Source organism: Pseudonocardia sp. UM4_GMWB1 (genome assembly GCF_017312155.1).
GTDB classification, from domain to species: Bacteria; Actinomycetota; Actinomycetes; order Mycobacteriales; family Pseudonocardiaceae; genus Pseudonocardia; species Pseudonocardia alni.
In genome coordinates, this window is the sequence record NZ_QJPN01000001.1 from 57449 (window position 1) to 112795 (window position 55347).

Genomic DNA, 55347 nt, shown 5'->3' on the forward strand with positions numbered 1-55347 from the left:
CAGATACGCCGGGATCCCGTCGTCGTCCTCGTAGTCATGACGTCCACCCTCTGTGGTGCGAAGACGTGTGTCCTCCCCCGCCGCAGCGATCCGGGTCCCTCGCGAGAGGGACCGTCGTCCAAGGAGGGGCTCACCGGGGCCGTGGTGGGCGCGCCATCCCGCCGCCCATAGGCCTCGCACGCCACGATGCAGGATGTGATCCACAAGGTGAGCGCAGCGCCGATCCCGGTCACCGCCCGTGCGACTTCAGGGCCGGTCGCGGCGAGGACTGCCAGCCCAGCGAGACCGATCACGAGGAGAGCGGCGCCGGTCAACCGGTACTCCGCCTGGTCCACGACACGCGCCATCGGCAGGAAGTGCAACCCGACCACCAGGCACACCAGGGGAGCGATCAGGCCGGGCGCGGAGAGGGCCACGGCGACCGCGACGACGAACGTGATCGCGACGCCCTGCGTGACGCCGATCGTCCGGTAGCGGGCCCGCCACCGGTGCGGCAGCTGCCGTCGCCGTGCGGCCGGGCGCGTGCGCAGGGCGATGATCGTGCACGTGACCGAGATCGCCACCGAAGCGACGACGGCCGGGAGCGGCGCGGAGAGCGCGGTGGCGCCGGTCAGGGCCCACGGCACGCCGAACAGTGCGGTGACCAGGGCGCCGACGCGTCGCAGCGCCCCGTCGGACGGGCTCGCCTCGCCGGCGGGAGGCTTCGCCCCGGGCGGACGGTCGGTGTACGTCATGTCGGCTCCGGGAGATACAGGACTGTAGCGATGAATGTAAGATACAGGACTGTAGCGATCGAAGGGAGTGGATGTGGTCGCCGGTCCCCGCCGCCGTGGTGCGGCGCTGGTGAAGGCCCTGCACGCCGCCGTGCTCGAGGAACTCGACGACGTCGGGCTCGGCCGGTTGACGATGGACGGCGTCGCGCGGCGGGCCGGGACGGCGCGGACCACGCTCTACCGGCGGTGGGCGAATCCGGGCGAGCTGTTGCTGTCGGCGGTCGGCGACGCCTATCCGGTGGAGGTGCCGTCACCGGTCGGCGGCGACCTGCGGGGGGACCTGATCCGGGCCCTGGAACTGCTGGTGGAGTGGGCCCGGCACCCGACCGCCCGTGCGGTGCAGGCCATTCTCGCCGAGCGGCGGGCGCATCCGGAGCTGGCCGCGCGGCTGGACGAGCTGTTCGACGCGTCCGGCCGGCGCTTCACCGCGACCGTGCTCGACCATTACGTCCGGCTCGGCACCGTCGCCCCCGACACGGTGACCCCGCTGGTCGAGAACGTCGGTGAGGCGATGGTCGTCAAGCACTGGATCGACGTCGGCCGCGAGCCGGACCGGGAGTACCTCGTTCAGGTCGTCGACCAGCTGATCCTGCCCGTACTGGGGAGCCGCTCCGCATGACGCCGCGCCGGTCCCGTTGCCGCGACGGGAGCAGGGGACCGGCCGGAGGCCGCACGCCCCTGATCCCAACTCAGCGGCGCGGCGCCGGAGGCGCCGCCTTGATACCGAATGGAAGGTCTAGACACGGCGAGCGCTGATGCCGTTTGTCGTGTCCCGGCTGATGCTTGACGTTCCGGTCTCACCTGATGCTCGACGTTCGAGCCTGCTGCCCGTAGCTAGACGGTGGCAGCGTCGGCGACGGTGACCCAGGCTTCCGCTCGGTCGGGGTCCGTGCCGCTGGAGAGGGCGATGCTGCGGGCCAGGGCTCGGGCGGTGTCGAGGTGGTCGTCGCTGAGCTTGAGCGCGAGGACAGCGACGTCATAGGCCGCGTCGCCGTTCATCCCGCGCGGGTCGATGAACCACAGCCGACCGCGGCCGTGGAGGACGTTGGGCGATGAGAGGTCGGCGTGGCACAGTCCGGCCGGCATGTCGGCGGCAAGCTCGTCGAGAATCACGATGGCGGCCTCGCGGACTGCGGCAGGCTCAGGGCCGCGATGTGGCGGCTGGTCGTCGGCCGGCGGATCGGTAAGTCGCGCCCGGAGCCACGGCGCGATGCTCGGCACAGGAGGTGCACCGTGTTCATCGGCGAGGGTGCGCAGCATCGTGGCTACATTCGCGAGGTCCCGCGGTCGCGGTTCCTGTTCGGCGAGCGATGTGCCGGGCTCGACCGCGTCCATCGCGGTCCACGTGCTGGTAGCCGTGTTCCGCAGGAGATGGACCGTAGGCGCCAGACCCACCCGCGCGAGCTGGTCCAGTACTGCGGCCTGGTGAACGGCGTCAGGGTCGGGGCTCGACCGCAGGATCAACCGAGCACCGGCGCTGGTCGTGGCCTCCACCACGTGGGCTGACCTGGCAGAGAACCTCACGCCGGTCGGTGTGACCGACAGTGCGGCGCAGACCTCGGCCAACTCGACGGGGAGCGCCTCGGCCCAGACGGGTGCGCGGTCGGGCCATCGCGCGTGTGCGGCGCGGGCGATGTCGGGGTGAAGCGGTGTCACGGACGCAGTGCGGTGACGAGGGTGTGCATGTCGTCGACGACGATCAGGGCGTCCGCATCGGCCAGGCTCTCCGCGCGCTCGGCCTGCTTGGCGTAGCCGATGCACGGCACTCCCGCCGCTGCCCCGGCGAGGGCGTCGGTGATCGAGTCTCCGACGAACACCGCCTCGGTCGGTGCAGCTCGGCTGATGTCCAGCGCCGCGTGGAGGAGTTGTGGGTCGGGCTTCATCTGCTCGGGATGCCCGAAAGGCCGGCCGATGATCTGCGCGACCTGCTCGATGAGGTCGTGCCGGGCCAAATAGGTGCGGATGGCTCGCTCCGAGTTGTTGCTGACAACCAGCACGGTGTGGCCGGTAGCGACGGCGGTGCGGATGAGCTCGTGGGCTCCAGGGGTCGGTTCGGCGACGGTCGCGGCGCGAGTCTCGTGCTCGATGACGTGGGCCTCGACATCACGACCGAACTCGGGCGAATACCGGTACGCGGCTCGCAGCAGAACCAGCGGGTCATCGGTGCGGACCTCGCTGAGGTCGATGCCGCGCACGGTGGCGAACTGGCGTACGGCGGCGGCGACCTCGGGTGCGGGGTGGCCGGCGAACAGGTGCGCGACGGGCCCGTCGAAGTCCAGGAGCAGGACCCGGGCGCCGCGGAGCAGCTCGGCGAGCTGGGTGCGGGTGCCGGTCGGGAGGGTCACTGCGGGTACTCCCGGGTGATGGTGGTCCACACGGAGTCGAACCAAGTGCGAGCCTGGGCGACGTACTGGGGGCCGTTGCTGGTGTCGGCGTCGTCGCCGGTGGAGAAGTGGAACAGGGTGGCGTCCTTGCCCATCGGGTCGAAGATCGGCACGGGCGCCTTGTCGATGGTGACGGTGTGCTCCAGGACGGGGTAGAAGCCGAAGAACGCTTCCTCGTCGTTGATCAGGTAGAGCTTGAACAGCGGTGAGGCGCTGTGGGCCCGGACCTCCGCGGTCGCAGACTTGACCAGACCGAGGTCGGCCAGTTCTTGGACGCCGTCGGTGATGCTGTCCACGGCACGGCGGGTGATCCGGTCGGCGCGCTTGCGGACGGCGGGGTCGTCGGCGGCGGTGTCGGCTCGGCACGGGAGCGCGAGGGGTACACCGGGGTCGGACAGCATGATCCGCACGGCGATGGACTCCGGGCTCAGGCGTCCGGCACGCACCTTGTCCAGGACCTCGGACAAGGTGTTGGCCAGGGTCTCGCCGGAGAACCCGGCGAAGTCGATACGCACGTGCGGGCGCTCGAACGCAGCCTCGATGTGCGGGCGCAGCCCCACCGGTAGCTCGGTCTGGGCGCGGACGAACACCCCGCTCCCCTGGCGGCTGATGAGCAGCCGCTCGGCGTAGAGAGGCCGCAGGGCGGCCTTGACCGTCTCGCGGGCGACGCCGTAGCGCTCGGCCAGGTCGGGCTGTGACGGCAGCTTCTCCCCTGCCTTGAGCTTGCCGAGCTTGATCGCGGCGCGGATCTGGTTGGAGATCTGCTGCGACGGGGTGCGTGGATCCTCCGGGTCCAGGTGCGCGAGGAACTCGGCTGGCGTGCTCATGACCCCACGGTATCGGTCGGCTGACTAGCCCGGCTAGCCATCTTTCTCATTCGTGCTTGACATGGCTAGCCAAGCCGGTCATTCTCAGATGGCTAGCCAAGCTGGTCAGGCGAACGAAGGAGAGAGCAATGAGAGATCTTCCGGTGGTGCTCGACGGCTACAAGCTCACGGTGGTGGAGCCGCCCGCACCCAAGACCCGCCAGGACGCCAACGGCGCGGAAGTACCAGTGACCGACCGGGACGGGGTCACGCAGTTCGTGGTGTCACTGTTCGCGAAGCTCCAGGTCCAGGCGGGCCAGCGGGCGCCGAAGGGTGAGGAGATCAAGGTGACCCTGACGACCGACCCGGGTGAGCGGTTCGGGGAGGACGCCCGGGTCCAGCTCATCGACCCGAAGATCAACCCGTACTCGATCGAGTCCGCGGACGGTCGGACGGTGTCGGGGATCGCGTTCAAGGCGATGGGCCTCAAGCACGCCCACCCCGCTCCCGCGCCGATGCGCCGGGGCAAGGACGACGAGAACCACTCCTGACCGACCTCTGAGTCGTCGGTGTCGCCCGCGGTGATGTGCGGGCAGGCCGCGTGATGTAGCGGCCCAATTCATGCGCCGGAATGGTGTTCCGGCAATTCCCAGTAATTCCGAGACGGGGACACCTATGTCCTCGATCAGGGGTGATCTGCGGTGGTGTGTGGCGAATGCAGCGGTAGCCGGGCGTGCGATGTGTGCGACGGCTACGGCGACTCGACCTGCGGCGTCGAGTGCGGGGCGTGTGGTGGTTCCGGGGCCTGCCCGGGCTGCTTCGGAGACGGCGAGACCAGCAGCCCGACGGCGCTGGCGGAGATGGAGATGACGGCATGAACACGAACACCAGTACCCGCCCCAGGGCGACGACCGGAGTCGGCCGCCTCGTGCGGCGGCTGGAGGTTGAGCGGCGCCGCTGGGCTCGCACCGAGCACCCCGTCGTCGCGACGGAGCAGGCGTGGCGGGCCGGCGTCGCGGAGGGTCTGCGCCTGGCCCAGCTCGCGATCCGAAAGGGGGTCTGACCGTCATGGCGATCAACCTCGGGGCCCGGGATCGGGTTAAGACGCTGCCGAAGGTCAACCGGCGCGCGCTGCGCAAGTACGGGGAGTTCTGGCGGGCATTGCAGCTGGTCGGAGACGCCCTCGCCGAAGCGGACAGGATCGCGGCCAAGGCCACCGACTCGAAGACCAAGCGGTCGGGGAAGGGCGTGTCGGCGAAGGCCGGCGCTCAGGAGCAGCACTGGTCGACCGCGTCGCCGGATGAGATCCGGGCCTCGGCGAAGACCGCGCACGCCTCACTGCGGGTCATGGCCTCGGCGGCCAAGAAGTGGGAGGCCGAGTTGGTCTCCCGCGAGTGGAGGAAGTGATGTCGAAGGCTGTCGATCGCACCGTCGAAGACCTGGATGCCGCGATGCGCGAACTCCGCCGGAGCCTGCACGGGATTCCGTATCGGACCGGCGGGTTCAAGAACACCCACGACAACCTCGCCCGCGACGTCGCCCACCTCACCGTGCACCTCGATTCGGCGCGTGGGGCTCTGCGCGAACAGAAATGACCACCTGGGTGGTGGGGTCGCCCGCTGCACTGATTCTTGGCGGAAACACACAGCGGGCGCCCCTGCTACCCGACACACAATCTCGTGAGGACTGGTAGCAGTGACCAAGCGTAGTAGCTCTGCAACACGCATGAACGGCCCGGCTCGCACTCATGTCGGGCGTGCGTCTCGGCCTCCGGGGCGGGAGTTCCAGGCGTTGGCCTGGACGGCGCGGCATCCTGGGCTCGTCGCCGTCCCGCTCGTCGTCCTCGGCCTCGTGCTCATGCTCGGGCCACTCGTCACCGGTCTCGGGCTCGGCGTCCTGGTCGCCTCGGTGGCGGTCTGGGGCCGGTCGCACCCGGCCAGCTTCGACCGGTTCGCCGCACCGGCGCTGCGGGCCACGTGGCGGCGCTGGACGGTCTACCGGGGTCGTCGGTGGGCGCAGCTCATGTCCGATACCGGGCTGACGAAAGAGCACCGGCAAACCGGGGACCAGCTCGTTCCCCGTGTGCTGCGGGTCCGCTCGTCCTCGGCGTCGATCGACACCGTCTACGTCCGCATGGTCCGCGGGCAGGACGTCGCCTACTGGCAGGAGCGCTCCTCGGTGCTGTGGGAGGCGCTGATCGCCCACCGGGTCGCGATCACCCGCCACCGACCCGGCGTCGTCGCGATCGTCATCGAGTGGGAGCTGCCGTTCACCCGCACGATCCCCGCCCCGGACATCCCGGAGACCACCGAGGACGTGGACTTGGGTGCGGTGGAGATTGGGGACAACGAGCGCGGCGAACCGTTCACTGCTCCCGTGATCGGCGGACACCGTCTGGTCGCCGGCGCCTCCGGAGCAGGCAAGGGCTCCGTCCTGTGGTCCACGTTGCGTGGGGTGGGGCCGTGCATCCGCGACGGGATCGTCCGTGTGTGGATGGTCGACCTCAAGGGTGGGGTAGAGACCGAGCAGGGGGCGCCGCTGTTCCACCGCTACGCCACCTCGATGCCCGCCGCGCTGGAGCTGCTGAACGAGTTCCGGGATGCGATGCGCGACCGGCAGGACGACATGCGCGACCAGAACATCCGCGCCTGCACCCCCTCCACAGGCACGCCGGTGGAGCTGCTGGTCATCGACGAGATGGCCATGCTCACCGCCTACGGCGACCGCACCTCCGTCCGCGACGCCCTGCGCCTCCTCGCCGAGGTGATGACGCAGGGCCGGGCGTCCCTGTTCGCCGTCCACGGCTACCTACAGGAGCCCTCCAAGGACGTCGTGGACGTGCGGGAGCTGTTCACCCAGCGCATCTGCCTCGGCGTCACCGCCGCCTCCCACGTCGACATGGTCCTCGGGGAGGGCGCCCGGGAGCGTGGGGCGCTGGCCGATGAGATCCCCGGCGACGCCCGCCACGCCGGGATCGGCTTCGTCATCGACAAGGGCTCACGCCTCCCGGTCCGGTTCCGGGCCGCGTTCGTCTCCGACGACGACATCACCGAACTGGTCCAGCGCTGCACCCCGCCGCCGGACGCGGACGTGATCGACCTCCACGACAACGACGACGCCGAGCGGGGGGCCGCCTGATGGGCACCACCACCGCATGGGTCCTGCGCACCTGGGCCAAGTTCACCCTGCTCTTCGCGCTCATCGTCGGCGGGACCTGGCTCTACCTGGGGTCAGCGTCGGGTTGGTTCTGGGTCGTCACCGCTGGCGCGGTCGTGGCGGAGTGGTACGTGGTCCGCCAGCTCGCACGCGAGTGGTCCTGGGAAGCCCGCGCCACCTGGTGGTGGTCGGCATGACCACTGAGACGAGCACGGTGCAGGGTGCGTTGTTCGGGGACCCGGTCACCGTCGAGACCACCGACCACGGCCCGGCCGCGACGCAGGACCCGCGTGAGGTCGCCCGCGTCGTCGGCCTGGCCCAGGACCCGGGGCTGTTCGTCATCGAGCGCGCCGGGCTCGTGCTGAGGGCGGACCGGGCCCGGCCCGGCTGCGCCGACGCCCTCGCCCGGCACGACGGGGACACCGTCGCCCAGCTCCTCGACACCGGACACCTCCGACTCGGCGGCGCCCACCACGTCCACCACGCAGGCTCCGAAGGACCGGCCCGCTCGATCCTGGTACCCAAGGCCACCCGGGACATGGTGTCCCGCTGGGACCACCTGCGCCCCGTCCCGGAACCGACGCCGGAGCCTGCGAAGACGCCGCAGTGCTCCACCGGGGTGATCGGCGTCGACGTCGTCGAGCCCGGGAAGGCCCTGGTCTGCCTCGGCACGACCGGGCAGGGCGGGACCGTGCTGCGCGACGGCGGCCGCTACCGGGTCGAGAACGACCACGGCGCACTCGTCGGCCACGCATCGTCCTACCGAGCTGCTGCCCGGCTCCTGGCCCGCTACCACGGCCTCACACCGGGCCCGGTCGAGATCGAGCACGAGCACCGCCTCTACCGCCGCTGACCCCGGCAATCGGCCCGGCCCCGCCGCAGACGAGACCAGCTCCCGGCGGGGCCGGCGCCACCCCACCCACTCACTCGTCCCCCGGAGGGATGCCGTGATGACGGCTGCCACAACCACGCCCGACCAGCACGACCACAACCTGTCCCACCTGCTGCGCTCCGACGGCTTCCAGACCTGGCGCCGCGAGGTCACCGCCATCGGCGGCTGCGCCGCACCGATCCACCTGACCGGCTCCTCGCGGATCTACGACCGTGCCACCGGCACCGTCCTTGCTGAGCGGGAAGGCGACATCCTCGCCCCGTGCGGCAACCGACGCGCGTCGGTGTGCCCGGCCTGCTCGGACCGCTACGCCTCCGACGCCTACCACCTCCTCCGCTCCGGGATGACCGGCGGCAAGGGCGTCCCCGACACCGCCGCCGCCCACCCGCGGCTGTTCGTCACCCTGACCGCGCCCTCATTCGGGCCGGTCCACACCCGCCGAGTCACCGCCCGAGGCCTCGTCATCCCCTGCCGCTGCGGCGACAAGCACCACCGCGACGACCCCCGCGTCGGCTGCGCCCTCGACCCCGACACCCACGACTACGTGGGCGCGGTGCTCTGGCAGGCCCACTCCGGGGTCCTGTGGAACCGGTTCGCCATCCGGCTGCGGCGCCTGCTCGCACAGATCCTCGGCGTCCGGGTCCGCGACTTCCGGGACCACGCCCGGCTGTCCTACGCCAAGGTCGCCGAGTACCAGCGCCGCGGACTGGTCCACTTCCACGCCGTCATCCGCCTCGACGGCCCCGACGGACCCTGGACCGCCCCACCCGCCGGGATCACCGCCGACGCGCTCCACGCCGCTATCCGGGACGCAGCACACGACGTGTCACTGACCGTCGACCGGCCCGACGGCACCCCGCAGACGCTCGCCTGGGGGACGCAGGTCGACATCCGGCCCATCACCAGCACCACCGCGGCCTCGCTGGAGAACGACGACGGCGAGATCACCGACTCAGCCCTGGCCGCCTACGTCGCCAAGTACGCCACCAAAGGCACCGGCAAGTCCGAGGCCACCGACCGGCCCATCCGCGACATCGCCCACCTCGACCACCTCGACATCACCCCGCACCACCGCAGGCTCATCGAGACCGCGTGGGAACTCGGCGGCCGCGAGGAGTACGAGGGGCTGAACCTGCGCCGCTGGGCGCACATGCTCGGGTTCCGCGGCCACTTCCTCACCAAATCCCGCGCCTACTCGACCACCTTCGGTGCAATCCGCGGGGACCGGCGCACCTACCGGCTCGGCGAGACCCTCGCCGCCCTCGACACCCCGGCCGACCCCGGATCGGTGCTGGTGGTCAACGACTGGGCCGTCGTCCACATCGGGCACCGCAACGACCCCGAACGAGAGATTGCACTCGGCATCGCCGAACGACGACGCGAGCAACGCCAGACCCGCAGCACCGACCGCACACACCTCGGGAGGACCTCATGAACGGGATCGAGAAGCTGTGGGGCGTCAAGGATGTCGCCGAGTACCTCGGCATCCCCGTCCAGACGCTCTACCGCTGGCGCTGCCAGGGCTACGGGCCCCGGGGCCGGCGGATGGGCAAGCACGTCCGCTACATCCCCGACGACGTCCGCGAGTGGGTCGCGTCGCTGCGGGACGAGGTGGCCTGATGGCACGCCCTCCCCTGCCGATCGGCACGCACGGCCGCATCCGCGTCTACCAGCTCGGGCAGAAGCGCTACCGCGCCCGGACGAGCTACCGCGATCACGACGGGGTCGTGCGTGACGTCGAGCGAACCGGCCCGAGCCGGTCCGGCGCCGAGAACGCGTTGCGGCTGGCCCTACGCGACCGCGGCCGGGTCTCCCGGGGTGGTGAGGTCACCCGCGACTCGACCGTGCGCGACCTCGGGGAGCTGTGGTTGGCCGAGATGGACCGCGCCGTCCGGCTGGGCAAGCGCTCACCGACGACTGCCGAGGCCTACCGCTACCGCTGGGACCGGCACGTCCGCGAGGGCGTCGGCATGCTGCGGGTCCGTGAGCTGACCGTATCCCGTCTCGATCGCCTGGTGGTCGAGGTCCACGACCGGTACGGGGCCGGTGCCGCGAAGACCACTCGCACGGTGCTCAGCGGTCTCGTCGGCCTGGCGGTCCGTCACGACGCGCTCGACCGCAATCTCGTGCGCGACGTCGGCCGGATCGAGAACACCACCTCGTCCGCCCGGTCACTGACCGTGGTTCAGGCCGTCGACCTCCGGGGCAGGATCAGCGCGAATTCGAAGGCCAGGGAATGGGACCTGGTCGACTTCACCGACTTCATGCTCTCGACCGGCCTGCGTATCGGTGAGGCAGCCGCCATCACCTGGCCGTCGCTCGATCTCGACGCCGCGACGGTCGAGGTCCGCGGCACCGTCGTCCGGATCAAGGGCCAGGGCCTCACGATCAAGCCCCGGCCGAAGAGCAAGAGCGGTTTCCGCACGCTGGAGCTGCCGGGCTGGGCGGTGGCGATGCTTCGTCGTCGACGTGCCGCGAGCGTGCCGAACGAGTGGGAGGTCGTGTTCACCGCGCCGCACGGTGGGCTGCGGGACCCGTCGAACACCCAGTCGGACCTACGAAATATCTTCGACGCCGCCGGGTACGAGTGGGTCACCTCCCACGTCTACCGCAAGACAGTGGCGACTCTCATGGACGAGGCCGGCCTCACCGCGCGCCAGGCCGCCGACCAGCTCGGGCACGCCAAGATCTCGATGACCCAGGACAACTACTTCGGCCGCAAGGTCGCCCAGACCGGGGCCGCCGGAGTCCTGGAGGTGTTCAGCAATCCCGGGGGTAATCCGGGGGTGGATCTTGACGGTTCCGAGGAGTCAGGCTCGTGACCTGGGAGAATGTGGGCCCCCGGGGGATCGAACCCCGAACCCGCGGATTAAAAGTCCGCTGCTCTGCCGATTGAGCTAGAGGCCCCTGACCGACCCCGGACACCCCGGGCCCGGCCCGCCACCGGTTACCCCCGGCCGGTCGTGGCGAACCGGACGCCATCTTACCGTCCGCAACCGGGCATCTCGTCGTCGCGACACCATCACCGTGTCGGGTGTCGCTCACCGCTGCGCCCCCACCGAACGACCGGATCCGCTGTCTCAGAGCGGTTCCCGGGCGGGCCGGACGGCGTCGCGGGCACGTGCGGGCCGCGGGGCCGCCTGCGGGGAGGTACGGGGGCCGGGCGTGGCCGCCACACGAACCGGTGGAACCTGCCTCGATGTCCGATCTCGCAGTGCCCACCCCAGCCCGACGAACGATCATCGTCGGCATGATCCACGTACGCTCCGTCGCCTCGATCGCCCTGCTCGGCGCCGCTGCGCTCGTCCTCACCGCCTGCGGCGGCAGCGGTGACGGCGAGCAGTCACAGAGCGCCGCGACCCGGGTCTCCGCGACGTTCGCCCAGGGCGGCGAGGGACCCGCCCACACCTACGACGCCGCGCTGGTCCCGGCCGGCTCGACCGTCGAGGTCACCAGCGCCGAGCAGGACGGCTCGACCGTCACCACGCTGCGGGTGAGCGGTCTGGTGCCGAACCGGACCTATGGCGCGCACGCGCACACGAAGCCCTGCACCGCGGCCGCGGGCGCCGACGCGGGCCCGCACTACCAGTTCTCCGAGGACCCGGTGACGCCGAGCGTCGACCCGTCGTACGCCAACCCGATGAACGAGATCTGGCTCGACGTGACCACCGACGCGAACGGCACCGGCGAGTCGACCAGCACCGTCCCGTGGGCCTTCCCGGACGACCGGCGCGCGGAGTCCGTCGTCCTCCACGAGAAGCCGACCGCCACCCACGCCGGGCACGCCGGCACCGCGGGCGGACGCCCCGGCTGCGTCACCGTCGACTTCTGACCGACGCCCAGGTCGGCGCCGCCACGCGGGCCTGGGACACTGGTGGGCGTGACCGTGTTGGACAGCGTCCGCGACGCGCGGACGGACACCCCCGCCCGCCGTGACCGCGTGCTGCCGCCGTTGCGCATCGGCCCGTTCGAGGTCGACACCCCCGTGGTGCTCGCGCCGATGGCCGGCATCACCAACCCCGGGTTCCGCCGCCTGTGCCGTGAGCAGGGCGCCGGCTACTACGTCTGCGAGATGATCACCGCCCGCGGGCTGGTCGAGAAGAACCCGCTGACGTTCCGCATGATCGCCTTCGACGCGGACGAGCACCCCCGCTCGATGCAGCTCTACGGCGTCGACCCGGTGTCGATGCAGCGGGCCGCGGAGATGATCGTCGAGCGGGACCTGGCCGACCACATCGACATGAACTTCGGCTGCCCGGTCCCCAAGGTCACCCGTCGTGGTGGCGGGGCGGCGCTGCCGTTCAAGCGGGAGCTGTTCCGCCGGATCGTGCGGGCCGCGGTCACCGGCGCCGGGGACCGCCCGGTCACCGTGAAGATGCGCATCGGCATCGACGACGAGCACCACACCCACCTCGAGGCCGCGCGGATCGCCGTCGACGAGGGCGCCGTCGCCGTCGCGCTGCACGCCCGCACCGCCGCCCAGCGCTACTCCGGCACCGCGGACTGGGACGAGATCGCCCGGCTGCGCGACGCAGTCCCGGCGCACGTCCCGGTCCTGGGCAACGGTGACATCTTCTCCGCGCAGGACGCCCTGGACATGGTCGCCCGGACCGGCTGCGACGGCGTCGTGGTCGGCCGGGGCTGCCTGGGCCGGCCGTGGCTGTTCGGGGACCTGGAGGCCGCGTTCGCCGGCCGCGAGCTGCCCGCCCCGCCGAGCCTGGGCCAGGTCGCCGCGACGCTGCGCCGGCACGCCGTGCTGCTGTGCGAGCACATGGGCGACCACAAGGGCATCCGCGACGTGCGCAAGCACATCGCCTGGTACCTCAAGGGCTTCCCGGTCGGCCCGGAGCTGCGGCGCAGCCTCGGGATGGTGGAGTCGATCGATCACCTCGACGAGCTGCTGTCCGGGCTGGACCCGGACGAGCCGTTCCCGGCCGACGCCGACGGTCCGCGCGGGCGCCAGGGGTCACCCGGTCGCGTCGTGCTGCCCGAGCACTGGCTCGACGACCCGGACGACCCGTCGATCCCCTTCGGGGCGGACGTGGAGCACTCCGGAGGTTGATCACGGCGACCCCGGGGCGAACACGCGTTACCCCGACCCGGGGGAACCAGGGCGCCGAACGGGTGCCGACTCGCCGTACGCCTCAAGCGTCCCGGGGGTGTCACCGATGAACAGTCCCAGTGGCCGAACGGCTCGACGACGGGGAGGTGGACCATGACCGACACCGCATGGACGGTGCGCAGGCTCGTGCGGTCCGCACGCCGTCTCGACCCGTCGCCCCCCGCTCCCGGACCCGACACGCCGGGCGACGACGTCGCCCCCGCCTCCCCCGCGGCCCGCGCGGCCCTGCACACCGCGGCCGCCGAGCGGCTCGCGGAGCACCGTCGCTACGAGCAGGCCTACCTGCACCTGCGCGAGGCCGTCCGGCTCCTGCACGGCCTCAACGCCCCCAGCCCCCCCGACGAGCTCGACCGGCTCCGCCGCGAGCACGCCGAGGCCCGTGAGCAGAGCCGCCGCGACAGCCTGACGGCGTCGTACAACCGCCGCTACCTCGACGAGCGGCTGATCGACCTGCTCGCCGCGGGCACGGGCCTGCCGGTCTGCCTGGCGCTCGCCGACATCGACCACTTCAAGCTGGTCAACGACACCCACGGGCACCCGTTCGGGGACCGGGTCCTGCAGCGGATGGTGCTGGAGCTGGGCCGGGCCCTGCCGCCCGGGGCGTTCTGCGCCCGCTACGGCGGCGAGGAGTTCGCGCTGGTGCTGCCCGGGCTGACGGCCGAGGAGGGCGTCGCGGCCTGCGAGACCGCCCGGGAGAGCGTCGCCGCGCACGACTGGAGCGACCTGCACCCCGACCTGCGGATGACGATCAGCATCGGCGTCGCCCGGTCCCGTCCCGGCGACGACGACGTCGAGGCCCTCGTCACCGAAGCCGACGTGCTCCTCTACACGGCCAAGCAGGCGGGCCGGAACGCCGTCGCCCACCGCGACGCCGACGGCCGGGTGAGCCTCGCCGGCCCGGCATCCGGACGCCGGTCGATCCCCCAACCGGAGCAGGGCGCGTCGCGCCCCGCGCCACCCGCGCCGAACCGGGCCGAATAAGATCCTCCGTGCGGTCCCCGCGACCGCACGATCCCGGAAGGGCGCGCTCCCCCGACGCCGCGCCCGTCACGCGCTTCCGCTCCGGCGGTCGCGACGAGGAGGCCCGGTGCAGGACGGCGACGACGAGGTGCGCCGGCCCCGGCGTACGCGTCGGCGCCCGGACGACGCGGGCCCGCCCGCGCCCCCCGCGCCGCAGGGCCCTCCCGGGGCGCAGGTCCCGCCGCCCGGAGCGCACCCGTCGGGCCCGCAGGGGCGCCCCGGCGTGCAGCCCTCCGGCCCGCAGCCCCGTCCCGCCACCGGGACCCACCCCTCCGGGCCACAGCCGCGGCCCGTCACCGGGACCCACCCCTCCGGCCCGCAGCCGCGGCCCGCCGACGCCCCGCCGCCGGGACCGGTCCCCCCGACCGGTGTGCGACGCGTGCGCGGCGGACCCGTACCCCGCCGTCCCGGTGAGCCGCCGGCGCCGCAACGCCCGCGCGACGGCGACCCGGGGCGGACCACCCCGGTGCCGCCCGCGGGCGGCACCGCCCGTCCGGCGACGCCCGGTGGCCGGCCCGCCCGCACCCCGGGGACGGCCCCGACGACCGCGCGCTCCTCCACCCCGGCCACCCGGATCGGCGCCGGCACCGGGGCCACCCCGGCGACCCGGGGCGGTACCCCCGGGACCACACCGACCACCGCAGCCCGCCCGACCGCGGACACCGGGGAGACCCCGCCCGACGCAGCCCGTCCGGACACCCGGGCCCCCCGGAGCACCGGAGCCGGCCGGAACACGGGCGACGCCGTGAGCGCCGGGGCCCCCCGGAGCGGTGCGACCGACGGCGACACCGAGACCGGAGCGGGCGTGCCGCCGCCGCGGCCCGCCCGCCGCGGCGCCGCGGACTCGCGCGTCACCGAGGTCTTCGACGCGCTGGTGCCGCGCCGCCGTCGTCGTCGCTACCGGGACGACCCGCCCGCCGAGGACACCACCACGGCGCAGGAGCCCACGCCGGAGGCGGACGCTCCCGGGGTCGCGGAGCCGGGACCGGGCGAGACCCCGCCACCGGCCCGGCTCGACGCCCGCGCCCGCGCGCTGCGGATCGGCGCAGCGGCGGCCGCGATCCTCGTCCTGGTCACCACCGCCTACGGGTTCGCCGGGCGCAGCGAGGTGCACGACGGCGTCCGCGACGTCGCCGCCCTCGCCAGGGACAGCGACGCGATCCTCGACGCCGACGTCCAGGCCGGCGACCGCAACGTCCTGGTGCTGGGTCTGCAGGCCGACCGCGCGGGCACCGCGGAGTCCGCGCGCACCGACACGGCGGTCCTGGTCCACCGGCCCGCGGGCGGCGGCCCGGCCGTCACCCTGTCGATCCCCGCGACGCTGGAGGTGTCCCGGCCGCCGTGCCGGCGCTTCGACGCCACCACCGGCACCTACGGCGACACCGTGCCCGCTGAGTCCCGCACCGCCTTCGCCACCGCCTACGACGTCGGCGGCCCGGCCTGCAGCGTCGGCGTCGTCCAGCAGCTGACCGGCATGCCGATGAGCGGCGTCGTCGCGCTCGACCTGGCCGGGACCCCGCAGCTGGTCGACGCCGTCGGCGGGATCGAGGTCTGCACCGAGCGTCCGGTCGTGGACCCGGTGCTCGGCCCGGTCGTGGAGGGCTCGGGCACCGTGGAACTCGACGGGCCCACCGCGGTCCGGTTCGCCTCCGCCGCGGGCACCGCGGACAGCTCCCCGGCGAACCGGGTCCGGCGCCAGCAACGCGTGCTCGCCGCCGCGCTCGGCGACGCGCTCTCGACCGCGTCGCTGCTGACCCCGGGGGCCCCGGGCCGCTCCGCGGCCGGGGTGTCGTCGGCGCTGTCGGCGGACGGAGTCGACGCCGGCGAGATCCTCACCCTCGCCCGCGGGCTCGCACGGTCCGGCGCCGCCGGCGACGCCGACACCCCGGTGTTCCTGTCGGTCCCGGTCACCGAGGCCCCCAACACGCGGGGCCAGCTGGAGCTGCGCCGCTCCGAGGCTCGCACCCTGTTCTCCGCGCTGCGCGAGCACGAGCCGCTGCCCGAGAGCGCGACCGCGCCGGCCTCCCGGTCCGCGGCCGCCCCGGCGCCGGGCACCGTCGTGGACCTGGTCGACGCGACCGGACGCCCTGGAGCGGCCGACCGGATCGCCGCGGACCTGCGCGAACGCGGCTACGAGATCGGCACCGTCACGCCCGGTCCGGCCGCACCCGGCGCGCAGGTCCGCTACTCCCCCGACAACACCGACGCCGCGGGCACGCTCGTGGAGGCGCTGCCCGGCGCGCGGCCGGTCCCGGACCCGACCGGGAGCCGGATGCTGGAGCTCGTCGTCGGGGCCGGCGACGCGGCCCCGGTGCAGGCCGTCCCCTCCGACGACGCCGACTGCGGCTGACACGCCCATACCCCGAACGGGGGATGTCGTCCAGCGTTCACGGCGGGTTCACCCGCTGCAGCTGAACCTTCCCGTCCGGGGGCCTAGGCTCGGGACATGCGCGACACCTATCAGGAGCAGCTGGACGAGCTGGCCTCCGGCCTGGCAGACATGTGCGACGACGTCGCACGTGCCATGGCGCGCGCCACGACAGCGCTGCTCGAGGCCGATCTCCAGCTCGCCGAGCAGGTCATCTCCGAGGACATCAAGATCGACGACGTCCGTGCCGCCGCGGAGCACCGGGCCTTCGGCCTGCTCGCCCTGCAGGCGCCGGTCGCGACCGACCTGCGGGTCGTCGTCGCCGCGATCCACGGTGCGGGCGACATCGAGCGCATGGGTGACCTCGCCCTGCACGTCGCCCAGGCCGCCCGTCGCCGGCACCCGCAGACCGTGCTGCCCGACGAGGTGAAGTCGTACTTCGCCGAGATGGGCCGGGTCGGTGTGGAGCTCGCGGAGAAGGCCGGTCGGGTCATCCGGACCCGTGACCTGGACGCGGCGAACGAGCTCGAGGCGGACGACGACGCCGTCGACGACATCCACCAGCACATGTTCACCGTGCTGATGGACCGCAACTGGACCCACGGGGTGTCCGCCGCGGTCGACGTCGCACTGCTCGCACGCTTCTACGAGCGGTACGCCGACCACGCCGTCGCCGTCGCTCGCCGGATCGTGTACGTCGTGACCGGGCAGATGCCCGGTCCGCTCGCTGTCTGAGGGTGTTGTTGCCCCGTTCGACGTAGTCGATACACCCCGCTCGGCGAACGGCCGACCGATCGAGTTTGACGGTGCGACGCCGAGGGCACGTCTGCGTCATGGAACACGCGGGCTGCGTCGTCACAGAGGTCGTCGGGACCTCGGACGAGAGCGTCGAGGCGGCGATCCGGGACGGCATGAGCCGGGCCGGACACGCCCTCGAGTGGTTCGAGGTGACCGGGGTCCGATCGACCGTCCTCGGCTCCACCGAGCGCTTCCGGGTCGGCCTGCGCGTCGGCCTGCGGTCCCGCGCCGCCTGACCCGGCGTTCACCGAGCGTTCACCGGTCCCGGGCCGAATCGGCCACGGACTCCGATCTAAGGTCGTCGCCATGCGCAGGGAGACGCTCGACGACAACCTGACGCAGCTCCGGTCCATGCTCGACGAGATGGGTCCGCTCGTCGCCTCCGCGTTCCGCGACGCGTCCGAGGCGCTCCTGTGCCACCGCCCCCGGCTCGCCGAGCAGGTCGTCTCCCGCGACCCCGTCATCGACGGCCACCGCGACGCGATCGAGCTGCTCGCCGTCGAGACCATGAACATCCACCAGCCGATGGTCGCGCCGCTGCGCTCCGTGATCACCGCCCTGCGGTGCGCCCAGCAGCTGGAGCGGATGGGTGATCTGGCCCGGCACGTCGCCGCCACCGTCGTTCGCAACGCGGACCGTGCGGTGCTCGCCGAGCAGGCCCGCCCGCTGTTCCGCGACTACGGGGCCCGGGTCGCAGCCATGGGTGACAAGGCCGTCGAGGCGCTCCGTACCCACAACGTCGTCCTCGCCGCCGAGCTGCGTGACGACGACGACGTCGTCGACGCCCTGCACCGACAGGTCTTCGAGCTGATGTTCGGCCCGGACTGGACCGCGGGGGTGCCCGCCGCCGTCGACGCCGCGCTGCTGGCCCGCTTCCACGAGCGCTACGCCGACCACTGCGTGCACCTGGCCGACCACATCGTCTACGCCGTCACCGGCGGCACCGTGGACGAGCTACCCGCGCTCTGACCCCACCCGCGACGACGACGGCCCCGGCCCGCCTGAGGGGGCCGGAGCCGTCGTCGTGCTGCGGGGACTCAGCCGAAGCGACCGGACACGTAGTCCTCGGTCGCCTTCTGCTTCGGCTGGGAGAAGATCGTCTTGGTCTCGTCGAGCTCGACCAGCTTGCCGGGCTTGCCGGTGCCCTCGATGTTGAAGAAGCCGGTGAAGTCGCTGACCCGCGCCGCCTGCTGCATGTTGTGGGTCACGATGACGATCGTGTAGTCGTTCTTCAGCTCGTTGATCAGGTCCTCGATCGCCAGCGTGGAGATCGGATCCAACGCCGAGCAGGGCTCGTCCATCAGCAGGACGTCCGGGCGCACCGCGATCGCGCGGGCGATGCAGAGCCGCTGCTGCTGACCACCGGACAGGCCCGAACCGGGCTTGTCGAGCCGGTCCTTGACCTCGTTCCAGAGGTTCGCACCGCGCAGCGACCGCTCGACGGTGTCGTCGAACTCGGACTTCGAGGCCTTCTTGTTGTTGAGCTTCATCCCGGCGATCACGTTGTCGTAGATCGACATCGTCGGGAACGGGTTGGGCCGCTGGAAGACCATGCCGATCTGGCGGCGGACGCCGACCGGGTCGACGTTCGCGCCGTAGAGGTCCTGGCCGTCGAGCTCGAGCCGGCCCTCGACACGGGCGCCGGGGATGTTCTCGTGCATCCGGTTGATCGACCGCAGGAAGGTCGACTTGCCACAGCCGGACGGGCCGATCAGGGCCGTCACCGTCTTCGGCTTGATGGTCATGTTGACGCCCTCGACCGCGAGGAACGCCCCGTAGTAGATGTTCAGGTCCTTGGCTTCGACACTCTTGCCCATGTCGGGAGTCCTTATCGGGTCTTCGGGGCGAAAATACGGGAGATGACGCGGGCGAGGATGTTCAGCACCATGACGATGAGCATCAGCACCAGGGCCGCGGTCCACGCCCGGTCGATGAACGCCTCACGCGGGATGCCGGGCACCGCGTAGGAGTAGTACGAGAAGACGGGCAGCGTCGCCATGGGCCCGGAGAACGGGTTGAGGTTGATCCCGAGAGCGGCACCGACCGTGACCAGCAGCGGCGCGGTCTCGCCGATGACCCGGGCAACGGCCAGCGTGATGCCGGTCGCGATACCGCCGGCGGTGGTCGGGATGACGACCTTCAGGATGGTCCGCCACTTCGGGACCCCGAGGGCGAAGGCGGCCTCACGCAGCTCGTTCGGGACGATCTTCAGCATCTCCTCGGTGGAGCGGACCACGATCGGGATCATCAGCACGGTCAGTGCGACCGCACCGACGAACCCGAAGCGGACCCCGGGCCCGAGCAGCAGCGCGAAGAGCGCGTAGGCGAACAGGCCTGCGACGATCGAGGGGATACCGGTCATCACGTCGACGAAGAAGGTGATGGCCCGCGCCAGGCGCGAGTTGTTGCCGTACTCCACCAGGTAGATCGCGGTCAGGATGCCGATCGGGATCGACATCAGGGCGGCGAGCCCGGTGATGATGAGCGTGCCCTGGATGGCGTGCAGACCACCGCCGCCGACACCGACGATGCCGCGCATGGACTGGGTGAAGAAGGTCGCGTCGAACCGTGCCCAGCCCTCGGAGACGACGGTGTAGAGGACCGACACCAGCGGCAGCATGGCCAGCAGGAACGCCGTGGTGACCACGACGGTGACCAGACGGTCGGTGGCCCGGCGACCGCCCTCGACGACCCGGGACACGACATAGGTCGCGACCGCGTACACGACGGCGGTCGACACCACCCAGAGTCCGACACCGGAGCCGAGGAGTGCGACGAGCCCACCCATCAGGACCGCGGAAGCCACGAGCACCGCCCACGGGGCCCAGTTCGGCAGGCTTCCCGTACGGCGCAGCACCGTGGGTGTCGCGGCGGGGGTCTCCAGACCGGTACTGGTCACGGGTACCTCGGTGTCGGTGCGGTTGCGTTCGGTTCCGGTGGACATCTCAGTTCGCTCCGGAGAAGTCGCGGCGGCGCTCGACGATGTAACGGGCGAGCATGTTCACCAGCAGCGTGATCACGAAGAGCACGAGGCCGGAGGCGATCAGGACGTTCACGTCGAGCCCGGAGGCCTCGGGGAACTGCAGGGCGATGTTCGCCGCGATCGTCGACGGGTTCTCGCTGCTGATCAGGTTCAGCGTCACCGCTCCGGAGACCGACAGGATCGTGGCGACCGCCATCGTCTCCCCTAGCGCGCGCCCCAGACCCAGCATCGCCCCGGAGATGACGCCCGAGCGGCCGAACGGCAGCACCGCGAGCCGGATCATCTCCCAGCGGGTGGCACCCAGGGCGAGCGCGGCCTCCTCGTGCAGCTTCGGCGCCTGGAGGAAGACCTCACGGGCGACGGCGGTGATGATCGGCAGGATCATCACGGCGAGGACGACACTGACGACCAGCATGGTCCGGCCGGTGACCGAGGGCGGCCCGGCGAACAACGGGATCCAGCCGAGGTAGTCGTTGAGCCAGACGCTCAGCGCCACCGACGCGGGGGCGAGGGTGAAGGCACCCCAGAACCCGTAGACGATCGACGGGACCGCCGCCAGGAGGTCGACGACGTAGCTCAGCCCCTGTGCGAGCCGGCGGGGCGCGTAGTGGCTGATGAACAACGCGACACCGACCGCGAGCGGCGTCGCGATCAGCAAGGCGATCACGGCACCGAGGACCGTGCCGAAGATGAGCGGGGCGATGTAGGCGGCGAGCCCACCGTGCACCTCCTCCGCCGGAGCGACGAGAGCGGGCGCGGCCTCGGAGACGAGGAACGCGGCGACCCCGGCGAGGACGACCAGGATCAGGATCCCCGCACCCTTCGCCGAACCGGCGAAGATGCGGTCACCGAGCTGGCCCGGAGGCTTGCCCGATACGGGTTCGGGCTTCGTTTCCGTGGTGGTCACAGTGATCCCTGGGGGTGCGATCGTGCGCTGGGCAGGGGAGGACGGCACCGGGGAACCCCGGGCTCGGTGTCCATGATGAACACGGCCCGGGGCCCCTGGCTAGATGACATCCGACTCAAGCCGACGGTCAGCCGGCGGCCTTGATCTGGTCGATCACCGGGGTGATCTGGCCACGCAGGGCCTCCGAGAGGGGCGCCGAGCCCGCGTTCTGCGCCGCGGTCTGCTGACCGTCCGCGCTGACCACGTAGTTCAGGAACGCCTTGGTGGTGTCGGCCTGGGCGGCGTCGGGGTAGGTCGGGCAGGCGAGGAGGTACGACACCAGCACCACCGGGTAGGCACCGCCGGTGGCGGTCCTGTTCAGGTCGAAGGCGAACGAGGTGTCGCCCTGGCCCTCGACGCGCGTGGACTCCTCGAGGATCTTCGCGGCGGCCTCGGCGGTCGGCTCGACGTTCTGGTCGCCCAGCTTCACCTTGGCCTTGCCCAGCTCGCCGGCCTGCGACGCGTCGGCGTAGCCGATCGTGCCGTTGCCCGCGTTCACCGCGCCGACGACACCGGAGGTGCCCTGGGCGGCCTCGCCGCCCTGGATCGGCCACTCGCCGTCGCCCTCATCGGTCCACACCTGCGCCGCGGCCTTGTTGAGGAAGTCGGTGAAGTTCTCGGTGGTGCCCGACTCGTCCGAGCGGTGCACCGGGGTGACCGCCGTGGCCGGAAGCTGCACGCCCGGGTTGTCCGCGGCGACCTTGGGGTCGTTCCAGGTCGTGATCTCGCCCTTGAACAGGCCCGCGATGGTCGCCGGCGACAGGTTCAGGTCCTGCACGCCGTCGAGCTTGTAGACGATGGCGATCGGCGAGACGTAGTTCGGGATCTCGATGACCGAGCCGCCGCAGCGCTGCCGCGCCTGGTTCAGCTGGTCGTCCTTCAGGTAGGCGTCCGACCCGGCGAACTGGACCGCCCCCTGGACGAACTGCGTACGGCCACCGCCCGAGCCGACCGGCTGGTAGTTGACCGTCGCGCCGGGGTTCGCGCCGGTGAAGCCGGCGATCCAGGCCTGCATGGCCGCCTGCTGGGAGCTCGCGCCCGCACCGGCGATCTGGCCGGTGACGCCCGAACCCTGGGCGTCCGAGCCACCGCCCTCGTTCGCCGCACCGCAGCCGGCGACGAACAGTGCGCAGGACGTGGCGATACCGACGGCAGCCAGGCGCGCCCGGGGCGCGCGCCGCTTGGTCTTCACTGCAGTTTCCTCCGAGTCGGCTCCGAGCCGGTTGCGGGACGGCGGTCTGGGTGACCACTCGGCCGCAGACGCTAGGAGTCGACGTTGGACGCCACCCCCACGGAAGATGAACGTGGGATGAACAGGGTCGGCGACCGGGTGGACCTGCGTCACACGTTCGAACGAACCCGTCACCGGTCGTCGAACGGTGACCGGGTCTCACCGGGCGTAGTTGACGTCCGCGGCGTGTACGGCGAACCCGAGGCGCTCGTAGACGGCTACGGCGGGGGCGTTGTCCGCCTCGACGTAGAGCAGCACGGTGTCCAGCCCGCGGTCGTGCAGGTGGTGCAGTCCGGCGAGGGTCAGGACCGTGCCGAGCCCCCGTCCGTGGGCGGCCGGATCGACGCCGAGGACGTAGACCTCGCCCAGGGCCCGCTCGTCGCCGGTCGCCGGGTGGACCTTGGTCCAGTGGTAGCCGAGCAGGGTGCCGCCGCCGTGGACGGCGAGCAGGAACCCCGCCGGGTCGAACCAGTCCTCGGCCTCCCGCGCGGCGAGCTCGGCGCCGGTCCAGCCGCCCTGCTCGGGGTGCCAGTCGAAGGCGGCGTTGTTGACGCGGAGGAACTCGTCGTCGTCGCGGCCGGGTTCGAAGGCACGGATCGTGACGCCGTCGGGGACGGTCAGGGCGGGCAGCGGGCCCGCCGCACCGGTGCGGCGCATCTGCCAGAGCACGCGGTCCCGGCGGTAGCCGCGGCCCGCGGCGAGCCCCTTCGCGGCGTCGAGGTCGCCGTGCGCCCACACGTGCGGGTCGGCGGTGACCTTCTCGACCGCAGCGACGAGCGCGCCGCCGATCCCCCGCCGTCGTGCGCCGGGGTGCACGGCCAGCTCGGCGTAGGTGCCGTCGACCTGGGCGTAGCCGGCCACGGCTCCGTCGTCACCGGGGACGACGAGGTGCGCCACACCGTCGGCGGGGGCGTCCGGGCGCAGGTGCATCAGGAACTGCTCGGAGAGCGGTTCGGCGCCGTCGGCGGCGGTCGCCGCCCTCAGCAGGTCCTGCACCGCGGAGACGGTGGGGGCGTCGAGACGGGAGTGCTCCTGCGGGTCCACGAGCGCCGACCCTAGGTCACCGCGGCACCCACGCTCCACGTCCCGGGCCGGTCGGGGGCCGGGCGCCGGGCAGGCGACGGTCCGGGACGGGCTCGGGGTCCGCGTCGTCCTGGTCGGGCGGCGCGGACAGCCCGCCGCGCGACGGGCGGACGAACTTGTAGCCGACGTTGCGCACGGTGCCGATCATCTGCTCGTGCTCGCCGCCGAGCTTGGCGCGCAGCCGCCGGACGTGGACGTCGACGGTGCGGGTGCCACCGAAGAAGTCGTAGCCCCAGACCTCCTGCAGCAGCTGCGCCCGGGTGAATACCCGTCCCGCGTGCTGCGCGAGGTACTTGAGCAGCTCGAACTCCTTGTAGGTGAGCTCCAGCAGCCGGCCCTTGAGCCGCGCCGAGTACGTCGCCTCGTCGATGACGAGCTCGCCGAGGACGAGCGCGCCACCCCCGGACGCGGACTCGGCACCGGGGCGCGACCGCAACAGCCGCAGCCGCGCGTCCACCTCGGCCGGGCCGGTGTCGGGGAGCAGGATCTCGTCGACCACCCACTCGCCGGACACGGCGACCAGGCCGCCCTCGTTCAGCACGGCGATCACCGGCGCGTCGGTCCCGGCGCTGCCCAGCAGCCGGCACAGGCTGCGCGCGGCGACCAGGTCGGAACGGGCGTCCACCAGGACGGCGTCGTGCGGACCGGCGTCGAGCAGTGCCGCCACCTCGGGCGCCGCGGTCCGCACGTTGTGCGGCAGCAGCGACAGGGCGGGCAGTACGGCTGCCGCATCCGGAGCCGTGGTCAGCAGGAGCAGTTCCATGGACTCCCCCTTCTCGCGATACGCGGACGATACCGGGACGTCACCCCACGGTCAGCCGCAGAGCGACGGGTTTCACGCCACGAACTGGATCGTTCCCGTCGGGGACGGGGTCCGCTCCGGGGCCCCGGGGCCGCCCACCGGGCCGGCGGCCGGGCTCTCTACCCTGGTCAGGACGTATCCCGATCCTGTGGAGGCCCGGTCGTGGGACGCCCCGTCCGTCGCGTGCTCGCCACCGTCCTGGCGGTGGCCGCCGTGCTCGTCGCGGGCGACCTCGCCACCGGCGCGGCGGTCGAGGCGGGCGTCTCCCGTGCGCTGCGCGACCGGCTCGACCTCCCCGAGGACCCGCGTGTGCAGGTGCACGGCTTCTCTGTCCTCGCCCAGGCCGCGACCGGCCGCTACGGCCATGTCGAGATGACGCTGCAGCGGGTCCCGGTCGGGCCGCTGCGCACACCCGAGCTCCAGGTACAGATGTACGGCCTGCGCGGGGACCTGTCCGACCTCGCCGGGCCCGGACCCGCCCGGTTCCGCGCCGCGGCGGCCGAGGGGATCGTGCAGGTGAGCCCGAACGACATCCGCCGGATGGTCGTCGACGCCGGCGGGCCGGCCGCCGGGGTGACGCGGCTGTCGGTCGAGGCCGTCGACGCCAACGCGATCGACTCGGTGATCCGGGCCGGCGGCGACCCGGCGCTGCGCGGACTCGACCCGCGCAACGCGGCACGGTTCGTCGCGGAGATGCCGGTGGACGGGGCCGACACGCAGGTGGCCGTCCTGACCGTGCTCCTCGTCGACCACGGCACGATGCGGATCGTCCCGCGGGACGTCCGGATCAACGGCTCGGACGAGCCGGTGCCGGACGCGGTCCGCACCTCGATGCTGCGCGCGCTCGCCGTGGACATCGACCCGGGTCCGCTGCCGCTGGGCGTCACCGCGACCTCGGCCGGTGTTCCGGAGTACAACGTCCTGCAGATCGCCGGGTCCGTGCGCGACCTGAGCGTGGGCGGCGGACCGGGCACGTCCCGCTCCGCGGGCTGAGAGGGGCCGTCGGTGGACGTCACGGGTGCGGTGGTGCTGGTCGTCGTCCTGCTGGTGGCGACCCTCGTCGGGCTGGTCCTGCGCAGCCGTTCGGGGCGGCTGCGGCCCTCCGGCGACGACAGCGGCGCGCCCGCCGTGGCCGGGCCGGGCTGGGAGCTGGCCGGGACCGGGCCGGACGGGCGCCGGGCGCTGCTGCTGCAGCTGTCCTCACCGGTCTGCGCGCCGTGCCGGCAGACCGCGCGCGTCCTCGGCGACCTGGCCGCGGCGGACCCGGGCGTGGCGCACGTGGAGGTCGACGTGGCCGAGCGCGTCGACGTCGCCCGGGCGCTGGGCGTGCTGCGGACCCCGACGACGGTCGTCTTCGACGCCCGCGGTGCCGAGGTCCTCCGGGTCTCCGGGGTCCCGCGCACCGACGAGCTCGTCGCCGCCCTTCCCACCGGCTGAGAACGTGTGTGATGTCCGGTGGGCGCCGACCGCTGGGCTCGGCGCGGATCGTCGGCTAGGCTCGGACCCGTGAACTGGCCGCTGACCCGACGCCGCACGGTCGATCTGTGCCGCCTCGCCGGCTGCCTGTGTCTGGACTCCTGACCCGCGTGTCCTGAGCCCCGGCGTCCCGCGACGCCGAGGTTGCCACCCCGGTTACTGGAGTCCGATGTCCGTCACGGACCGCGGATCCGCGCTCGTCGAGCCCCGGCTCGACCCGCGCGGGGTCCGCTTCTCCGCCGCGATCACCACCGTCGTCCTGGCGCTGGTGTTGCTGTCCGGCAGCGGCCTGCTCGTACTCGCGCAGTCCGTCGTCTTCGCCGTCGGCGCGTTCGCCGGCATGCGGTTCGCCCCCTACGGCGTCGTGTACCGGCACCTCCTCGCGCCCCGGCTGGGTCCGCCCGCCGAGCGCGAGGACGCCGCCCCGGTCCGCTTCTCGCAGACCGTCGGGCTGGTGTTCACCGTCGTCGCGGCGGCCGGCTACCTGTCCGGCCTGACCGTGCTCGGTGTCGTCGCCACGGCGGCGGCCCTCGCGGCGGCCTTCCTCAACGCGGCCTTCGGCTTCTGCCTCGGCTGCGAGATGTACGGGCTCCTCGCCCGCCTGCGCGGCACCGCCGCGCAGTCCTGACCGTTCCACGACACACGATTCGGGAGAGATCGACATGAGCCGCGAGGACGTCCTCGTCACCGCCGACTGGGCGGAAGAGAACCTGGAGACCGACGGGGTGGTGTTCCTCGAGGTCGACGAGGACACCACCGCCTACGACGGGGGCCACATCCCCGGTGCGGTCAAGGTCAACTGGACCGACGAGCTGCAGGACGCGGTCCGTCGCGACATCCCCACCAAGGAGCAGTTCGAGCAGCTGCTCTCCGCCAAGGGCGTCTCGAACGACGACAAGGTCGTGCTCTACGGCGGCAACAACAACTGGTTCGCCGCCTACGCGTACTGGGAGTTCAAGCTCTACGGCCACGACGACGTGGTGCTGCTCGACGGCGGCCGCAAGAAGTGGGAGCTCGACGGCCGGACCCTGACCACCGACGTCAAGGACCGCCCCGCGACCTCCTACACCGCCAAGGAGGCCGACACCTCGATCCGCGCGTTCCGCGACGAGATCGTCGACGCGATCGACGCCAAGAACCTGGTCGACGTCCGGTCGCCCGACGAGTTCTCCGGCAAGATCCTGGCCCCGGCCCACCTCCCGCAGGAGCAGAGCCAGCGTCCGGGCCACGTGCCGAGCGCGATCAACATCCCGTGGTCGAAGGCGGCCAACGAGGACGGCACCTTCAAGTCGAACGACGAGCTCGCCTCCCTCTACAAGGAGGCCGGCTTCGACGAGGGCAAGGCGACCATCGCCTACTGCCGCATCGGCGAGCGCTCCAGCCACACCTGGGTCGTGCTGCACGAGCTCCTGGGCCACTCCGACGTCAAGAACTACGACGGCAGCTGGACCGAGTACGGCTCGCTGATCGGCGTGCCGATCGAGCTGGGAGCGAAGTGACGTGTGTGCCGCACCTGACCAGAACCTGACCCTGCCCCCGAACACGGACCTCTCCAAGGAGACCGTGCTCGCCGGCCGCGTCGTCGCCGCCGGCGACCCGGTGGCCGGTGCCTTCGTCCGGCTGCTCGACGGCACCGGGGAGTTCACCGCGGAGGTCGTGTCCTCGGCCTCGGGTGACTTCCGGTTCTTCGCCGCCCCGGGCACCTGGACCGTCCGGGCGCTGTCGCGCTCGGGTAACGGGCAGTCCGAGCTCGTCGTCGACGGGCCGGGGCTGCACCGCGCGGAGATCGCCGTCGCCTGAGCCTGCGAAGGCGCGAGACGACACCGTCGCCTGAGCCTGCGAAGGCGCGAGACGACACCGTCGCCTGAGCCTGCGAAGGCGCGAGACGACACCGTCGCCTGAGCCTGCGAAGGCGCGAGACGACACCGTCGCCTGAGCCTGCGAAGGCGCGAGACGACACCGTCGCCTGAGCCTGCGAAGGCGCGAGACGACACCGTCGCCTGAGCCTGCGAAGGCGCGAGACGACACCGTCGCCTGAGCCTGCGAAGGCGCGAGACGACACCGTCGCCTGAGCCTGCGAAGGCGCGAGACGACACCGTCGCCTGAGCCTGCGAAGGCGCGAGACGACACCGTCGCCTGAGCCTGCGAAGGCGCGAGACGACACCGTCGCCTGAGCCTGCGAAGGCGCGAGACGACACCGTCGCCTGAGCCTGCGAAGGCGCGAGACGACACCGTCGCCTGAGCCTGCGAAGGCGCGAGACGACACCGTCGCCTGAGCCTGCGAAGGCGCGAGACGACACCGTCGCCTGAGCGCGAGGGCGCCCGCCCGTTCCACCGAACGCCGTCCCGGTCCCGCCGGGGCGGCGTTCGGCGTTCCGGTCCCGCCGGTCCGCGCGTCGGAACGGCCGGGGAGGCGCGCCGGCGTGGCAGGTCAGTAGACTCGCCCGCCGTGCACTGGTTCTCCACCGGGCTGTTGATCGCCCTGTCCGCGGGAACCGCCGCCTGGGCCGGCTGGTTGCTCCGTCGCCTGTTCGTCGTCGAGCCCGTCGCCGCGCCCGGGCCGGGTCCCGATCCCGAACGGGACCCCGACGACCACCACACCGAGGAGCAGACCCCGTGACCGACCCCGAGCCCGCCGCAGCGTCCGACGAGGAGCTGCAGACCACGATCACCGGTCCGGAGAACGCGGCCCCGGACTCCCCGCAGCGCAACCGGCCGCAGTGGCCCGACCTGCCCGTCGACGACGACACCGCCAACCTGCGCCAGGGCCCCGACCTGCACGAGGCCTGCCTCGGCCTGCTACCGCTGGTCGGTACCTGGCGCGGCACCGGCGAGGTCGTCTACCCGACGATCGAGGGCCCGTTCCACTTCGGCCAGCAGATCACCTGGGCGCACGACGGCCGTCCGTTCCTGTCCTACGAGGCCCGCTCCTGGCTGCTCGACGACGACGGCGGCATCATCCGCCAGGCCGCCCGCGAGACCGGCTTCTGGCGGCCCCAGGAGGACGGCTCGATCGAGGTCCTGATCGCGCACCACACCGGGATCGTCGAGGTCTACTACGGGCCGCGGGGCGACATGCGGTCCTGGCAGATCGAGACCGACGCCATCGCCCGGACGCCCTCGGCCAAGGAGGTCACCGCTGCGAAGCGGCTCTACGGCCTGGTCAACCAGGGCGACCTCGCCTACGTCGACGAGCGCGCGATGGTCGGGCAGCCGATGCAGCCGCACATCTCGGCCGTCCTGCACCGCGTGGTCGGCTAGTTGCTCGCGGTCCGGGTCCGCCGCTGCGGCGGGCGGGCGGTGCTGCTGGAGGTCGACGACGCCGCCGGAGTGGCGGCCGTCGCCGCCGCCGTGCGGGACGCCGCGCTGCCCGAGGTGCGGGAGCTGGTCCCGGCCGCCCGGACCGTGCTCGTCGAGGTGGCGCCCGGAGCCGCCACCGAGCGGGTCGTACAGGTCGCACGGGCCGCGGACGCGGCCGCCGGCGAGGCGGTCACGGGCACCGTCCACACGCTGCCCGTGACCTACGACGGCGAGGATCTCGCGCTCGTCGCCGAGACCGCGGGCCTGTCCGTCGACGAGGTGGTCGCGCTGCACAGCGGCGCGGAGTACCGGGTGGACTTCTGTGGCTTCGCGCCGGGCTTCGGCTACCTCTCGGGGCTCCCGGAGCCGCTGCGGCAGCCACGCCTGGAGAGCTCGCGGACCGCGGTGCCCGCCGGCTCGGTCGGGATCGCCGACGTCTACAGCTGCGTCTACCCGCGGCGCTCCCCCGGCGGATGGCGGCTGATCGGCCGCACCGACACGGTCCTGTTCGACCCCGACGCCGACCCGCCCGCGCTGTTCACCCCCGGCGATCGCGTCCGGTTCGAGCCCCGGTGAGCGCGCTGCTGGTGATACGGGCCGGGCCGCAGGCGCTGGTGACCGACCGCGGACGTCCGGGGCACGCACACCTGGGGGTGCCGCCGTCGGGCGCGCTGGACGGGCCGGCGTACGAGCTGGGGAACCGTCTGGTCGGCAACGACGACGGCGCCGCCGGGCTGGAGCTGCTCGGCGGCGGGCTGCGGGTGCGCGCCCTGGGGGGCCGGACCGTCGCCGTCACGGGGGCGCCCGCGCCGGTGTCCGTCGACGGCAGCCCGGCCGCGTCGCACCGGGCGCTGCACCTGCCCGACGGCGCCGAGCTGACGGTCGGGACGCCGGTCGGCGGGCTGCGGTGCTACCTCGCCGTCGCGGGCGGGCTGGAGGTGCCGCTCGCGCTGGGCAGCCGCAGCACCGACCTGCTGTCCGGGCTGGGGCCCGGCCCGGTCGCCGACGGCGACGAGCTGCCGGTCGGCCCGTGGTCCGGCGGGATCCCGGTGTCCGGGCCGGTCCCGGTGTCCCTGCCCGGTGCCGTGGTCGGGCTGCGGGTGCGCCCCGGCCCCCGCGACGACTGGTTCGCCGACCCACGCGCCGCCCTCACAGGTCCGCTGTGGACGGTGACGGCCGACGGGAACCGGATCGGGGTCCGTCTCGACGGGCCGTCCCCGGAGCGGCTCCCGGAGCTGCGCGACCGGGAGCTGCCGAGCGAGGGGATGGTGACCGGCGCGGTACAGGTTCCGCCGCACGGGCCGCCGGTGGTGTTCCTCGCCGACCGTCCGACGACCGGTGGCTACCCGGTGATCGCCGTCGTCGCGCGCGCCGACCTGCCGCTGCTCGCCCAGGCCCCGCCGGGGACGGGCGTGCGGTTCACCGTGCTGCGCTGAGGCTCAGCGCTCGGCGTCCTCGCCGTCGAGGATGGTGCGGACGTCGTCGACGGCCATCCCGGACAGCCGGCCGATCTGCGCCGGGTCGAGGCCGCACTCGTGCAGGTGCCGGACGGCGCCGGCCAGGTCCTCGCGGCGGCGACGCAGGACCGCGTCGAGTTCGGCGATGCGGTCGCGGGTGTCGTCGAGCCGTTCGGTCGCGTCGACGGCGCGGGCCGGGTCCTCCAGGAGCACCCCGAGCAACCGGTCCTTCGCGTCGCCGGACGCCGGGGTGCGCGCCCCCGCGGTCGGGACGACGGCGAGCGGCAGCTCCTGCTGCTCGCCACCGGGGGCGTCGGGCTGCGGGTCGACGACGGCGTCGGTGGCGCGCAGGCGCGCCCGCTGCACGGCGCGGGCCGCGAGGGCCTGCTGCACGGCCCGGGAGACCGGCTCGGGGTTCGGCCGGGACGTGATCTCGGACCCGGTGGGCGGGGTCGGCGCGGGGGGTGGCATCGCCGGGATCCCGGACGTCGCGGGGAGGTCCTCGGCGGCCGGCTCGACGCGCTCGGCCGACCAGGGCGGCAGCGGGCCGGGCGCGGTGTCCTTCCGGACGGCCGGAGCCTGTTCCGCGGCAGGGGGCACGGTGTCGTCCCCGGCGGCCGGGGACTGCCCGGCCGCGGCGGGCGTGGCGTCCGGGCCGGGCGCGACGACGTCGGTGAGGTCGTCGACGATGCGCAGCCGCGCGACCGGCCACTCCGGCACCGGCGGCGTGGCCGGGTCGTCGGGGGTGCCCGCGGCGTCCCGGGCTGCGGTGGCGTCGGTCGGGGCTGCGTCATCGGCCCCGGCAGCGTCATCGGCCCCGGACGGATCCGCGGAGCGGGGCGTGGCGGAGGCACGGCTCGGATCGGCGGTGTCGGTCTCGGTGTCGGTCGCGGTCTCGGTGTCGGTCGCGGTCTCGGTGTCGGTCGCGGTCTCGGTGTCGGTCTCGGTCTCGGTGGGGGCCGCGACGCCGGTGTCCGTGCGAACGGAGCCCGTCCGAGCCGTGCCCGTCAGCGCCGTGTCCGCGGGAGCGGTGCCGTCGGCGGGGTCGGCGGCCGCGTGGGGTCCGCCCACCGGGGTCGTCGCGGCCAGGGGCTCCGCGTCCGCCGTGCTGCCCTCGACGCCGCCCTCGACGCTGGCGTCGCCCGCGGTGGTACGGCCGGCGCGTGTGGCGGCCCCTGCGTCCCGGACCCCTCGCAACCCGGTCGACCGGGGGCGCGGGGTCGGCCGTGGCCGGGGCAGTGGCTCCACCACGGCACCCGACGCCCCGGTTCCCGACGCGGCACCCGGGACCGGCGGCGCCGCGGCCAGCGGCACGGCGGCCGTCGCCTCCGGGTCGCGCCCCCGGGCGAGGGTGGCCGCGTCGGGCTGCTCGTCGGCCGGGGCGAACAGCGCCTCCAGCGAGCCCTCGGCCCCGTCCTCGTCGGGGGCGGCGTGGCGCCCTGCACCGGAGGCGACGACCGCGCCGGCGTATGCGGGTACCCGAGGCAGCGGACCGGTGTCCGCGCCGCGCTCGGCGACCACGTCCGCGACGGTCCGTGCACGGGCCGGACGCGGCGGGTCCGCCGGCCCGCCGGCCGCCTCACCGGTCCAGTCCGCATAGGACGGCTGCGGGTCCGCGGTCGCGCGCGGGGGCTCGAGCGGCAGCGGCCCGGGCGCAGGGGTGCGGCGCGCACGCCACACACCCCACAGGACCAGGACCACGAGCACGCCCGCGCCCAGCACCGCCACGAGGGGCAGGACCGGGACCGTGAACGAGCCGAGCTGCATGGGCCCGGACCTTATTGGGGTCCCGGGCCCCGCGCGGGGAACCTCAGCTGCTGCGCGTCCCCGTCGACGGCTGCGCCGCGCCCGTCCGGCCCTTGTCGCCGGTGGCCGCGCCGGAACCGTTGCGGGTCGCGCCGTTGCCCTTCTCGCCACCCTGCGACGACGGCTCGGACGCCGACGACGCACCGTTACGACCGTTCTGACCGTGGCCGGCCTGGCCGGAGCCGTTGCGGGCCCCCTCCGGACCGGGTCGCGCCGGGCCGCGCCCGGCGGCCGGGTTCGCGGTCGTCGGCGGCTCCGCGTCGGCCTTCGTGCTCTCGGCCGAGGTGCCCTTGTCCCCCGCCGGCGGCTTCTGCGAACCATCCGTTGGGGTGTCACCGGAACGGCGGACGGCGCCGACCGCGACCGTGCGCTCGGCGTCGTCGCCGGGCGTCGGACGCGGGTCCTGGCGCGGCACGGCCGACGTCTTCGGCTCCGCCTCGACCGGGCGGGAGTCCGACGCGGGCCGGAACAGCTCGGCGGGCTCGGGCTCGTCCCCGGGCCGGACAGCGGTGGTGCGCTCGGCACCGCCCTGCTGCCCGGTGGGGGCCGGCGACGGGCGCGGGCCCGGCGCGGGCCGCGGACCCGGGCGCGGGCCGGCGGACTTGTCCCCGTCGGTACCGCCGGGGCGCGGGCCCGGGGCGTCCGTCCGGGCGGGCTGCGGTGCCCCGGCCGGACGGTCGGTACCCGGCCCACCGGCGCCGGGCTTGGCCGGACCGGAGTCGGGCCGGGACTGGGACCCGGAGTCCTGGCGCGCCGGGGCGGGCCCCGGCTGCGGACGCGGACCGGGCCGCGGCGTGGGTGCCGCATCGCCCGACGGCGACGCCTGGGCGGCCGCCGGTCGGGCACCGTTCACCCCGGCGCCGTTGACACCGGCCGCGGGGGCCTGCGGGCGGCCGTTCGGGGCGCCCTGCGGACGCGTGGGCCCCTGATCCTTCTGACCGGGACGCTGCTCGGCCCCCGGGCGCTCCTCGGCACCGGACCGGGCACCGGGGCGCTGTGGCTCCGGTGCACCCGGGCGCGGCCCGGGCCGACCGGACCGCTGGTCCGCGGAGTCGGGACGGGCCTGGTCGGAGCGACCCTGGTCGGGACGCCCGGGCCGGGCGTCGGCAGCCTGCCCCGGGCGGGCGGAGGCGTCCGCACCCGTGCCGGCGGCAGCGGCGGCCGGCGTGGCGCCGGCACCGGACTGCGCGGCGGGCTTCGGCCCGGGGCCCGGCTGACCGGCGGGCTGGGCGGCACCGGACTGGCCGGTGCCGGGCCGCTCGCCCGCGGCGGGCTTCGCGGAGCGGTCGTCGGACGACCCGGCCTCGCCGGACGGTCCGCCGGGCTTCTGCCCCGGACCGGGGGCCGGCCGGATCTCGTGGCGGGCCTTGTCCCCGGTGGCCGGGGCCTTCCCGACCTCGGCGCGCAGCTCGTCGCGACGCCGGGTCAGCTCCCCGACCTCGGTGCGGAGCTTGTCGCCCTGTTCACGGGCCCGGTCGGCGTCCGCGCGGGCGCGGTCGACCTGCTTGCGGGCCTCGGTGACGACACGCTCGGCGTCGGCACGGGCCTTGCTGCGGATCTCCTCCGCCTCCTCCTCCGCCTTCTGCAGGATCGCCTGCATGCGGTCGGAGAAGTTGTCGACGGCACCGTGCCGGTCGGGATCCGAGGGCCCCGGGCCGGGACGCGGCCCCGGACGCGGTGCCGGACGCGGCGGCCCGCCGGCCGGACCGGCGGCGAACCCGCCGGGCGGCGGCACCGGCATCGGCGGCGGCATCGGCCGGCTCCGCAGTGCGTCGATGTCCGCGCGCATCCGGCCCATGAGCCGCTGCATCTGGACGATGTGCTCGTCCACCTGCCGACGGTCGTAGCCGCGGAGAACGACGTCGAACCGCGGGGAACCGCCCGGGCGGTCCGCCCCGTCTGCCGTCATCGCCTCTCCTCAGGTCGTCGACATGGGTGCCCTCGGAGGGCACGTACGAGGTCGGCGGACCGACGGTTCGGCGCGACCTCGCCGGTCAGGGTAGTCACGACGACGGGGTCGCGGCGAACCACGCAGCGTGCAACGGTCGTCCGTCGGCGTGGCGGGGCCCGCGACGGACGGTTCCGTGACACGATGTGCGGTCACCGTCCTCGTGGCCCGAGCCTACCGGGCCGTACCGAATACCATCGGCGGCGTGGACAGCACACTGAAGGGCACGTTGCACCGGCGTGGGCTCCGGATGACCCCTCAACGCCAGCTCGTGCTGGACGCGGTCCGGGAGCTGGGGCACGCGACACCCGAGCAGGTGTGCAGCCGGGTCCAGGCGACGGCACCGGCGGTGAACATCACGACGGTGTACCGGACGCTGGACCTGCTCGAGGAGCTCGGCGTCGTCCGGCACGCCCATCTCGGGCACGGTGCACCGACCTACTCCGAGCACCAGCACCGCCACGTCCACCTCGTCTGCCACCACTGCGGCCGGGTGGACGAGGCGCCGACCGAGCTGCTCTCCGATGTGGCGAGTCGCACGCTCGCCGACCTGGGCTTCCACCTGGACGCGACGCACGTGGCACTGTCCGGCACGTGCGTCGACTGTGCGCACGACGACGAGGACTCCGCCGACGGAGCCCCCGAGCAGGACGACACGGCGCCCCAGGAGGGCGCGGAGGGAGACCGGTGACCGTTCCCGGATCCGAGCAGGACCCCGACACCACCGACAACGCCGAGGACACGACCCCCGACCCGGACGACGTCGTCGCCGCGCACCACGGCGACCCGCCGGCCGAGCAGCGGGCGATGGCCCGCTCCGCCGCCGTCGTCGACCGCGGGCACCGCGAGGTGCTGGCGGTGACCGGCGAGGAGCGGCTGTCCTGGCTGCACCTGCTGCTCACCCAGCACGTCAGCGAGCTGCCGCCCGGCACCGGCACCGAGGCCCTGGTGCTCGACGCGCAGGGCCGGGTGCTGCACCACATGGCCGTCGCGTCGTCGGCGGACACGGTCTGGCTCGACACCGAGCCCGGCGAAGGCGCAGCACTGCTCGACTACCTGGCGAAGATGGTGTTCTGGTCGAAGGTCGAGCCGCGTGACGTCACCGCCGAGCTGGCGGTGCTGTCGGTCGTCGGTCCGCAGACCCCGGCCGTGCTCGCCGCGGCGGGACTGCCGGTGCCCGATGCACCGAACGGCGTCACGGCCCTGCCGGACGGCGGGTTCGTGCGACGGATGCCGTGGCCGGGCCGGGACGCGGCGGACGTCGTCGTCCCCCGCGGGACGAAGGACGCCCGCTGGGCGGACCTCACCGCGGCCGGGGCGCGGGCCGCCGGGACGATCGCGTTCGAGGCGCTGCGGGTGGAGTCGCGCGCACCGCGCCTGCACCGCGACACCGACGACCGCACCATCCCGCACGAGGTCGGCTGGATCGGCTCCGCCGTGCACCTGACCAAGGGCTGCTACCGGGGCCAGGAGACCGTCGCCCGGGTCGCGAACCTGGGGCGCCCGCCCCGGCGCACGGTGCTGCTGATGCTCGACGCCGGCGACGAGGACCTGCCGCACACGGGCGACCCGGTGGTGCGCGACGGCCGCACGGTCGGCCGTGTGGGCACGGTCGTCCAGCACCACGAGCTGGGCCCGGTGGCGCTCGCGCTGCTCAAGCGGTCGGTTCCGGTGGACGCCGAGCTGACCGCGGGCGTCGACGACCGGGTCTCCCCCGCGACGATCGACCCGGACTCCTACGAGCCGGACCCGGACACCCCGCCGCCGGGCCGCGCGGCCCGGGAACGGACGGGTGGCGCTGCGCGTCGCGGATGACGCGCAGCCCGGCCGGACCACCGTGGGGCGGCCACCGGCTGAACACGCGGGCCCCGCGCCGGTCCGGGGCCGGGCCCGCCTGTGACGACGGCGGTGCCGCGTCGCATGTTCCGGGGTGAGCAGGGTACGGTTGTTTTCACGACATTGATGAGACGAGAGGGGCCGCCGGGTCGTGCGCAATGACCGGCCGCCCCTTCCCTGTTGTAAGGGGGACCTGCCATGGGGCGTGGACGAGCCAAGGCCAAGCAGACGAAGGTGGCCCGTGAGCTCAAGTACAGCTCCCCTTCTATGGATCTCGACGCCTTGCAGCGGGAGATCGGTAGCGCGACGGCGGTGACTACCGACAGCCGCGAGGACGACTACGGCGAGTACGACGACCTCGCCGCCAAGTACAACGACGAGGACGACGACCCTCGCCGTTGACGGCCACCCCGGCGCCCGGCCCTCCGTCGTGACACGGCGGCCCGGGCGCCGCGGCACGTGTCGACCCGGGCGGTTTCCCCCGGCCGGTCGGATAGGGCAAGATCATGACCAGTCTCCTGTGGGAGGCTTGGTCACCGATCCCGTCACCTCCGAGGTGTTCAGCAGATGCGCGGCAACCTGTTCGCGGTCGCCGTCAACCTCGTCGTGCTGACCGTGCGGTCGGACCGTCTGCACGTGCTGCTCATCGAGCGGGGCGAGCCCCCGTTCCTCGGGCACTGGGCCCTTCCCGGTGGTTTCGTCCGCCCGGAGGAGGACCTCGTGCACACCGCCAGCCGGCGGTTGGGCGAGGAGACCGGGGCCGACACCGGCAGTGCCGTGTGCGGGCACCTCGAGCAGCTGGCGAGCTACGCCGCACCCGACCGCGATCCCCGCGGCCGGGTCCTGTCCGTGGGGTACCTCGCGCTGCTGCCGGACATGCCGGAGCCGACACCGGGTGGCGGGGCCACCGCGTCCGCGTGGTGCGCCGTCGACGACGTGCCGCCGCTGGCGTTCGACCACCAGCGCATCCTCGCCGACGGCGTGGAGCGGGCGAAGTCGAAGCTCGAGTACACGACGCTCGCCGTCTCGTTCTGCCCGGACGAGTTCACGGTGACCGACCTGCGCCGGGTCTACGAGGCCGTCTGGGGGACCTCCCTGGACCCGCGCAACTTCCAGCGCAAGGTGACCTCCACCGACGGCTTCCTCGTGCCGACGACGACGCTGGTCACCGGCGGTCGCGGGCGGCCGCCCCGGTTGTTCCGCCGCGGCCCGGCGACGGCGCTGCACCCGCCGATGCTGCGTGAGTCGCACCGCGCCGGGAGCCGGCAGCCCGCGTCGCACGACGCGGAGCTGCATCACTCCTTCGAGTGAGAGCAGACGGCGCGGGACCGCCTCAGAAGCGGGGGTGCTCCCCCCGCAGCTGCACCCGGGCGCCGAGCTCGCCGGAACCGGCACCGTCGACGTCGCCGATCCGGCCGACCTCGCCCAGGATCCAGGCGGGCACGTGCCGGGCGGTGAGGACGGCGAGGGCGCGGTCGACGTCCTCGGGCGGCAGCACCGCGACCATCCCGACGCCCATGTTGAACGTCTTCTCCATCTCCGCGCGCTCGACCCGGCCGCGGGACTGGATCAGCTTGAAGATCGGGGCCGGGGTCCAGGAGCCGCGCTCCACGGTGGCTGCGAGGCCCTCGGGCAGCACCCGCTCCAGGTTGCGGGCCAGCCCGCCGCCGGTGATGTGGGAGAACGTCCGCACGCCGGTCTCGGCGGTGATCGCCAGGCAGTCCTTGGCGTAGATCCGGGTCGGGACGAGCAGCTCCTCGCCGAGGGAGTGGTCGAACTCCTCCAGCTCACCGGCCAGCGGCAGCCGGGCGATGTCGAGCAGCACGTGGCGGGCCAGGGAGTAACCGTTGGAGTGCAGCCCGGAGGAGCCGAGCGCGACCAGCACGTCGCCGGGGCGGACGCGCTCGGGCCGCAGCATCTTCTCGGCGTCGACGACACCGACACCGGTGGCGGAGAGGTCGTAGGCGCCCTCCTCCATCAGCCCGGGGTGCTCGGCGGTCTCGCCGCCGAGCAGCGCGCAGCCCGCGGTCTGGCAGCCCTCGGCGATGCCGCGGACGATCGTCGCGACCTGGTCGGGGACGATCTTGCCGATGGCGATGTAGTCCTGCAGGAACAGCGGCTCCGCCCCGCAGACGACCAGGTCGTCGACGACCATCGCGACGAGGTCCTGGCCGATGGTGTCGTGCTTGTCCATCGCCTGCGCGATCGCGACCTTGGTCCCGACGCCGTCGGTGGAGGCGGCCAGGACCGGCTCGGAGTACTTGCCGAACTTCGCCGCGAACAGGCCGGCGAAGCCGCCGATGCCGCCGCGCACCTCGGGCCGGGTGGCCTTCTCGGCGAACGGACGGAAACGCTCGACCGCCTGCTCCCCCGCGTCGATGTCCACCCCCGCGGAGGCGTAGCTGGCGGGGCCGGGCTCGGTCGAGGGCATGCGAGGTCTCTCCAGGTCGGGACGGGGTCGTGATCGGGTGCTGCTACGGGCGGGTCAGTGCCTCTCCGGCACCGTATCCGACGGACAGCGGGCCGGGATCGCCAGAGGCGGCGCCGGACGCCGTCGGCTCCGGGACGTCCTCGAGCAGGTGCTTGCCGAGCTGGGCCTCCTCCGGCAGCGGGATCGGGTAGTCCCCGTCGAAGCAGGCGCAGCACAGCCGCGAGCGCGGCTGCTCGGAGGCGGCGACCATCTGCTCGACCGAGACGTAGCCGAGGCTGTCCGAGCCGATCGAGCGTCGGACGCCCTCGGTGTCGGCGCCGTTGGCGATCAGCTCGGCCCGGCTGGCGAAGTCGATGCCGTAGAAGCAGGGCCAGCGCACGGGCGGCGAGGCGATCCGCACGTGCACCTCGAGGGCGCCGGCCTCGCGCAGCATCCGCACCAGTGCGCGCTGGGTGTTGCCGCGGACGATCGAGTCGTCGACGACGACCAGCCGCTTGCCGCGGATGACGTTGCGCAGCGGGTTCAGCTTCAGCCGGATGCCGAGCTGGCGGATGGTCTGGCTGGGCTGGATGAAGGTGCGCCCGACGTAGGCGTTCTTCACCAGGCCCTGGCCGTAGGGGATGCCGGAGCCCTGGGCGTAGCCGATCGCGGCCGGGGTGCCGGACTCCGGGACCGGGATGACCAGGTCGGCCTCGACCGGGTGCTCCTCGGCGAGCCGGCGGCCGATCTCCACCCGGGTGTCGTAGACCGAGCGGCCGGCGATGGTGGTGTCCGGTCGCGCCAGGTAGACGTACTCGAACACGCAGCCCTTCGGCTCCGGGGCGGCGAAGCGCTGGCTGCGGATGCCGTCGGCGTCGATCGCGATGAGCTCGCCCGGCTCGACCTCGCGGACGAACGAGGCGCCGACGATGTCCAGCGCCGCCGTCTCCGACGCGACGACCCAGCCGCGCTCCAGGCGGCCCAGGACCAGCGGGCGGACGCCCTGGGGGTCGCGGGCGGCGTAGAGGGTGCTCTCGTCGGCGAAGGTCAGCGAGAACGCGCCGCGCAGCCGCGGCAGCAGCCGCATCGCGGCCTCGTAGACGCCGAGGTCCGCGGCGCCCGCGGCCAGCAGCTCGGTGAGCAGGTCGGAGTCGGTGGTCGCGCGCAACCCGGACCGCTTGCGGTTCTCCAGCTTCGCGACGTCCTCGCGCAGCTCGGCGGTGTTCACCAGGTTGCCGTTGTGACCCAGCGCCAGGCCGGAGCCCGCGGCCGTGGTGCGGAACGTCGGCTGGGCGTTCTCCCAGGTCGTCGCACCGGTCGTCGAGTAGCGGCAGTGGCCGACGGCGAGGTGCCCGCGCAGCGAGGACAGCGTCTGCTCGTCGAACACCTGGCTGACCAGGCCGAGGTCCTTGAACACCACGGTGCGGCGGCCGTCGGACACGGCGATGCCGGCGGCCTCCTGGCCGCGGTGCTGCAGCGCGTAGAGGCCATAGTAGGTCATCTTCGCGACGTCCTCGCCGGGGGCCCAGACGCCGAACACACCGCACTCCTCGCGGGGTCCTTGCTCGTCGGGCTCGGCGGCGGGGGGTGCGACGGGGGTGAGGGAGAGGGTTCGTTCAGGGCTGACGTGCTCGTTCCGGACGGAACTCAACGCGGCGCTCCTCGGCTGGCGGCGTACCGGGACCAGGGGACGACTGTACGCCCCGAGATCACGTCTCCCCAGGTACGGGGACAGGGGTCACGTCGGAGTCGCACACCGCACCCGTCCGGTCACGGCGTGCGGAGCGGCAGGAACGCGGCGATCTCGCCGGCCCGCGACCCGGACGCCGACACCCGCCCGGCGGCGAGCGCGTCGTCCCAGCTCAGGCGGCCGACGGCGAGCGCGATCCAGGTCCGCGGGTCGGCCTCGACGACGTTCGGCGGGGTGCCGCGGGTGTGCCGCGGCCCCTCGACGCACTGCACCGCACCGAACGGCGGGACCCGTACCTCGACGCTGCGGCCCGGCGCGCGCCGGGCCAGCTCGTCGAGCGACGCCTTCACCGCCGACTTCCGTGTCGCCCGGTCCGGCTCGACCCCGTCGTCGACCCAGTCCAGGAGGACGTCGGACATCAGACCGAGACGGCGCCGAACCGCGCCGGGAGCGTGCCCTCCCAGGCGGCGCGCAGCTCGTCGAGCGCCAGCGTGCCGAGGGCGTCGCCGAGGTCGAGGACGTCGCCGCCGGTCTCGCCGAGCCGCAGCGCCGGGACACCGGCCTCGGCCGCGCGGGCCAGGAACGCCTCGGCGCCGTCGGCGGGCACGGTGACCAGCACCCGTCCGGCGGACTCGGCGAACAGCGCGGTGAACGAGTCCTCGTGCACCCCGGCCAGGTCGACGCGGGCGCCCCGGCCCCCGGCGAGCGCGGCCTCGACCAGGCCCTGGGCGAGGCCGCCGTCGGACAGGTCGTGGCTGCCGGTCAGCGCCCGGTCCGCGGCCGCGGCGGCGAGGAGCTGCGCGAGGCGCCGCTCGTGCTCCAGGTCGACGGCGGGCGGCCGTCCGCCGAGGTGCCCGTGCACCTCGTGCGCCCACTCCGACCCGCCGAACTCGGCGGCGGTGGTGCCGAGCAGGACGACCGTGTCGCCGTCGGCGCCGGCGAACCCGGACCGGACCGCGGTGGTGACGTCGTCGATCACGCCGAGCACGCCGACGACCGGGGTCGGCAGGATCGCCGTCGTCCCGGTCTGGTTGTAGAAGCTGACGTTGCCGCCGGTGACCGGGGTGCCCAGCACCGCGCAGCCGTCGGCGAGACCGCGCACGGCCTGCTCGAACTGCCACATGACGTGCGGGTCCTCCGGCGAGCCGAAGTTCAGGCAGTCCGTGACGGCGAGCGGCACGGCGCCGGAGGTCGCGACGTTGCGGTAGGCCTCGGCCAGCGCGAGCTGCGCGCCGACGTACGGGTCGAGCGCCACGAAGCGGGCGTTGCAGTCGGTGGCGACGGCGATGCCGCGGCCGGTGGACTCGTCGACCTGCACGACCCCGGCGTCGGCGCCGTGCGCGGCGACGGTGTTGCCGCGCACGTAGCGGTCGTACTGGTCGGTGACCCACGAGCGGGACGCGAGGTTCGGGGCGGCGGCCATCCGCAGGATCTCCGCACGCAGCTCGGACGGGGTCTCCGGGCGGGGCAGCATCTCCGGCGAGTCCGCGTTCAACGCGTCCTGCTTCGCGTCGTCGCGGGCGACCGGGCGGGTGTAGACCGGGCCCTCGTGGGCGACCGTGCGCGGCGGCACGTCGACGACGGTCTCGCCCTGGGAGGTGATCACCAGGCGGTCGCCGTCGGTGACCTCGCCGATCACGGTGGCGATGGTGTCCCACTTGCGGCAGACGGCGAGGAAGGCCTCGACGTTCTCCGGGGTGACGACCGCGCACATCCGCTCCTGGGACTCCGAGGAGAGGATCTCGGCGGCGGTCATGCCGGTGGCGCGCAGCGGGATGGCGTCGAGGTCGACGTGCATGCCGCCGTCACCGGCAGAGGCGAGCTCGGAGGTCGCGCAGGACAGCCCGGCGCCGCCGAGGTCCTGGATGCCGACGACGAGCCCGGCCGCGAACAGCTCCAGGCAGCACTCGATGAGGACCTTCTCGGTGAACGGGTCACCGACCTGGACGCTCGGGAGCTTCTTCCGCCCGGTGCCGCCGCCGGCGGAGTCGAAGGTCTCCGACGCCAGCACGGACACGCCGCCGATGCCGTCGAGGCCGGTCGTCGCACCGAACAGGATGATCTTGTTGCCGGTACCGGAGGCGAACGCGAGGTGCAGGTCCTCGGTCTTCAGCGCCCCCACGCACAGGGCGTTGACCAGCGGGTTCCCCGCGTAGGACGGGTCGAAGACGACCTCGCCCGCGACGTTCGGCAGGCCGAGGCAGTTCCCGTAGCCGCCGACGCCGGCGACGATGCCGGGCAGCACCCGCCCGGTGTCGTCGGCGTCGAGCGGACCGAACCGCAGCGGGTCGCCGACGGCGATCGGGCGCGCGCCCATGGCCATGATGTCGCGGACGATGCCGCCGACACCGGTCGCCGCCCCCTGGTAGGGCTCGACGTAGGACGGGTGGTTGTGCGACTCGACCTTGAAGGTCACCGCCCAGCCGTCGCCGACGGACACGACGCCCGCGTTCTCGCCGATCCCGGCGAGCATCGTCGAGCGCATCTGTTCGGTGGTGGTCTCACCGAAGTAGCGCAGGTGGACCTTGGAGGACTTGTAGGAGCAGTGCTCGCTCCACATCACCGAGTACATCGCCAGCTCGGCGTCGGTGGGCCGGCGGCCGAGGATCTCCCGGATCCGGACGTACTCGTCGTCCTTGAGCCCCAGCTCCCGGAAGGGCTGCGGCTGCTCCGGAGTGGCCTCGGCGTGCTTGACGGAATCGACCGGCACCTGGGACTGCGTCACGGGACCAGGGTAGACGGGGCTCCCCCGCCCGCGTCCCCGCACGGTGCCGGGGCCCACAGGCGGGGTTCCCCACAGCAGGTCACGGACCGAGGACGACGACGGCCCGGCCCGCGGTCCACGGGGACCGCCGGCCGGGCCGGACGTCGTGCGCGGGTCAGGCGGTGACGCGGGCCAGCACCGAGGTGAACAGGCCGAGCCCGTCGGCCGACGGGCCGGTCAGCGCACTGGTCGCGTGCTCGGGGTGCGGCATGAGACCGACGACGTTCCCGGCCGCGTTGGTCACACCGGCGATGCCGCGGGTCGAGCCGTTCGGGGCCGGGTCGCGGTAGCGGAACACCACGCGGCCCTCGCCATCGAGCTCGTCGAGGGTCGCGGCGTCGGCGACGTAGCGGCCCTCCTGCGACTTGAGCGGGATCAGCAGCTCGTCGCCCGCGGCGTAGTCACGCGTCCAGGCCGTGCCGGCGTTCTCCACCGTGAGCACCAGGTCGCGGCACAGGAAGTGCATCCCGGCGTTCGCGACGAGCGCGCCGGGGAGCAGGTGCGCCTCGCAGAGGATCTGGAATCCGTTGCAGATGCCGAGCACCGGCAGACCGCGCCCGGCGCCCGCCACGACCTCGGTCATGATCGGCGCCAGGCTCGCGATCGCGCCGGCGCGCAGGTAGTCGCCGTAGGAGAACCCACCCGGCACGACGACGGCGTCCACGCCCTGCAGATCGTGGTCGCCGTGCCACAGCGGGACGGCCTCGGCGCCGGCGCGGCGGACCGCGCGGGCGGCGTCGACGTCGTCCAGGGTGCCCGGGAAGGTGATCACACCGATACGGGTGCTCACAGCCGGGTCACCGTCCAGTCCTCGATCACCGGGTTCGCCAGCAGCGAGCCGGCGAGCCGGTGCAGGGTCTCGTCGTCGATGCCGTCGGACACCTCGAGCTCGAAGTGCTTGCCCTGCCGCACCCCGCTCACGCCGGACACTCCGATCCGGTCGAGCGCCCGGGTCACGGCCTGACCCTGCACGTCGAGGATCTCGGGCTTGGGCATCACGTCCACCACCACTCTGGCCACGGGGTCAGCCTACGGTGAACAGGGGCGACGGCTCGACGTGCGTGCCCTCACCATCGGCCCATGAGGATCCTCGTCCTGGGTGGCACGGTCTTCCTCTCCCGCGCGGTCGCCGCGGCCGCGCTCGCTGCGGGCCATCCGGTGACCTGCGTGTCCCGTGGTGTCTCCGGGCCGCCGCCGGACGGCGCGGAGGCGGTGACGGCGGACCGGTCCCGGCCCGGGGCGCTGGCCGCGGCGCTGCACGGGCGCACGTTCGACGCCGTCGTGGACGTCGCGACGATGTCCGCGCCGTGGGTCCGCGACGCCCTCGACGCGCTGCACGGCCGGTTCGGGCACTGGACCTTCGTCTCCTCGATCAACGCCTACGCCGACCCGTCGCTGCGCGGCGGGACCGTGACGCAGCCGACCCTGGCACCGCTGCACGACCAGCCCGACCAGGACCTCACGAACCGCGACCCGGGCGTCTACGGCGCCGCGAAGGTCGCGAGCGAACAGGCCGTGCGGGAGCGGGCGGGCGACCGGGCGCACGTGGTGCGCGGCGGGCTGATGTGCGGGCACGGCGACCTGTCCGACCGCTACGGCTACTGGGCGGACCGGTTCGCCCGCGGCGGCCGGGTGGTCGTCCCGGACGTGCCCGCCCAGCCGATGCAGCTCGTCGACGTGGACGACCTCGCCGCCTGGATCGTGGCCGGCGCCGCCGACGGCACCACCGGCACCCACGACGGCGCAGGCCAGCGGTCCACCCTGGACCGGGTGCTCACCGGGACCGCCGACGCCGTGGGCGCCGACGACCTGGAGCTCGTCCGGGTCCCGGAGCGGACGCTGGCCGAGCAGGACGTGGCGTTCTGGGCCGGTCCGCGGTCGCTGCCGCTGTGGCTGCCGGAGTCCCTCTGGGGCATGGTCGACCGGGACGTCACCACGACGTCCGCCGCCGGTCCGGCGGCTCGCCCACTCGCCGACACCGCCCGCGCCGCGCTGGCGTGGGAGCGCGGGCTCGGCGCCGGCCGGGGGCGCCGGGCCGGGCTCACCGACGCCGAGGAGCAGGCCGTGCTGCGGGCGCTCGGCTGAGCCGGGACGCCCGCCACCCCCCGACCGGGCATGCTGGTCCCATGCACCTGACGCACTACGGCCACGCCTGCGTCCTGGTCGACACCGGGTCGGCCCGGCTCCTGTTCGACCCGGGCGCGTTCTCGACCGGCTTCGAGACCCTGGACGGCCTGGACGCGATCCTGGTCACCCATCAGCACTTCGACCACGTCGACGCCGACGCGCTGCGCACCCTGCTGCGTGCCAACCCCGACGCCGCCCTGGTCACCGACGGCCAGACCGCCGGGCAGCTCGACGGCGTCGACGCCCGCACCGCCGCCCCCGGCGACGTGCTGGCCCTCGGCGGCGCCGAGGTGTCCGTCGTCGGGTCCGGGGACCACGCGCAGATCCACCCGGACATCCCGCTGGTCGCGAACAACGGCTACCTCGTCGACGGCGCGCTGCTCCACCCCGGCGACGCCTACGTCCCGCCGGGCGTCGACGAGCTGGCGACGCTGCTGCTCCCCACCGGCGCACCCTGGCTGAAGGTGTCCGAGGCCGTCGACTACCTGCGGTCGGTCGCACCGCGGACGGTGGTGCCGATCCACGAGGGCACCCTCGCCGACCCGGCGCTCCACTACCGGTTCTTCGACGACCTGGGGCCCGACGCCACGACGCTCCTGGTCCCCGACCGGGAGACGGCGGTCGACGTCTGATGCCCCTGCAGTGGGAGCAGGTCGTCGTCGACGCCCGGGACCCGGTCCGGCTGGGCCGCTGGTGGGCCGAGGCCCTGGACTGGACGGTCGTGAACGCCTCGGCGTCGGAGTTCGAGATCCAGCCCGCCGAGGGCGTCGTCCCCGGGCTGATCTTCGTGCCGGTCGCGGAGGGGAAGCGGACCAAGAACCGCCTGCACATCGACCTGCGGCCGGACGGCGTCCGCGACTCCGAGGTGGCCCGGCTGCTGATGCTGGGCGCCACCCGGGTCAACGTGGGCCAGCACCGGGCCCCGGCCGACGAGGTGTCCTGGACGGTGCTCGCCGACCCCGAGGGCAACGAGTTCTGCGTGCTCGGCGAGCGGCGGACCTGACACCTGTCCACAGGTGGCACCGGTTGTCCACAGGAGAGCACACACTGTGGACAACCGGGCCGATCGCCGGGGAGCTCCTAGGCGGCCGGGGCCGCGGCGGGGAACAGCGTGCGGTGCACGGCGCCGGCGGCACCCGCCCCGCGCGCCGCGTCGACGGCGGCCAGCGCGGCCTCGACGCGGTGCTCGCGGCGCAGGTCCTTGGCCCGCAGCGCGAGCCGGACGAGCCCGCCGCGCTCGGCGGTGCGCACGGCCTGCTGCTCCAGCGCCCGTCCGCGGCGGCGCTCCCCGGCGCGGGGCTCGCCCCGCCAGGGCTCGGACGCCCGGAAGGTCAGCACGCGCGCGTGCAGCACCGGACCGCCGGTCGCGCGGACGGTCGACTCGTCGGCGCAGAGGCCGAAACCGAGGTCGGCGAGCGCGTCGAGGGTGCCGTCGGAGGCGATCCAGCCGGGCGGGGCGAAGCCGTCGGTGGACAGCCCGGTCGCGAGCAGGATCCGCCGGGCGCCGGTCAGCCGCAGGCCGGCCTCGTGCCGGGGCAGCGCCCCGAACTCGGTGCGGCGCCCGATCCGCGGTACGGAGCCGTTCTGCCAGGCGCCCACCGGGTCGCTCGTGTGGTCGAAACCGTGCAGGAGCAGGTCGTCCCCGGCGCGGACGCGGCCGGCGATCCAGCGGACCAGGTCGTCGCCGCGGCGCAGCGGCCCGTCGGGCCCCTTGGGCTGCACGAGGTGGGTCAGCGGCACGCCGCGCCGGTCCAGCTCCGCGGCGAACGCGGCGGCTCGGGCGCGGTCGGCGTCGTCGGAGTCGGTCAGGCCGGACAGCGAGACCAGCAGCGTGCTCATGGACCCCATCCGACCCGACCGAGGTGAACCCCGCGTGGAGTCACCGGATCGCGCGGACGACGATCGGCGGGCGTTCTCAGCGGGCCGTGAACCCGCCGTCCACCCGTAGTTCGGCGCCGTTGACCATCGCGGCCTCCGCCGAGGCCAGGTACACGACGGCCGCGGCGACCTCCGACGGCTCGGCGAACCGTCGCGCCGGGATCTCGGCGCGGTGCGCGTCCCCGGCCGGGTTGTCCCACGCCGCGCGACCCAGGTCGGTGAGCACGACCGTCGGCGACACCGCGTTCACCGTCACCCCGTGCGGTCCCCACTCGACGGCGAGGGTGCGGGTGAGCCCGTTGATCCCTGCCTTGGACGCGCAGTAGGCGGCGTGCTGTTCCAGCCCGCTGCTCGCCGCCTGCGAGGCGAGGTTCACGATCCGCCCGTACCCGCGCTCCACCATGACCCGGCCCGCGGCGCGCGCCATCAGCCAGGAGCCGGTGAGGTTGACGTCCAGGGTGCGGCGCCAGTCCTCGATCCGCAGCTCCAGGGCGGGGGCGAGCAGCGCGATCCCGGCCGAGTTGACCAGTACGTCGACCCGGCCGTGCCGGGCGACGACCTCCTCGACGCAGGCCGCCGCGGCGTCGGGGTCCGCGACGTCGACGACGTGCGCCGACGCGCAGACCTCCGGGACGCCGTCGGTGCGCAGGTCCGCGGCGGCGACCACGGCGCCCTGCCCGGCGAGTGCGCGGGCCACCTCCGCCCCGATCCCGGACGCCGCTCCGGTGACGAGGGCGACCGAGCCGGTGAGGTCGAACATCAGCAGTCCGTCCCGACGGTCTCCGCCTCGGCGAGGCGCTCGCCGTCGCGCCGGTCGTAGGAGTCGAGCGCGGCGACCTTCTCCGCCGACGCGCTGCCCGGGTCGAACCGGTGGTCCAGCCAGCCGGCGACCAGCATGCGGGCCAGCTCGATCCCGACCACGCGCTGGCCCATGCACAGGACCTGCGCGTTGTTGGACTTCACCGAGCGCTCGACGGAGAACGGGTCGTGCGCGGTGACCGCGCGGATGCCGGGCACCTTGTTCGCCGAGATCGCGACGCCGAGCCCGGTCCCGCAGACGAGCAGGCCGCGGTCGGCCTCGCCGTCGGCGACCTTGCGGGCGGCGGCGACGCCGATGTGCGGGTAGGCCGTGTGCCCGTCGGCGGCGACGCCGACGTCGACCACCTCGGCGACGCGGTCGTCGGCCTCCAGGTCGGCCTTCAGGCGCTCCTTGTACTCGTAGCCGGCGTCGTCGGCGCCGACCACGATGCGCAGCTTCTCGCTCACGTCTGCTCCTTCTGCGATGTCAGGACGTCGGCGACGGCCGTGACGATCAGGCCGAGGCTGGTCGCCCCGGCGTCGGGTGTGCCCACGCTCTTCTCGGCCAGCGGGCGGGCCCGGCCGATCCGGGGCCGGAGGTCGGCGGTCGCGCCGGCAGCGGTGGTCGCGGTCGCGGCGGCGGCCGTCCACGCGGCGGCGAGGCCCTCGCCGCCGCCGACCCGGCGCTCCAGCTCCTCGACGAAGGGCAGCAGCGCGTCGAGCAGGGTCTTGTCCCCCGCCTGCGCCCCGCCGAGCTGCTGGATCGTCGTGGCGAACTCGCGGGCCCCGGCGGTGACGGTCGCGGCCGGATAGGTCGCGGCGGTGTCGCCGAGGTGCCGCCCGAGCGCCTCGAGCGCTGCGCCCCACAGCACCCCGGAGGTGCCGCCGGCGCGCTCGGCCCAGGCCTGCCCGGCCTGCTGCAGCACCCAGCCGCCGCCGACGTCGTCACCGAGCTCGCCGACCCGGGCGGTAGCGGCGGTGATCCCCTTGAGCATGCCGCGGCCGTGGTCTCCGTCGCCCGCGACGGCGTCGATCCTCCCCAGCTCGTGCTCGTGGGAGCGGATCGTCGACTCCACCGCGGCCAGCGCGGCGCGGACGGTGCCCGCGAGGCCCCGGGCCGCGTCGCTCGCCGCGGGTGCGGTGACGACGGCGTCGGCCTCGGCGAGCTCGTCGGCGGTCGGCTCGCGCAGCGCCGCCAGCGGCGCGGCGGTCTTGCGGTAGGCGGGGGTGTAGGCGTCCGCCCGCCACAGCGGCTCCAGCTCGTCGTCGAGCCACATCAGGGTTAGCGAGCAGCCGCCCATGTCCAGGCTGGTCACGAGCTCGCCGACCTCCGGGTCGACGATCTCGTACCCGGCGTCGCGCAGCCGCGGCGCGACGTGGCGCCACAGCAGGAACAGCTCCTCGTACTTCGTGGTGCCCAGCCCGTTGAGGATCGCCCCGACCCGGCCGGGGGCGCCCGCCGGTGCGTGCTTCAGGACGTCGTCGACCAGCAGTTCCGCCAGCTCGCGGGCGGGCAGCATCGGGACGTCGCGGATGCCGGGCTCGCCGTGGATGCCCAGGCCGAGCCCGAGATGCCCCTCGGGCACCGAGAACAGCGGCTCGTCCTCGCCGGGCATCGTGCAGCCGGTGAACGCGACGCCGAGACTGCGGGTGGCGGCGTTGGCGGCGCGGCCGAGACGCTCGACCTCGTCGAGGTCCGCGCCGCGCGCGGCGGCGGCACCCATCGCCTTGAACACGGTGAAGTCGCCGGCGATCCCGCGGCGCCGCGACTCCTCCTCGGCGGAGGCGACGTCGTCGGTGACGACCACGATGCGGGTGTCGATGCCCTCGGCCCGCAGCCGGTCGGCCGCGATCCCGAAGTTGATCGTGTCGCCGGCGTAGTTGCCGAAGCTGAAGACCACACCGCGGCCCTGGTCGGCGGCCTTCGCGACCGAGTACGCCTGGGCCGCCGACGGCGAGGTGAAGATGTTGCCGACGACGGCGCCGTGCGCCATCCCCGGCCCGACCGTCCCGCAGAACGCCGGGTAGTGGCCGGAGCCGCCCCCGATGACGACGGCGACCTGCGGGTCGCCGTCGCCACGGTGGGCGACCACGCCGCCGTGCACCCCTCGGACACGGTCGGCGTAGAGGTCGAGGAAGCCGGCGAGCTGGTCGTCGGCGAACTCGGCGGGGTCGTCGAAGATCCTGGTCACGAGGTCTCCCTCACCGTGGTGGCGGCGGTCTCGCGCAGCTGCGGGTCGTCCTGCGGGACGTTCAGGAACGAGACCATCACGAAGGCGGCGGCGTAGAGGGCGACGAAGGCCCACACGACGCCGACGTTGCCGGTGCCGAGCGCGAGCATCAGGGCGACGACGCCCGAACCGAGGAAGGCCGCGCCGCCGGCGGCGGTGGTGTACATGGCCATCGCGGCGCCCTTGTGGTCGGGTGCGAGCGCGGGCATGATCGCGCCCATCGGGACGAACCCGGCGAGCAGGCAGCCGAACACGCAGCCCGCGGCGACCGAGACCCAGAAGCCCCAGGTCGAGCCGGCCGGGACGAGCTGCGGGACGTACCACCACAGCAGCAGGCCGACGGCGGAGCCGAAGACGCCGAACCACTGCACCGTGCGGCGCCAGCCCCACCGGTCGCCGACGGCCCCGAACACCGCGTTGACCAGGATGTTCGTCGCGTAGACGAACACCGTCATGGTCAGCCAGCGGCTCTGGCCCCAGCCGAGGTCCACCGCGATGACCGTCGGCAGGATGATGAACATGCCGTACTGCGGCGCGGTGTTGATCAGCCGGACCAGGAAGCCCATGAGGATCTTCGGGTTGGCCGCGGTGAGCCGCAGCCCGGCGCTGAGCACCTGGCCGGTGGTCTCCCCGGCCGGCGCGAGCCGACGGGTGGCGTGCGGCTCGTGCACCCCGAAGCGGGCGATCAGGTACCCGGCGACGACGAGCGCGGTCGAGCCGACCATCGCGGCGGTCTCGCCGCCGGTGCCCCCGCCGAAGGCCGGGATCATGCCGAGCGCGAACAGCGAGCCCAGGGTGGGCAGGCCGCCGGTGAACATGACGTAGAACCAGCCGACGGCGACGCCGTTGCGCGAGTACGGCGTGACGACGTTGATCCACACCAGGAACGCGAACGCGAAGAGCGGGTAGCCGAAGCCGCGCAGGAAGTAGGTGGCGGCGACCAGCGGGAGGCTGCCGATCTGCAGGCTCAGCAGGAACAGCACCTCGAACACGACCCAGACGGCGACGCCGAGGGTCATGACGCGGCGCGGGCCCCACAGGTCGGCGAGCGCGCCGGACAGGTAGCTGGCGACGAGCACGGCCAGGCTGTAGCCGGTGATGATCGTCGCGACGGTCGCCTCGGGCGAGCCGAGCACCGCCTCGATGTGCGGGGAGATGAAGTTGGACTCGGTCCCGTTTCCGGTCATGAAGACCAGCACGCCGAGGAAGCCCCAGCGCAGGGAGTGCGGGATGCCGATGCGGTCGAGGAAGGTCTCGTGCTGCGGAGCGGCGCTGCTCATCGTCGACCCCTCAGGCGTTCGGGAGGATCGAGACCTTGACCGACGCACCGGAGGTGTCGCCGACGAGGTCGAGGGCCTTCTGGAACTCCGCGAGCGGCACCTGGTGGGTGCAGATGTCGGAGATCGGGAGCTTGCCGTCCTCCAGCATCTTGATCGCGGCGGGCCAGCAGTGCGGGCCGAGGTGGGCGCCGCGGACGTCGAGCTCCTTGTCGTCGGAGATGATCGACCAGTCCACGGTGACCTCGGAGCCGAACACCGAGTACTCGACGTAGGTACCGAGCTTGCGCAGCAGGTTCAGGCCCTGCGCGACGGCCGGGACGGCGCCGGAGCCCTCCAGGTAGACGTCGGCGCCGTAGCCGTCGGTGAGCTCCTTGACCCGGGCGACCGCGTCCTCGCGGGAGATGTTGATCGTGAGGTCGGCGCCGGTGCGGCGGCCGAGCTCCAGCTTCTCGTCGTCGAGGTCGAGCGCGATCAGCAGGCGCGGGTTCTTCGCGCGGGCGCCGGCGATCAGGCCGAGGCCGATCGGGCCGCACCCGGCGACGACCACGACGTCGTCGAAGGTGATGGTGGCGCGCTCGACGGCGTGCAGTGCGCAGGACAGCGGCTCGGCGAACGCGGCGTGCTGCGGCTCCAGGTCCGGTGAGACCCGGTGCACCCGGGCGCGGGTGGGGACCAGCATGTACTGGGCCATCGCGCCGTCGAAGTTCCGGAAGCCGAACATGTCGTGCGGCCCGCACATCCAGTACTGGCCGCGCAGGCAGTAGCGGCACTGCTCGCACGGGACGATCTGCTCGCAGGCGACGCGGTCGCCGACGGACACGCCGTGCAGGGCGAGGCCCTCGTCGTCACCGGAGACGATCCGGCCGACGAACTCGTGACCGGGCGTGACACCGGTCTGGGCCCAGGCGGGCCGGTTGTCGTCGCCCCAGAACTTCGCGGCGCCGTGGTAGCACTTCAGGTCGCTGGCACACACGCCGACGGCCTCGACCTGCATCAGCAGCTCGCCGGGGCCGGGCCGGGGGACGTCCACCTCCTCCAGCCGGTAGTCCTCGGGGCCGTGCACGACGACCGCCTGCATCCGGGTCGGGATGTTCTCTCCCACGGCGAAACCTCCGTTGGTGCCATGCGGGGTGCTGCATGCGACTGGCCTTGAGCATGCGTTCCGGTGTGAACATTCGTCAACACATCGGTTCCGACTTGAACAAACGTGCAGTACGCTTGACTGGTACCGATCCGGACCGGCGGAGGAGGTGGCGATGGCGCCGCACGACGTCTCCCGGCGCGACCTGGGGCTGATGCACCGGGCCGCGCGGCTGTACTACGTCGACGAGCTCAACCAGGCCGCGATCGCCGACCGGCTCACCGTGTCGCGTCCGACCGTCTCCCGGCTGCTCGCCGAGGCCCGCCGGGTCGGGATCGTGCAGATCACTGTGCACGACCCGGACTCGCTGCACACCGGTGGCGACGACGCACCCCGGCTCGCCGCCGCGCTCGGGCTGGACCGCGTGTGGCTGGCCCCGCGCCCCGCCACCGACCTCGGTCAGTCGCTCGCCGAGCCGGTCGGCGAGGCGCTGCGGGAGGCCGGGCTGCGCGCCGGTGACGTCCTGCTCGTCTCCTCCGGGCGCACCGTGTGGGAGCTCAGCCACACCACGCTGCCCGCGTTGGCCGGCTGCGAGATCGTGCCGACCGTCGGTGGGGTCGCCGAACCCGAGGCGTGGCACCAGACCAACGAGATCGTCCGGTCGGTCGCCGAACGCGGACACGGACGCCCGCACTTCCTGTTCACCCAGGCCATGCCGTCACCGGCGATGAGCCGCACGCTCGCCGAGGACCCGGAGTTCCGGCGGGTCACCGGGTTCTGGATGCGCGCACAGGCCGCGCTGGTCGGTGTCGGCGCCCCGCCCGCGGGCCGCGCGTCGATCTCGACCTCGGTCCCGCTCGACGACGAGGGCCTCCAGGACGGCGTCGGCGACGTCTGCCTGAACTTCTACCGCGCCGACGGCCGCCCGATCGCCTTCCCGGGCAGCGACCGGATGGTGCGGATCTCCCCGGAGCAACTGCGACGGGTGCCGCGGACGATCGCCGTCGCCGTCGGGGAGGAGAAGGTGCCGAGCATCGTCGGCGGGGCGCGGGCGGGCCTGTTCAACCGCCTGGTGACCGACACCCCGACCGCCCAGGCCCTGCTCGACGCCCTCGGCCCCGTCTGACCCACCGACGACGTCGGACGGCGGGGCAGCACATGTTCGTGATCGCAGACCGCGTCATCTACCCGGTTCCGAGTAGGCGTCGCCGGCCGGCTCGGCACACGGGAGCACACTGCGCCGCCACACCGAGCTTCTGCCCGTCCGCCGATCTGCCTACCCGGTAAGCGGATTCCGGAGGGCGGGCGCTCGGGTCGGACCGCCGCCCGGACGACCGTTCCACGGTCCGCTGTGGTCGGCCGAGAACTCGCTTACCGGGTAAGCGGGTTCGGCCCAGAAGGGCGTGCCGCACGACCGGTCCCGTCGACGAGCCGATCACACCCGACGTTCACACCCCTTGTCCGACGTCCACACCCGTCGAGAGGGGTGTGAATGCCGGACAAGGGGTGTGGGTGCGGCCGGGGTCAGGCCGTGGGCGACACCCAGGGGGTGCCGGTGATGCGGCGGTAGACCTCGGCGTAGCGGTCGTGGACGACCTTCACGACCTCGTCGGGGACCTCGGGGCCGGGGGCGGTGCGGTCCCAGTCCAGCCCGGCGGACCAGTCGCGGACGTACTGCTTGTCGAAGGAGAACTGGACCCGGCCGGGCTCGTAGGAGTCGGCGGGCCAGAACCGCGACGAGTCCGGGGTGAGCACCTCGTCACCGAGGACGATCTCGCCGGAGGTGTCCCGGCCGAACTCCAGCTTGGTGTCGGCGACGATGATCCCGCCCTCGGCCGCGGACTCGGCGCCGCGCCGGTAGACCTCCAGGGTCAGGTCCCGCAGCCGGGTCGCGGTGTCGGCGCCCAGCTGCGCCACGACGTCGTCGAAGGTCATGAACTCGTCGTGCTCACCGACCGGCGCCTTGGTGGTCGGGGTGAAGATCGGCTCGGGGAGCTTCGAGCCCTCGACCAGGCCGGCGGGCAGCGTGACGCCGGAGACGGCGCCGGTGCGCTGGTACTCCTTCAGCCCGAGCCCGGTGAGGTAGCCGCGGGCGATGCACTCGACCGGCAGCATCTCCAGCGGGCGGCAGCGGACGGCGCGCCCGGCGAACTCGGCGGGGATGTCGTCGGTGCCGATGACGTGGTTGGGCACGAGGTCGCCGGTGCGCTCGAACCAGTACAGCGACAGCGCGGTGAGGATCGCGCCCTTGTCCGGGACGGGCGTCGGGAGCACGACGTCGTAGATCGACAGCCGGTCCGAGGCCACGAGCAGCAGCTGCGCCGGGTCGCGGGACTCGTCGAGGTAGAGCTCGCGGACCTTGCCGGAGTGGACGAGCCTCACAGGATCCCTCCGGGGGTGTAGGCGGCGGCCTCGGGGTGCTTCGCGGTGATCGCGGCGATCTTCTCCGTCACCGTGGTGACCTGCGCGGACGCGGCGCCGGTGAACCGCAGCGGGTCCTCCAGCAGCCGGTCCAGCGTGCCGGCGGGCAGGCCGAGCCGGTCGTCACCGGCGAGGCGCTGGAGCAGGTCGTTGTCGGCCTGGCCCTGCTCGCGCATCGCCAGTGCGACGGCGACCGCGTGCTCCTTGATGACCTCGTGCGCGGTCTCCCGGCCGACCCCGGCGCGGACGGCGGCCATCAGCACCGCGGTCGTGGTGAGGAAGGGCAGGTAGCGGTCGAGCTCGCGGGCGATCACGGCCGGGTAGGCGCCGAACTCGTCGAGCACGGTCAGCGTGGTCTCGTAGAGGCCGTCGAGGGCGAAGAACGCGTCCGGCAGCGCGACGCGGCGCACCACCGAGCAGGAGACGTCGCCCTCGTTCCACTGGGAGCCGGCGAGCTCGGCGGTCATGACCGACAGGCCG

62 protein-coding genes and 1 tRNA gene (2 of these 63 only partly in view) are annotated in these 55347 nt (G+C 73.6%); 36 read left to right on the forward strand and 27 right to left on the reverse strand.

All coding sequences use genetic code 11. The annotated features are described in order from the left end of the window. Positions 1–734, reverse strand: the beginning of a protein-coding gene (locus DMP15_RS00260) for a hypothetical protein (RefSeq protein ID WP_337825324.1). It extends 841 nt beyond the left edge of the window; 734 of the gene's 1575 nt are visible here — the first part of the coding sequence; its start codon is at positions 732–734; its stop codon lies off the left edge, out of view. A 73-nt stretch (positions 735–807) separates the two neighbouring features. Between DMP15_RS00260 and DMP15_RS00265 the strand changes: the two genes are divergently transcribed. Beyond that, complete coding sequence (locus DMP15_RS00265; protein ID WP_217266898.1) at positions 808–1392, forward strand: TetR/AcrR family transcriptional regulator; 585 nt, start codon at positions 808–810, stop codon at positions 1390–1392. Positions 1393–1607: 215 nt separating this feature from the next. Here DMP15_RS00265 and DMP15_RS00270 read toward each other — a convergent pair whose 3' ends face one another. The 3 genes from DMP15_RS00270 to DMP15_RS00280 all read right to left on the reverse strand — a co-directional run bounded on the left by DMP15_RS00270 (position 1608) and on the right by DMP15_RS00280 (position 3984). Continuing rightward, positions 1608–2108 (reverse strand): phosphotransferase, encoded by a 501-nt coding sequence (locus DMP15_RS00270; protein WP_337825325.1) that lies wholly within the window; start codon positions 2106–2108, stop codon positions 1608–1610. A gap of 317 nt (positions 2109–2425) precedes the next feature. Continuing rightward, positions 2426–3118 carry an HAD family hydrolase gene (locus tag DMP15_RS00275; RefSeq protein ID WP_073575873.1) on the reverse strand — a complete coding sequence of 231 codons (693 nt, stop codon included), beginning with the start codon at positions 3116–3118 and terminating at the stop codon, positions 2426–2428. Next, positions 3115–3984 (reverse strand): winged helix-turn-helix domain-containing protein, encoded by an 870-nt coding sequence (locus DMP15_RS00280; RefSeq protein ID WP_073575872.1) that lies wholly within the window; start codon positions 3982–3984, stop codon positions 3115–3117. The genes DMP15_RS00275 and DMP15_RS00280 overlap by 4 nt, the downstream gene beginning before the upstream one ends. 128 nt (positions 3985–4112) lie before the next feature. Here DMP15_RS00280 and DMP15_RS00285 point away from each other — a divergent pair, with 128 nt between their 5' ends. From DMP15_RS00285 to DMP15_RS00330, 10 genes are all read left to right on the forward strand, one after another. Continuing rightward, positions 4113–4514: a hypothetical protein gene (locus DMP15_RS00285; protein ID WP_337825326.1), complete on the forward strand. Its 402-nt coding sequence runs from the start codon at positions 4113–4115 to the stop codon at positions 4512–4514. Between the two features lie 323 nt (positions 4515–4837). Further along, positions 4838–5026: a hypothetical protein gene (locus DMP15_RS00290; protein ID WP_073575870.1), complete on the forward strand. Its 189-nt coding sequence runs from the start codon at positions 4838–4840 to the stop codon at positions 5024–5026. Between the two features lie 5 nt (positions 5027–5031). Continuing rightward, complete coding sequence (locus DMP15_RS00295) at positions 5032–5370, forward strand: hypothetical protein (protein WP_073575869.1); 339 nt, start codon at positions 5032–5034, stop codon at positions 5368–5370. Further along, a complete protein-coding gene (locus DMP15_RS00300; protein ID WP_073575946.1) occupies positions 5370–5558 on the forward strand; it encodes a hypothetical protein in 189 nt (62 codons plus the stop codon). The genes DMP15_RS00295 and DMP15_RS00300 overlap by 1 nt, the downstream gene beginning before the upstream one ends. Positions 5559–5754: 196 nt before the next feature. Then, on the forward strand, positions 5755–7101 hold the full coding sequence (locus DMP15_RS00305; protein ID WP_304580129.1) for an FtsK/SpoIIIE domain-containing protein: 1347 nt from the start codon (positions 5755–5757) through the stop codon (positions 7099–7101). Then, positions 7101–7316, forward strand: a complete 216-nt coding sequence (locus DMP15_RS00310; protein ID WP_073575867.1) for a hypothetical protein — start codon at positions 7101–7103, stop codon at positions 7314–7316. The genes DMP15_RS00305 and DMP15_RS00310 overlap by 1 nt, the downstream gene beginning before the upstream one ends. Continuing rightward, entirely contained in the window at positions 7313–7972 is a 660-nt protein-coding gene (locus tag DMP15_RS00315; RefSeq protein ID WP_304580128.1) for a hypothetical protein, read from the forward strand. Before DMP15_RS00310 ends, DMP15_RS00315 begins: the two co-directional genes overlap by 4 nt. 97 nt (positions 7973–8069) lie before the next feature. Continuing rightward, a complete protein-coding gene (locus tag DMP15_RS00320; RefSeq protein ID WP_073575865.1) occupies positions 8070–9446 on the forward strand; it encodes a replication initiator in 1377 nt (458 codons plus the stop codon). Next, entirely contained in the window at positions 9443–9631 is a 189-nt protein-coding gene (locus tag DMP15_RS00325) for a helix-turn-helix transcriptional regulator (RefSeq protein ID WP_062401553.1), read from the forward strand. Before DMP15_RS00320 ends, DMP15_RS00325 begins: the two co-directional genes overlap by 4 nt. After that, positions 9631–10833: a site-specific integrase gene (locus tag DMP15_RS00330; protein ID WP_073575864.1), complete on the forward strand. Its 1203-nt coding sequence runs from the start codon at positions 9631–9633 to the stop codon at positions 10831–10833. Before DMP15_RS00325 ends, DMP15_RS00330 begins: the two co-directional genes overlap by 1 nt. Positions 10834–10845: 12 nt before the next feature. Here DMP15_RS00330 and DMP15_RS00335 read toward each other — a convergent pair. Further along, positions 10846–10918: transfer RNA gene (locus DMP15_RS00335), tRNA-Lys, on the reverse strand. A 343-nt stretch (positions 10919–11261) separates the two neighbouring features. On the opposite strand from DMP15_RS00335, the gene DMP15_RS00340 reads away from it, so the two are divergent. The 7 genes from DMP15_RS00340 to DMP15_RS00370 all read left to right on the forward strand — a co-directional run bounded on the left by DMP15_RS00340 (position 11262) and on the right by DMP15_RS00370 (position 18288). Beyond that, the gene (locus DMP15_RS00340) at positions 11262–11843 is read left to right on the forward strand and encodes a superoxide dismutase (protein WP_337825327.1); all 582 of its coding nucleotides are present in this window, start codon (positions 11262–11264) and stop codon (positions 11841–11843) included. 108 nt (positions 11844–11951) lie between these two features. Beyond that, positions 11952–13073, forward strand: coding sequence for a tRNA dihydrouridine synthase DusB (gene dusB, locus DMP15_RS00345; protein ID WP_337826664.1), 1122 nt, complete (start codon positions 11952–11954; stop codon positions 13071–13073). A gap of 153 nt (positions 13074–13226) precedes the next feature. Then, positions 13227–14114 carry a GGDEF domain-containing protein gene (locus DMP15_RS00350; RefSeq protein ID WP_253067434.1) on the forward strand — a complete coding sequence of 296 codons (888 nt, stop codon included), beginning with the start codon at positions 13227–13229 and terminating at the stop codon, positions 14112–14114. Positions 14115–14898: 784 nt separating this feature from the next. Next, positions 14899–16503, forward strand: coding sequence for an LCP family protein (locus tag DMP15_RS00355; protein ID WP_139282824.1), 1605 nt, complete (start codon positions 14899–14901; stop codon positions 16501–16503). 96 nt (positions 16504–16599) lie between these two features. Beyond that, positions 16600–17256: a phosphate signaling complex protein PhoU gene (phoU, locus tag DMP15_RS00360; protein WP_062399711.1), complete on the forward strand. Its 657-nt coding sequence runs from the start codon at positions 16600–16602 to the stop codon at positions 17254–17256. Positions 17257–17354: 98 nt separating this feature from the next. Continuing rightward, the gene (locus tag DMP15_RS00365) at positions 17355–17555 is read left to right on the forward strand and encodes a dodecin family protein (RefSeq protein ID WP_073575853.1); all 201 of its coding nucleotides are present in this window, start codon (positions 17355–17357) and stop codon (positions 17553–17555) included. 70 nt (positions 17556–17625) lie between these two features. Beyond that, the gene (locus DMP15_RS00370) at positions 17626–18288 is read left to right on the forward strand and encodes a phosphate signaling complex PhoU family protein (RefSeq protein WP_179761256.1); all 663 of its coding nucleotides are present in this window, start codon (positions 17626–17628) and stop codon (positions 18286–18288) included. Between the two features lie 68 nt (positions 18289–18356). On the opposite strand, the gene pstB is transcribed toward DMP15_RS00370, so the two are convergent. The 6 genes from pstB to DMP15_RS00400 all read right to left on the reverse strand — a co-directional run bounded on the left by pstB (position 18357) and on the right by DMP15_RS00400 (position 24325). Further along, complete coding sequence (gene pstB, locus DMP15_RS00375) at positions 18357–19136, reverse strand: phosphate ABC transporter ATP-binding protein PstB (RefSeq protein WP_073575851.1); 780 nt, start codon at positions 19134–19136, stop codon at positions 18357–18359. A gap of 11 nt (positions 19137–19147) precedes the next feature. Further along, the gene (gene pstA / locus DMP15_RS00380; RefSeq protein ID WP_073575850.1) at positions 19148–20263 is read right to left on the reverse strand and encodes a phosphate ABC transporter permease PstA; all 1116 of its coding nucleotides are present in this window, start codon (positions 20261–20263) and stop codon (positions 19148–19150) included. Position 20264: 1 nt separating this feature from the next. Then, the gene (gene pstC / locus DMP15_RS00385; RefSeq protein ID WP_073575849.1) at positions 20265–21209 is read right to left on the reverse strand and encodes a phosphate ABC transporter permease subunit PstC; all 945 of its coding nucleotides are present in this window, start codon (positions 21207–21209) and stop codon (positions 20265–20267) included. Positions 21210–21336: 127 nt separating this feature from the next. Further along, positions 21337–22440: a phosphate ABC transporter substrate-binding protein PstS gene (pstS, locus tag DMP15_RS00390; protein ID WP_073575848.1), complete on the reverse strand. Its 1104-nt coding sequence runs from the start codon at positions 22438–22440 to the stop codon at positions 21337–21339. 198 nt (positions 22441–22638) lie between these two features. Beyond that, entirely contained in the window at positions 22639–23523 is an 885-nt protein-coding gene (gene mshD / locus DMP15_RS00395; protein WP_161152184.1) for a mycothiol synthase, read from the reverse strand. Between the two features lie 16 nt (positions 23524–23539). After that, positions 23540–24325 (reverse strand): winged helix-turn-helix transcriptional regulator, encoded by a 786-nt coding sequence (locus tag DMP15_RS00400; protein ID WP_062399702.1) that lies wholly within the window; start codon positions 24323–24325, stop codon positions 23540–23542. Between the two features lie 201 nt (positions 24326–24526). Here DMP15_RS00400 and DMP15_RS00405 point away from each other — a divergent pair, with 201 nt between their 5' ends. The 10 genes from DMP15_RS00405 to DMP15_RS00445 all read left to right on the forward strand — a co-directional run bounded on the left by DMP15_RS00405 (position 24527) and on the right by DMP15_RS00445 (position 30576). Beyond that, positions 24527–25357, forward strand: a complete 831-nt coding sequence (locus tag DMP15_RS00405) for an LmeA family phospholipid-binding protein (protein ID WP_161152185.1) — start codon at positions 24527–24529, stop codon at positions 25355–25357. Between the two features lie 12 nt (positions 25358–25369). Continuing rightward, entirely contained in the window at positions 25370–25801 is a 432-nt protein-coding gene (locus tag DMP15_RS00410) for a thioredoxin family protein (RefSeq protein ID WP_073575845.1), read from the forward strand. Positions 25802–25870: 69 nt separating this feature from the next. Beyond that, positions 25871–25945, forward strand: a complete 75-nt coding sequence (locus DMP15_RS30240) for a putative leader peptide (protein WP_350662235.1) — start codon at positions 25871–25873, stop codon at positions 25943–25945. Between the two features lie 64 nt (positions 25946–26009). After that, positions 26010–26468 (forward strand): DUF4395 domain-containing protein, encoded by a 459-nt coding sequence (locus tag DMP15_RS00415; protein ID WP_161152187.1) that lies wholly within the window; start codon positions 26010–26012, stop codon positions 26466–26468. A 34-nt stretch (positions 26469–26502) separates the two neighbouring features. Further along, positions 26503–27339, forward strand: a complete 837-nt coding sequence (locus DMP15_RS00420) for a sulfurtransferase (protein WP_073575843.1) — start codon at positions 26503–26505, stop codon at positions 27337–27339. A gap of 1 nt (position 27340) precedes the next feature. Further along, a complete protein-coding gene (locus DMP15_RS00425) occupies positions 27341–27640 on the forward strand; it encodes a DUF1416 domain-containing protein (RefSeq protein WP_073575842.1) in 300 nt (99 codons plus the stop codon). Positions 27641–28289: 649 nt separating this feature from the next. Further along, a complete protein-coding gene (locus DMP15_RS00430) occupies positions 28290–28460 on the forward strand; it encodes a hypothetical protein (protein WP_157818430.1) in 171 nt (56 codons plus the stop codon). Between the two features lie 35 nt (positions 28461–28495). Beyond that, the gene (locus DMP15_RS00435; protein WP_062404071.1) at positions 28496–29101 is read left to right on the forward strand and encodes an FABP family protein; all 606 of its coding nucleotides are present in this window, start codon (positions 28496–28498) and stop codon (positions 29099–29101) included. Then, positions 29102–29716 (forward strand): 5-oxoprolinase subunit B family protein, encoded by a 615-nt coding sequence (locus tag DMP15_RS00440; RefSeq protein WP_161152188.1) that lies wholly within the window; start codon positions 29102–29104, stop codon positions 29714–29716. It begins immediately after the preceding gene. Further along, on the forward strand, positions 29713–30576 hold the full coding sequence (locus DMP15_RS00445) for a biotin-dependent carboxyltransferase family protein (protein ID WP_337825328.1): 864 nt from the start codon (positions 29713–29715) through the stop codon (positions 30574–30576). The genes DMP15_RS00440 and DMP15_RS00445 overlap by 4 nt, the downstream gene beginning before the upstream one ends. Before the next feature lie 3 nt (positions 30577–30579). On the opposite strand, the gene DMP15_RS00450 is transcribed toward DMP15_RS00445, so the two are convergent. Both DMP15_RS00450 and DMP15_RS00455 read right to left on the reverse strand, forming a co-directional pair. Next, on the reverse strand, positions 30580–32364 hold the full coding sequence (locus DMP15_RS00450; RefSeq protein WP_337825329.1) for a hypothetical protein: 1785 nt from the start codon (positions 32362–32364) through the stop codon (positions 30580–30582). 43 nt (positions 32365–32407) lie between these two features. Then, entirely contained in the window at positions 32408–34312 is a 1905-nt protein-coding gene (locus tag DMP15_RS00455; protein ID WP_337825330.1) for a DivIVA domain-containing protein, read from the reverse strand. 244 nt (positions 34313–34556) lie between these two features. Here DMP15_RS00455 and DMP15_RS00460 point away from each other — a divergent pair, with 244 nt between their 5' ends. From DMP15_RS00460 to DMP15_RS00475, 4 genes are all read left to right on the forward strand, one after another. Continuing rightward, entirely contained in the window at positions 34557–35042 is a 486-nt protein-coding gene (locus tag DMP15_RS00460; protein WP_073575837.1) for a Fur family transcriptional regulator, read from the forward strand. Further along, positions 35039–36166, forward strand: a complete 1128-nt coding sequence (ygfZ, locus tag DMP15_RS00465; protein WP_073575836.1) for a CAF17-like 4Fe-4S cluster assembly/insertion protein YgfZ — start codon at positions 35039–35041, stop codon at positions 36164–36166. Before DMP15_RS00460 ends, ygfZ begins: the two co-directional genes overlap by 4 nt. A 219-nt stretch (positions 36167–36385) precedes the next feature. After that, a complete protein-coding gene (locus DMP15_RS00470) occupies positions 36386–36589 on the forward strand; it encodes a DUF3073 domain-containing protein (RefSeq protein ID WP_062399683.1) in 204 nt (67 codons plus the stop codon). A 165-nt stretch (positions 36590–36754) separates the two neighbouring features. Beyond that, a complete protein-coding gene (locus DMP15_RS00475; protein ID WP_100879365.1) occupies positions 36755–37498 on the forward strand; it encodes an NUDIX hydrolase in 744 nt (247 codons plus the stop codon). A 22-nt stretch (positions 37499–37520) separates the two neighbouring features. On the opposite strand, the gene purM is transcribed toward DMP15_RS00475, so the two are convergent. From purM to purS, 6 genes are all read right to left on the reverse strand, one after another. Then, on the reverse strand, positions 37521–38618 hold the full coding sequence (gene purM / locus DMP15_RS00480) for a phosphoribosylformylglycinamidine cyclo-ligase (protein WP_073575834.1): 1098 nt from the start codon (positions 38616–38618) through the stop codon (positions 37521–37523). A gap of 43 nt (positions 38619–38661) precedes the next feature. Further along, positions 38662–40248: an amidophosphoribosyltransferase gene (purF, locus tag DMP15_RS00485; protein WP_073575833.1), complete on the reverse strand. Its 1587-nt coding sequence runs from the start codon at positions 40246–40248 to the stop codon at positions 38662–38664. A 119-nt stretch (positions 40249–40367) separates the two neighbouring features. Next, complete coding sequence (locus DMP15_RS00490) at positions 40368–40706, reverse strand: sterol carrier family protein (protein ID WP_073575832.1); 339 nt, start codon at positions 40704–40706, stop codon at positions 40368–40370. Then, a complete protein-coding gene (gene purL, locus DMP15_RS00495) occupies positions 40706–43012 on the reverse strand; it encodes a phosphoribosylformylglycinamidine synthase subunit PurL (protein ID WP_337825331.1) in 2307 nt (768 codons plus the stop codon). The genes DMP15_RS00490 and purL overlap by 1 nt, the downstream gene beginning before the upstream one ends. Before the next feature lie 154 nt (positions 43013–43166). Then, positions 43167–43841 carry a phosphoribosylformylglycinamidine synthase subunit PurQ gene (gene purQ, locus DMP15_RS00500; RefSeq protein WP_073575830.1) on the reverse strand — a complete coding sequence of 225 codons (675 nt, stop codon included), beginning with the start codon at positions 43839–43841 and terminating at the stop codon, positions 43167–43169. After that, positions 43838–44071 (reverse strand): phosphoribosylformylglycinamidine synthase subunit PurS, encoded by a 234-nt coding sequence (gene purS / locus DMP15_RS00505; RefSeq protein ID WP_062399665.1) that lies wholly within the window; start codon positions 44069–44071, stop codon positions 43838–43840. The genes purQ and purS overlap by 4 nt, the downstream gene beginning before the upstream one ends. A 60-nt stretch (positions 44072–44131) precedes the next feature. On the opposite strand from purS, the gene DMP15_RS00510 reads away from it, so the two are divergent. The 3 genes from DMP15_RS00510 to DMP15_RS00520 are packed head-to-tail and all read left to right on the forward strand — an operon-like array spanning position 44132 to position 46181. After that, positions 44132–45136 (forward strand): NAD-dependent epimerase/dehydratase family protein, encoded by a 1005-nt coding sequence (locus DMP15_RS00510; RefSeq protein ID WP_337825332.1) that lies wholly within the window; start codon positions 44132–44134, stop codon positions 45134–45136. A 41-nt stretch (positions 45137–45177) separates the two neighbouring features. After that, positions 45178–45810: an MBL fold metallo-hydrolase gene (locus tag DMP15_RS00515; RefSeq protein WP_073575828.1), complete on the forward strand. Its 633-nt coding sequence runs from the start codon at positions 45178–45180 to the stop codon at positions 45808–45810. Next, on the forward strand, positions 45810–46181 hold the full coding sequence (locus DMP15_RS00520; protein WP_073575827.1) for a VOC family protein: 372 nt from the start codon (positions 45810–45812) through the stop codon (positions 46179–46181). Before DMP15_RS00515 ends, DMP15_RS00520 begins: the two co-directional genes overlap by 1 nt. A 77-nt stretch (positions 46182–46258) precedes the next feature. On the opposite strand, the gene DMP15_RS00525 is transcribed toward DMP15_RS00520, so the two are convergent. The 6 genes from DMP15_RS00525 to DMP15_RS00550 all read right to left on the reverse strand — a co-directional run bounded on the left by DMP15_RS00525 (position 46259) and on the right by DMP15_RS00550 (position 52467). Beyond that, positions 46259–47017 (reverse strand): DUF2334 domain-containing protein, encoded by a 759-nt coding sequence (locus tag DMP15_RS00525; protein ID WP_337825333.1) that lies wholly within the window; start codon positions 47015–47017, stop codon positions 46259–46261. 76 nt (positions 47018–47093) lie between these two features. Then, on the reverse strand, positions 47094–47816 hold the full coding sequence (locus DMP15_RS00530; RefSeq protein WP_073575826.1) for a GolD/DthD family dehydrogenase: 723 nt from the start codon (positions 47814–47816) through the stop codon (positions 47094–47096). After that, positions 47816–48322 (reverse strand): ribose-5-phosphate isomerase, encoded by a 507-nt coding sequence (locus DMP15_RS00535; protein WP_073575825.1) that lies wholly within the window; start codon positions 48320–48322, stop codon positions 47816–47818. Before DMP15_RS00535 ends, DMP15_RS00530 begins: the two co-directional genes overlap by 1 nt. Continuing rightward, a complete protein-coding gene (locus tag DMP15_RS00540; protein ID WP_073575824.1) occupies positions 48319–50046 on the reverse strand; it encodes a dihydroxyacetone kinase family protein in 1728 nt (575 codons plus the stop codon). Before DMP15_RS00540 ends, DMP15_RS00535 begins: the two co-directional genes overlap by 4 nt. After that, a complete protein-coding gene (locus tag DMP15_RS00545) occupies positions 50043–51365 on the reverse strand; it encodes an RbtT/DalT/CsbX family MFS transporter (protein WP_073575823.1) in 1323 nt (440 codons plus the stop codon). Before DMP15_RS00545 ends, DMP15_RS00540 begins: the two co-directional genes overlap by 4 nt. Before the next feature lie 10 nt (positions 51366–51375). Further along, a complete protein-coding gene (locus tag DMP15_RS00550) occupies positions 51376–52467 on the reverse strand; it encodes an alcohol dehydrogenase catalytic domain-containing protein (RefSeq protein WP_337825334.1) in 1092 nt (363 codons plus the stop codon). A gap of 154 nt (positions 52468–52621) precedes the next feature. Between DMP15_RS00550 and DMP15_RS00555 the strand changes: the two genes are divergently transcribed. Next, complete coding sequence (locus DMP15_RS00555; protein WP_073575821.1) at positions 52622–53572, forward strand: sugar-binding transcriptional regulator; 951 nt, start codon at positions 52622–52624, stop codon at positions 53570–53572. 398 nt (positions 53573–53970) lie between these two features. On the opposite strand, the gene DMP15_RS00560 is transcribed toward DMP15_RS00555, so the two are convergent. Together DMP15_RS00560 and purB are read right to left on the reverse strand one after the other, a co-directional pair. Beyond that, positions 53971–54828 carry a phosphoribosylaminoimidazolesuccinocarboxamide synthase gene (locus tag DMP15_RS00560; protein WP_337825335.1) on the reverse strand — a complete coding sequence of 286 codons (858 nt, stop codon included), beginning with the start codon at positions 54826–54828 and terminating at the stop codon, positions 53971–53973. After that, positions 54825–55347, reverse strand: the final stretch of a protein-coding gene (gene purB, locus DMP15_RS00565) for an adenylosuccinate lyase (protein WP_337825336.1). 905 nt of this gene lie beyond the right edge of the window; the window shows 523 of its 1428 coding nt (coding positions 906–1428); its start codon lies beyond the right edge, outside the window; it ends in the stop codon at positions 54825–54827. The genes DMP15_RS00560 and purB overlap by 4 nt, the downstream gene beginning before the upstream one ends.

What these genes read in the sequence shown, in the direction of transcription:
- DMP15_RS00270 (WP_337825325.1), bottom strand. Translation starts at nt 2,108, where the DNA reads ATGGACGCGGTCGAGCCCGGCACATCGCTCGCCGAACAGGAACCGCGA.
- DMP15_RS00280 (WP_073575872.1), bottom strand. Translation starts at nt 3,984, where the DNA reads ATGAGCACGCCAGCCGAGTTCCTCGCGCACCTGGACCCGGAGGATCCA.
- DMP15_RS00285 (WP_337825326.1), top strand. Translation starts at nt 4,113, where the DNA reads ATGAGAGATCTTCCGGTGGTGCTCGACGGCTACAAGCTCACGGTGGTG.
- DMP15_RS00290 (WP_073575870.1), top strand. Translation starts at nt 4,838, where the DNA reads ATGAACACGAACACCAGTACCCGCCCCAGGGCGACGACCGGAGTCGGC.
- DMP15_RS00295 (WP_073575869.1), top strand. Translation starts at nt 5,032, where the DNA reads ATGGCGATCAACCTCGGGGCCCGGGATCGGGTTAAGACGCTGCCGAAG.
- DMP15_RS00300 (WP_073575946.1), top strand. Translation starts at nt 5,370, where the DNA reads ATGTCGAAGGCTGTCGATCGCACCGTCGAAGACCTGGATGCCGCGATG.
- DMP15_RS00310 (WP_073575867.1), top strand. Translation starts at nt 7,101, where the DNA reads ATGGGCACCACCACCGCATGGGTCCTGCGCACCTGGGCCAAGTTCACC.
- DMP15_RS00315 (WP_304580128.1), top strand. Translation starts at nt 7,313, where the DNA reads ATGACCACTGAGACGAGCACGGTGCAGGGTGCGTTGTTCGGGGACCCG.
- DMP15_RS00320 (WP_073575865.1), top strand. Translation starts at nt 8,070, where the DNA reads ATGACGGCTGCCACAACCACGCCCGACCAGCACGACCACAACCTGTCC.
- DMP15_RS00325 (WP_062401553.1), top strand. Translation starts at nt 9,443, where the DNA reads ATGAACGGGATCGAGAAGCTGTGGGGCGTCAAGGATGTCGCCGAGTAC.
- DMP15_RS00330 (WP_073575864.1), top strand. Translation starts at nt 9,631, where the DNA reads ATGGCACGCCCTCCCCTGCCGATCGGCACGCACGGCCGCATCCGCGTC.
- DMP15_RS00340 (WP_337825327.1), top strand. Translation starts at nt 11,262, where the DNA reads ATGATCCACGTACGCTCCGTCGCCTCGATCGCCCTGCTCGGCGCCGCT.
- DMP15_RS00350 (WP_253067434.1), top strand. Translation starts at nt 13,227, where the DNA reads ATGACCGACACCGCATGGACGGTGCGCAGGCTCGTGCGGTCCGCACGC.
- phoU (WP_062399711.1), top strand. Translation starts at nt 16,600, where the DNA reads ATGCGCGACACCTATCAGGAGCAGCTGGACGAGCTGGCCTCCGGCCTG.
- DMP15_RS00365 (WP_073575853.1), top strand. Translation starts at nt 17,355, where the DNA reads ATGGAACACGCGGGCTGCGTCGTCACAGAGGTCGTCGGGACCTCGGAC.
- DMP15_RS00370 (WP_179761256.1), top strand. Translation starts at nt 17,626, where the DNA reads ATGCGCAGGGAGACGCTCGACGACAACCTGACGCAGCTCCGGTCCATG.
- pstB (WP_073575851.1), bottom strand. Translation starts at nt 19,136, where the DNA reads ATGGGCAAGAGTGTCGAAGCCAAGGACCTGAACATCTACTACGGGGCG.
- pstA (WP_073575850.1), bottom strand. Translation starts at nt 20,263, where the DNA reads ATGTCCACCGGAACCGAACGCAACCGCACCGACACCGAGGTACCCGTG.
- DMP15_RS00400 (WP_062399702.1), bottom strand. Translation starts at nt 24,325, where the DNA reads ATGGAACTGCTCCTGCTGACCACGGCTCCGGATGCGGCAGCCGTACTG.
- DMP15_RS00415 (WP_161152187.1), top strand. Translation starts at nt 26,010, where the DNA reads ATGTCCGTCACGGACCGCGGATCCGCGCTCGTCGAGCCCCGGCTCGAC.
- DMP15_RS00420 (WP_073575843.1), top strand. Translation starts at nt 26,503, where the DNA reads ATGAGCCGCGAGGACGTCCTCGTCACCGCCGACTGGGCGGAAGAGAAC.
- DMP15_RS00450 (WP_337825329.1), bottom strand. Translation starts at nt 32,364, where the DNA reads ATGCAGCTCGGCTCGTTCACGGTCCCGGTCCTGCCCCTCGTGGCGGTG.
- DMP15_RS00455 (WP_337825330.1), bottom strand. Translation starts at nt 34,312, where the DNA reads ATGACGGCAGACGGGGCGGACCGCCCGGGCGGTTCCCCGCGGTTCGAC.
- DMP15_RS00470 (WP_062399683.1), top strand. Translation starts at nt 36,386, where the DNA reads ATGGGGCGTGGACGAGCCAAGGCCAAGCAGACGAAGGTGGCCCGTGAG.
- DMP15_RS00475 (WP_100879365.1), top strand. Translation starts at nt 36,755, where the DNA reads ATGCGCGGCAACCTGTTCGCGGTCGCCGTCAACCTCGTCGTGCTGACC.
- purM (WP_073575834.1), bottom strand. Translation starts at nt 38,618, where the DNA reads ATGCCCTCGACCGAGCCCGGCCCCGCCAGCTACGCCTCCGCGGGGGTG.
- DMP15_RS00490 (WP_073575832.1), bottom strand. Translation starts at nt 40,706, where the DNA reads ATGTCCGACGTCCTCCTGGACTGGGTCGACGACGGGGTCGAGCCGGAC.
- DMP15_RS00510 (WP_337825332.1), top strand. Translation starts at nt 44,132, where the DNA reads ATGAGGATCCTCGTCCTGGGTGGCACGGTCTTCCTCTCCCGCGCGGTC.
- DMP15_RS00515 (WP_073575828.1), top strand. Translation starts at nt 45,178, where the DNA reads ATGCACCTGACGCACTACGGCCACGCCTGCGTCCTGGTCGACACCGGG.
- DMP15_RS00520 (WP_073575827.1), top strand. Translation starts at nt 45,810, where the DNA reads ATGCCCCTGCAGTGGGAGCAGGTCGTCGTCGACGCCCGGGACCCGGTC.
- DMP15_RS00525 (WP_337825333.1), bottom strand. Translation starts at nt 47,017, where the DNA reads ATGAGCACGCTGCTGGTCTCGCTGTCCGGCCTGACCGACTCCGACGAC.
- DMP15_RS00530 (WP_073575826.1), bottom strand. Translation starts at nt 47,816, where the DNA reads ATGTTCGACCTCACCGGCTCGGTCGCCCTCGTCACCGGAGCGGCGTCC.
- DMP15_RS00545 (WP_073575823.1), bottom strand. Translation starts at nt 51,365, where the DNA reads ATGAGCAGCGCCGCTCCGCAGCACGAGACCTTCCTCGACCGCATCGGC.
- DMP15_RS00555 (WP_073575821.1), top strand. Translation starts at nt 52,622, where the DNA reads ATGGCGCCGCACGACGTCTCCCGGCGCGACCTGGGGCTGATGCACCGG.